Annotated in this window: 62 protein-coding genes and 1 pseudogene (1 of these 63 running past the window's edge); 46 read left to right on the top strand and 17 right to left on the bottom strand. The window is 44.9% G+C overall.

Features of this window, described 5'->3' with window-relative positions:
* The 4 genes from nosR to ACX5J7_RS09380 form a co-directional block, all read right to left on the bottom strand.
* Positions 1-1,064, bottom strand: the 5' portion of a protein-coding gene (gene nosR, locus ACX5J7_RS09395; protein WP_020744410.1) for a response regulator c-di-GMP phosphodiesterase, NosR family. Its footprint begins 241 nt before the window's first position; only the first 1,064 of its 1,305 coding nucleotides appear in the window; the start codon lies at positions 1,062-1,064; the stop codon falls past the left edge of the window.
* A 73-nt stretch (positions 1,065-1,137) separates the two neighbouring features.
* Positions 1,138-2,811, bottom strand: coding sequence for a HAMP domain-containing sensor histidine kinase (locus ACX5J7_RS09390; RefSeq protein WP_498706950.1), 1,674 nt, complete (start codon positions 2,809-2,811; stop codon positions 1,138-1,140).
* Positions 2,812-2,822: 11 nt separating this feature from the next.
* Positions 2,823-3,647 carry a phosphate/phosphite/phosphonate ABC transporter substrate-binding protein gene (locus tag ACX5J7_RS09385; RefSeq protein ID WP_498706948.1) on the bottom strand — a complete coding sequence of 275 codons (825 nt, stop codon included), beginning with the start codon at positions 3,645-3,647 and terminating at the stop codon, positions 2,823-2,825.
* 21 nt (positions 3,648-3,668) lie between these two features.
* Complete coding sequence (locus ACX5J7_RS09380) at positions 3,669-4,229, bottom strand: response regulator (protein ID WP_498706946.1); 561 nt, start codon at positions 4,227-4,229, stop codon at positions 3,669-3,671.
* Positions 4,230-4,532: 303 nt separating this feature from the next.
* On the opposite strand from ACX5J7_RS09380, the gene prlC reads away from it, so the two are divergent.
* From prlC to ACX5J7_RS09340, 8 genes are all read left to right on the top strand, one after another.
* The gene (prlC, locus tag ACX5J7_RS09375; RefSeq protein ID WP_020744409.1) at positions 4,533-6,569 is read left to right on the top strand and encodes an oligopeptidase A; all 2,037 of its coding nucleotides are present in this window, start codon (positions 4,533-4,535) and stop codon (positions 6,567-6,569) included.
* A 6-nt stretch (positions 6,570-6,575) separates the two neighbouring features.
* Positions 6,576-7,277 carry a DNA-3-methyladenine glycosylase I gene (locus tag ACX5J7_RS09370; RefSeq protein WP_348681066.1) on the top strand — a complete coding sequence of 234 codons (702 nt, stop codon included), beginning with the start codon at positions 6,576-6,578 and terminating at the stop codon, positions 7,275-7,277.
* 114 nt (positions 7,278-7,391) lie between these two features.
* A complete protein-coding gene (gene ubiE, locus ACX5J7_RS09365; RefSeq protein ID WP_012519902.1) occupies positions 7,392-8,177 on the top strand; it encodes a bifunctional demethylmenaquinone methyltransferase/2-methoxy-6-polyprenyl-1,4-benzoquinol methylase UbiE in 786 nt (261 codons plus the stop codon).
* Positions 8,177-8,812 carry a ubiquinone biosynthesis accessory factor UbiJ gene (locus tag ACX5J7_RS09360; RefSeq protein WP_498706942.1) on the top strand — a complete coding sequence of 212 codons (636 nt, stop codon included), beginning with the start codon at positions 8,177-8,179 and terminating at the stop codon, positions 8,810-8,812. Before ubiE ends, ACX5J7_RS09360 begins: the two co-directional genes overlap by 1 nt.
* Positions 8,813-8,835: 23 nt before the next feature.
* Positions 8,836-10,464: a ubiquinone biosynthesis regulatory protein kinase UbiB gene (gene ubiB / locus ACX5J7_RS09355; protein WP_498706940.1), complete on the top strand. Its 1,629-nt coding sequence runs from the start codon at positions 8,836-8,838 to the stop codon at positions 10,462-10,464.
* Between the two features lie 294 nt (positions 10,465-10,758).
* Positions 10,759-10,968, top strand: a complete 210-nt coding sequence (gene cspE, locus ACX5J7_RS09350) for a transcription antiterminator/RNA stability regulator CspE (protein WP_012519905.1) — start codon at positions 10,759-10,761, stop codon at positions 10,966-10,968.
* Positions 10,969-11,231: 263 nt separating this feature from the next.
* Positions 11,232-11,876 carry a hypothetical protein gene (locus ACX5J7_RS09345; RefSeq protein ID WP_024017087.1) on the top strand — a complete coding sequence of 215 codons (645 nt, stop codon included), beginning with the start codon at positions 11,232-11,234 and terminating at the stop codon, positions 11,874-11,876.
* Positions 11,877-11,993: 117 nt separating this feature from the next.
* Positions 11,994-12,476 carry an Lrp/AsnC family transcriptional regulator gene (locus ACX5J7_RS09340; RefSeq protein ID WP_012519907.1) on the top strand — a complete coding sequence of 161 codons (483 nt, stop codon included), beginning with the start codon at positions 11,994-11,996 and terminating at the stop codon, positions 12,474-12,476.
* Between the two features lie 58 nt (positions 12,477-12,534).
* Here ACX5J7_RS09340 and ACX5J7_RS09335 read toward each other — a convergent pair whose 3' ends face one another.
* The 4 genes from ACX5J7_RS09335 to ACX5J7_RS09320 form a co-directional block, all read right to left on the bottom strand.
* Positions 12,535-12,699: a hypothetical protein gene (locus tag ACX5J7_RS09335; RefSeq protein ID WP_012519908.1), complete on the bottom strand. Its 165-nt coding sequence runs from the start codon at positions 12,697-12,699 to the stop codon at positions 12,535-12,537.
* A 422-nt stretch (positions 12,700-13,121) separates the two neighbouring features.
* Entirely contained in the window at positions 13,122-14,129 is a 1,008-nt protein-coding gene (locus ACX5J7_RS09330) for a cytochrome d ubiquinol oxidase subunit II (protein WP_024017086.1), read from the bottom strand.
* A gap of 11 nt (positions 14,130-14,140) precedes the next feature.
* A complete protein-coding gene (locus ACX5J7_RS09325) occupies positions 14,141-15,514 on the bottom strand; it encodes a cytochrome ubiquinol oxidase subunit I (protein ID WP_012519910.1) in 1,374 nt (457 codons plus the stop codon).
* Between the two features lie 11 nt (positions 15,515-15,525).
* The gene (locus ACX5J7_RS09320) at positions 15,526-16,083 is read right to left on the bottom strand and encodes a GbsR/MarR family transcriptional regulator (protein ID WP_012519911.1); all 558 of its coding nucleotides are present in this window, start codon (positions 16,081-16,083) and stop codon (positions 15,526-15,528) included.
* A gap of 226 nt (positions 16,084-16,309) precedes the next feature.
* Here ACX5J7_RS09320 and ACX5J7_RS09315 point away from each other — a divergent pair, with 226 nt between their 5' ends.
* The gene (locus ACX5J7_RS09315; RefSeq protein ID WP_024017085.1) at positions 16,310-19,036 is read left to right on the top strand and encodes an ATP-binding protein; all 2,727 of its coding nucleotides are present in this window, start codon (positions 16,310-16,312) and stop codon (positions 19,034-19,036) included.
* A gap of 24 nt (positions 19,037-19,060) precedes the next feature.
* Here ACX5J7_RS09315 and ACX5J7_RS09310 read toward each other — a convergent pair whose 3' ends face one another.
* Positions 19,061-20,086, bottom strand: a complete 1,026-nt coding sequence (locus ACX5J7_RS09310; protein WP_015068252.1) for a substrate-binding periplasmic protein — start codon at positions 20,084-20,086, stop codon at positions 19,061-19,063.
* A 159-nt stretch (positions 20,087-20,245) separates the two neighbouring features.
* Complete coding sequence (locus ACX5J7_RS09305; protein WP_015068251.1) at positions 20,246-21,652, bottom strand: M28 family metallopeptidase; 1,407 nt, start codon at positions 21,650-21,652, stop codon at positions 20,246-20,248.
* Between the two features lie 182 nt (positions 21,653-21,834).
* Between ACX5J7_RS09305 and ACX5J7_RS09300 the strand changes: the two genes are divergently transcribed.
* Both ACX5J7_RS09300 and ACX5J7_RS09295 read left to right on the top strand, forming a co-directional pair.
* Positions 21,835-22,056, top strand: coding sequence for an AbrB/MazE/SpoVT family DNA-binding domain-containing protein (locus tag ACX5J7_RS09300; protein ID WP_015068250.1), 222 nt, complete (start codon positions 21,835-21,837; stop codon positions 22,054-22,056).
* Positions 22,053-22,493: a type II toxin-antitoxin system VapC family toxin gene (locus ACX5J7_RS09295; protein ID WP_015068249.1), complete on the top strand. Its 441-nt coding sequence runs from the start codon at positions 22,053-22,055 to the stop codon at positions 22,491-22,493. Before ACX5J7_RS09300 ends, ACX5J7_RS09295 begins: the two co-directional genes overlap by 4 nt.
* Before the next feature lie 62 nt (positions 22,494-22,555).
* On the opposite strand, the gene fre is transcribed toward ACX5J7_RS09295, so the two are convergent.
* Positions 22,556-23,251, bottom strand: a complete 696-nt coding sequence (gene fre, locus ACX5J7_RS09290) for an NAD(P)H-flavin reductase (RefSeq protein ID WP_015068248.1) — start codon at positions 23,249-23,251, stop codon at positions 22,556-22,558.
* A gap of 99 nt (positions 23,252-23,350) precedes the next feature.
* Positions 23,351-24,817 carry a 4-hydroxy-3-polyprenylbenzoate decarboxylase gene (gene ubiD / locus ACX5J7_RS09285; protein WP_012519918.1) on the bottom strand — a complete coding sequence of 489 codons (1,467 nt, stop codon included), beginning with the start codon at positions 24,815-24,817 and terminating at the stop codon, positions 23,351-23,353.
* Between the two features lie 190 nt (positions 24,818-25,007).
* Here ubiD and ACX5J7_RS09280 point away from each other — a divergent pair, with 190 nt between their 5' ends.
* The gene (locus ACX5J7_RS09280; RefSeq protein ID WP_012519919.1) at positions 25,008-25,259 is read left to right on the top strand and encodes a TIGR02647 family protein; all 252 of its coding nucleotides are present in this window, start codon (positions 25,008-25,010) and stop codon (positions 25,257-25,259) included.
* Between the two features lie 176 nt (positions 25,260-25,435).
* A complete protein-coding gene (locus tag ACX5J7_RS09275) occupies positions 25,436-26,080 on the top strand; it encodes a tetratricopeptide repeat protein (protein ID WP_015068246.1) in 645 nt (214 codons plus the stop codon).
* 113 nt (positions 26,081-26,193) lie between these two features.
* Here ACX5J7_RS09275 and ACX5J7_RS09270 read toward each other — a convergent pair whose 3' ends face one another.
* Together ACX5J7_RS09270 and ACX5J7_RS09265 are read right to left on the bottom strand one after the other, a co-directional pair.
* Positions 26,194-26,763, bottom strand: coding sequence for a cytochrome b/b6 domain-containing protein (locus ACX5J7_RS09270; RefSeq protein ID WP_020744403.1), 570 nt, complete (start codon positions 26,761-26,763; stop codon positions 26,194-26,196).
* Between the two features lie 98 nt (positions 26,764-26,861).
* A complete protein-coding gene (locus ACX5J7_RS09265) occupies positions 26,862-27,143 on the bottom strand; it encodes a PepSY domain-containing protein (RefSeq protein WP_012519922.1) in 282 nt (93 codons plus the stop codon).
* Between the two features lie 361 nt (positions 27,144-27,504).
* Between ACX5J7_RS09265 and ACX5J7_RS09260 the strand changes: the two genes are divergently transcribed.
* From ACX5J7_RS09260 to ACX5J7_RS09250, 3 genes are all read left to right on the top strand, one after another.
* Positions 27,505-29,868 (top strand): TonB-dependent receptor, encoded by a 2,364-nt coding sequence (locus ACX5J7_RS09260; protein WP_024017084.1) that lies wholly within the window; start codon positions 27,505-27,507, stop codon positions 29,866-29,868.
* Between the two features lie 232 nt (positions 29,869-30,100).
* A complete protein-coding gene (locus ACX5J7_RS09255; RefSeq protein WP_012519924.1) occupies positions 30,101-30,349 on the top strand; it encodes a CopG family ribbon-helix-helix protein in 249 nt (82 codons plus the stop codon).
* Positions 30,330-30,626: a type II toxin-antitoxin system RelE/ParE family toxin gene (locus tag ACX5J7_RS09250; protein WP_012519925.1), complete on the top strand. Its 297-nt coding sequence runs from the start codon at positions 30,330-30,332 to the stop codon at positions 30,624-30,626. Before ACX5J7_RS09255 ends, ACX5J7_RS09250 begins: the two co-directional genes overlap by 20 nt.
* 125 nt (positions 30,627-30,751) lie before the next feature.
* Here ACX5J7_RS09250 and ACX5J7_RS09245 read toward each other — a convergent pair whose 3' ends face one another.
* A complete protein-coding gene (locus tag ACX5J7_RS09245; protein ID WP_024017083.1) occupies positions 30,752-32,446 on the bottom strand; it encodes an alkaline phosphatase D family protein in 1,695 nt (564 codons plus the stop codon).
* 237 nt (positions 32,447-32,683) lie between these two features.
* Here ACX5J7_RS09245 and ACX5J7_RS09240 point away from each other — a divergent pair, with 237 nt between their 5' ends.
* From ACX5J7_RS09240 to rlmB, 4 genes and pseudogenes are all read left to right on the top strand, one after another.
* The gene (locus ACX5J7_RS09240; RefSeq protein WP_012519927.1) at positions 32,684-32,971 is read left to right on the top strand and encodes a hypothetical protein; all 288 of its coding nucleotides are present in this window, start codon (positions 32,684-32,686) and stop codon (positions 32,969-32,971) included.
* On the top strand, positions 32,968-33,327 hold the full coding sequence (locus ACX5J7_RS09235) for a HigA family addiction module antitoxin (RefSeq protein WP_015068244.1): 360 nt from the start codon (positions 32,968-32,970) through the stop codon (positions 33,325-33,327). The genes ACX5J7_RS09240 and ACX5J7_RS09235 overlap by 4 nt, the downstream gene beginning before the upstream one ends.
* Positions 33,328-33,767: 440 nt before the next feature.
* Complete coding sequence (rnr, locus tag ACX5J7_RS09230) at positions 33,768-36,185, top strand: ribonuclease R (RefSeq protein ID WP_024017082.1); 2,418 nt, start codon at positions 33,768-33,770, stop codon at positions 36,183-36,185.
* Positions 36,186-36,927: pseudogene (rlmB, locus tag ACX5J7_RS09225) on the top strand (23S rRNA (guanosine(2251)-2'-O)-methyltransferase RlmB).
* Between the two features lie 222 nt (positions 36,928-37,149).
* Here rlmB and ACX5J7_RS09220 read toward each other — a convergent pair.
* Complete coding sequence (locus ACX5J7_RS09220; protein WP_020746691.1) at positions 37,150-37,590, bottom strand: hypothetical protein; 441 nt, start codon at positions 37,588-37,590, stop codon at positions 37,150-37,152.
* Positions 37,591-38,597: 1,007 nt separating this feature from the next.
* Here ACX5J7_RS09220 and ACX5J7_RS09215 point away from each other — a divergent pair.
* From ACX5J7_RS09215 to ACX5J7_RS09100, 24 genes are all read left to right on the top strand, one after another.
* Complete coding sequence (locus ACX5J7_RS09215) at positions 38,598-40,265, top strand: S8 family serine peptidase (protein ID WP_024017080.1); 1,668 nt, start codon at positions 38,598-38,600, stop codon at positions 40,263-40,265.
* Between the two features lie 279 nt (positions 40,266-40,544).
* A complete protein-coding gene (locus ACX5J7_RS09210; protein WP_024017079.1) occupies positions 40,545-41,939 on the top strand; it encodes a DUF4397 domain-containing protein in 1,395 nt (464 codons plus the stop codon).
* A gap of 131 nt (positions 41,940-42,070) precedes the next feature.
* Complete coding sequence (locus ACX5J7_RS09205) at positions 42,071-42,532, top strand: GAF domain-containing protein (protein WP_498706930.1); 462 nt, start codon at positions 42,071-42,073, stop codon at positions 42,530-42,532.
* The gene (locus ACX5J7_RS09200; RefSeq protein WP_498706928.1) at positions 42,495-44,180 is read left to right on the top strand and encodes an ATP-binding protein; all 1,686 of its coding nucleotides are present in this window, start codon (positions 42,495-42,497) and stop codon (positions 44,178-44,180) included. The genes ACX5J7_RS09205 and ACX5J7_RS09200 overlap by 38 nt, the downstream gene beginning before the upstream one ends.
* Positions 44,181-44,499: 319 nt before the next feature.
* Positions 44,500-44,706 (top strand): hypothetical protein, encoded by a 207-nt coding sequence (locus ACX5J7_RS09195; protein WP_012517740.1) that lies wholly within the window; start codon positions 44,500-44,502, stop codon positions 44,704-44,706.
* 519 nt (positions 44,707-45,225) lie between these two features.
* The gene (rplN, locus tag ACX5J7_RS09190) at positions 45,226-45,594 is read left to right on the top strand and encodes a 50S ribosomal protein L14 (RefSeq protein WP_012519228.1); all 369 of its coding nucleotides are present in this window, start codon (positions 45,226-45,228) and stop codon (positions 45,592-45,594) included.
* Between the two features lie 12 nt (positions 45,595-45,606).
* Complete coding sequence (rplX, locus tag ACX5J7_RS09185) at positions 45,607-45,921, top strand: 50S ribosomal protein L24 (RefSeq protein WP_012519227.1); 315 nt, start codon at positions 45,607-45,609, stop codon at positions 45,919-45,921.
* A 17-nt stretch (positions 45,922-45,938) separates the two neighbouring features.
* Positions 45,939-46,478 carry a 50S ribosomal protein L5 gene (rplE, locus tag ACX5J7_RS09180; protein ID WP_012519226.1) on the top strand — a complete coding sequence of 180 codons (540 nt, stop codon included), beginning with the start codon at positions 45,939-45,941 and terminating at the stop codon, positions 46,476-46,478.
* A 12-nt stretch (positions 46,479-46,490) separates the two neighbouring features.
* A complete protein-coding gene (gene rpsN, locus ACX5J7_RS09175; protein WP_012519225.1) occupies positions 46,491-46,796 on the top strand; it encodes a 30S ribosomal protein S14 in 306 nt (101 codons plus the stop codon).
* Between the two features lie 13 nt (positions 46,797-46,809).
* Entirely contained in the window at positions 46,810-47,202 is a 393-nt protein-coding gene (gene rpsH, locus ACX5J7_RS09170) for a 30S ribosomal protein S8 (protein ID WP_012519224.1), read from the top strand.
* A 13-nt stretch (positions 47,203-47,215) separates the two neighbouring features.
* On the top strand, positions 47,216-47,749 hold the full coding sequence (rplF, locus tag ACX5J7_RS09165; RefSeq protein WP_012519223.1) for a 50S ribosomal protein L6: 534 nt from the start codon (positions 47,216-47,218) through the stop codon (positions 47,747-47,749).
* Positions 47,750-47,761: 12 nt separating this feature from the next.
* Positions 47,762-48,115, top strand: coding sequence for a 50S ribosomal protein L18 (rplR, locus tag ACX5J7_RS09160; protein ID WP_014950908.1), 354 nt, complete (start codon positions 47,762-47,764; stop codon positions 48,113-48,115).
* Between the two features lie 9 nt (positions 48,116-48,124).
* Positions 48,125-48,625 (top strand): 30S ribosomal protein S5, encoded by a 501-nt coding sequence (gene rpsE, locus ACX5J7_RS09155; RefSeq protein WP_012519221.1) that lies wholly within the window; start codon positions 48,125-48,127, stop codon positions 48,623-48,625.
* Positions 48,626-48,631: 6 nt separating this feature from the next.
* Positions 48,632-48,811, top strand: a complete 180-nt coding sequence (gene rpmD, locus ACX5J7_RS09150) for a 50S ribosomal protein L30 (RefSeq protein WP_012519220.1) — start codon at positions 48,632-48,634, stop codon at positions 48,809-48,811.
* 3 nt (positions 48,812-48,814) lie between these two features.
* Positions 48,815-49,249 carry a 50S ribosomal protein L15 gene (gene rplO / locus ACX5J7_RS09145; RefSeq protein ID WP_012519219.1) on the top strand — a complete coding sequence of 145 codons (435 nt, stop codon included), beginning with the start codon at positions 48,815-48,817 and terminating at the stop codon, positions 49,247-49,249.
* 5 nt (positions 49,250-49,254) lie between these two features.
* On the top strand, positions 49,255-50,574 hold the full coding sequence (gene secY / locus ACX5J7_RS09140; RefSeq protein WP_014977524.1) for a preprotein translocase subunit SecY: 1,320 nt from the start codon (positions 49,255-49,257) through the stop codon (positions 50,572-50,574).
* Between the two features lie 38 nt (positions 50,575-50,612).
* Entirely contained in the window at positions 50,613-50,729 is a 117-nt protein-coding gene (rpmJ, locus tag ACX5J7_RS09135) for a 50S ribosomal protein L36 (protein WP_012519217.1), read from the top strand.
* A gap of 175 nt (positions 50,730-50,904) precedes the next feature.
* Positions 50,905-51,261, top strand: coding sequence for a 30S ribosomal protein S13 (rpsM, locus tag ACX5J7_RS09130; RefSeq protein WP_012519216.1), 357 nt, complete (start codon positions 50,905-50,907; stop codon positions 51,259-51,261).
* A 14-nt stretch (positions 51,262-51,275) separates the two neighbouring features.
* A complete protein-coding gene (gene rpsK, locus ACX5J7_RS09125) occupies positions 51,276-51,668 on the top strand; it encodes a 30S ribosomal protein S11 (RefSeq protein WP_012519215.1) in 393 nt (130 codons plus the stop codon).
* Between the two features lie 24 nt (positions 51,669-51,692).
* Positions 51,693-52,313, top strand: coding sequence for a 30S ribosomal protein S4 (gene rpsD, locus ACX5J7_RS09120; protein WP_012519214.1), 621 nt, complete (start codon positions 51,693-51,695; stop codon positions 52,311-52,313).
* A 19-nt stretch (positions 52,314-52,332) separates the two neighbouring features.
* Positions 52,333-53,322 (top strand): DNA-directed RNA polymerase subunit alpha, encoded by a 990-nt coding sequence (locus tag ACX5J7_RS09115; RefSeq protein WP_039217818.1) that lies wholly within the window; start codon positions 52,333-52,335, stop codon positions 53,320-53,322.
* Between the two features lie 41 nt (positions 53,323-53,363).
* Positions 53,364-53,765 carry a 50S ribosomal protein L17 gene (rplQ, locus tag ACX5J7_RS09110; RefSeq protein WP_012519212.1) on the top strand — a complete coding sequence of 134 codons (402 nt, stop codon included), beginning with the start codon at positions 53,364-53,366 and terminating at the stop codon, positions 53,763-53,765.
* Positions 53,766-53,938: 173 nt separating this feature from the next.
* Positions 53,939-54,181 carry a type II toxin-antitoxin system Phd/YefM family antitoxin gene (locus ACX5J7_RS09105; RefSeq protein WP_014980433.1) on the top strand — a complete coding sequence of 81 codons (243 nt, stop codon included), beginning with the start codon at positions 53,939-53,941 and terminating at the stop codon, positions 54,179-54,181.
* Complete coding sequence (locus tag ACX5J7_RS09100; protein ID WP_014980432.1) at positions 54,178-54,441, top strand: Txe/YoeB family addiction module toxin; 264 nt, start codon at positions 54,178-54,180, stop codon at positions 54,439-54,441. Before ACX5J7_RS09105 ends, ACX5J7_RS09100 begins: the two co-directional genes overlap by 4 nt.
* Positions 54,442-54,571: 130 nt before the next feature.
* Here ACX5J7_RS09100 and ACX5J7_RS09095 read toward each other — a convergent pair whose 3' ends face one another.
* The gene (locus ACX5J7_RS09095; RefSeq protein ID WP_269745892.1) at positions 54,572-54,703 is read right to left on the bottom strand and encodes a hypothetical protein; all 132 of its coding nucleotides are present in this window, start codon (positions 54,701-54,703) and stop codon (positions 54,572-54,574) included.
* Positions 54,704-54,733: 30 nt separating this feature from the next.
* Between ACX5J7_RS09095 and ACX5J7_RS09090 the strand changes: the two genes are divergently transcribed.
* Both ACX5J7_RS09090 and ACX5J7_RS09085 read left to right on the top strand, forming a co-directional pair.
* A complete protein-coding gene (locus tag ACX5J7_RS09090; RefSeq protein ID WP_498706917.1) occupies positions 54,734-55,903 on the top strand; it encodes a flagellin N-terminal helical domain-containing protein in 1,170 nt (389 codons plus the stop codon).
* The gene (locus tag ACX5J7_RS09085; protein WP_498706915.1) at positions 55,869-56,084 is read left to right on the top strand and encodes a flagellin; all 216 of its coding nucleotides are present in this window, start codon (positions 55,869-55,871) and stop codon (positions 56,082-56,084) included. Before ACX5J7_RS09090 ends, ACX5J7_RS09085 begins: the two co-directional genes overlap by 35 nt.
* Positions 56,085-56,086: the final 2 nt, after the last annotated feature.

Here is a 56,086-nt window from a genome sequence, read left to right as displayed (position 1 = left end):
AGAAGAAGATCTAGGAATTCACCGTCGTAGCGGGTATTTCTGTGCTTTTTCATTTCAAGTTTAGCGTCACGCGGGCTCATTTCGATACCACTCATACGCCCAGTAACTAAGCGCCAATAGTCACGTGCTATGGCTAAAATACGCGCCCCTGCTGGAATTTCTTTAGCTACTTTGTTGTAAAGCCCTGAGCCATTATAGTGTTCGAACTGAAACTCAATAATGTCTGAAACCTGATGAAGTTCATGGGCTGGAGCCAGTATTAAAGCGGCTTGTTTTGTTTGCGATAAATAATTTTGTTGCTGTTGGTATTTCAGCTTTGAAAAGGGCGCCTTGAAATCTTCAGTTTCTAACCCTAAAAGCCCAAGCTCGCATATTAACCCTGCATAGCGGACATGCTTTATCTCATCTTTTTCTAAGCGTGCAATACGCGCAAGTTTTGAAGCCAGTTCACTTACTTCAATGGCAAACTTGCCGTCAATGTTGGGGTTAATGCTTATCACATTAAACAGCACTTGCTCCATCGCTATATTGTGCTTTTCAATTTTATTGAGTGCTGCTTTTATTTGCCGAGTACGTTTTTGTACCACTTGCTCTAACGAGGTATTGACGTCTCTTAGTTTTCTATTTTGTAGTCGCGTAAGCTTCTGCAGGCGCAAGTTTTCGGTCTTAAGCTTAACTCGCTCTAACCCCTCTTCAACAACCGAAATTAACTCTTGGTTGTCCCAGGGCTTTTGCAAATAACGATGTATTTTTCCTTGATTTACGGCTTTTATGGTTGACTCAATATCTGCGTAACCGGTAAGCACTACCCTAAAGGTTTCTGGATAGTTGATGGCGACTTGCTCTAACAGCTCCGCACCAGACATTTGTGGCATTTTCATGTCTGAAATAACCACGTGAACCTCGTTCGCACTCATAAGCTCAAGAGCTTTTGCGCCACTATCTGCAAGAAGCAGAGTAATATCCATAGTGAAGAGCGCGCGCTTAATTGCACGAAGAATGTTAGGTTCGTCGTCGACAAAAAGCACCGTATAGGTTGTGGCTGATTCTTTAGGCTCTGTCATAAATCATTATCCTTATAGGCGACGCAATAACTATTACATGCAATGGCGCTTGTTAACACTATTTGCTTTCTCATTATTCACTCTCTTTTTCCATGAGGGGAACTGACGGAGCAGGCTCAACAGGGAGTGCAAGGGTGAACGTGCTACCTTCGCCTTCTACACTGCTTGCTGACAATGTGCCACCGTGCTCTTGAGCAATGCCAAATGAAATGGAAAGACCTAGCCCCGTGCCTTGGCCTTCGGGCTTGGTTGTAAAAAACGGGTTGAAGAGCTTATCTAAATGGCTAGGGGGAATGCCGCACCCTGAGTCTTCAACACGCAGTTCAACAAAGCCGTTTAACGTACAGGTAGTAATTATCACTTTACCATTTTTGCCAGTGGCTTCAATTGCTTGTCCAGCATTAATCAGCAGGTTGGTAACAACTTGAGACACCTTGCCAACGTTCATGGGAATATCTGGTACTCTGCCCAAGTGGGTTTCTACAGTACAAATATATTTCAGCTGATTGTTAACCATAGCCAGCGTAGTACGTACGCAGTCATTAATGTTGTGCTGTTGCATATGATCGCTATCAACCCGTGAGAAAATCTTAAGACCTTTTACTATCTCAGCCACTCGATGTAGCCCCTCACGGGAGTCGGTTAATAACTCTGCAATATCTTCGTTAATAAAAGCCATGTCTTGATTGTCAAGCATGCTTTTTAGTTCAGTAAGTGCTTTAAGTCGCGCTTGTTCATTTTCAGCCGCTAATACCACGTTTATTTGAGAAAATACCATTTGATACGTGGCAACATACTCGCTTAATGTAGAAATATTGCTACTAACAAACCCAACTGGGTTATTAATTTCATGAGCTACCCCGGCAGCTAGCTGACCGACCGATGCCATTTTCTCCGCTTGAAGTAATTGAACCTGTGTTTCTTTAAGGTCTTTGTTGGCTTCTTCTAGCTGAAAATTCTTTTGGTGCAGTAGGGCGGTTCTGTCCTGCACTTTTTCTTCAAGCAGGGTGTTGAGTTCCTTCAGTTCATCCTGTGCACGCTGCCTTTGCTCATGCTCTTCTTTTAAACGCTCTACTAATTGGTTGAAGGCTTCAGCCAATTCGCTTAATTCGTCATTACCGCGAACAGGAACAAAGACTTCCCTGTAGTCATTGTCTTTTACTGCATCGCCAAGATGCTTCGCACCCTGATGTAACTGGCGAAGTTGTGACATCAGGTATGAACCCAAGATATACGAGCACAAGCCAACGAGGATAAACTCCATTAGAGCTAGCGTAAGCGTCCAATTTTTAACACGAGATACAGATTCGGTAACGGAGGCGATGTTCAAGCCAATTTCTACATAGCCGTAAAGGGAATTATTTACCATGATGGGCGCGCGCGTATCATAGATGCCATCATCTGCTTCTGACACCGAATCGTCCGCAACGAAAGGGCGATTTAGCGCTTGTTGATTCCCCTTGCCAACAAACACGTTACCTAGCTTGTCTTTAACTTTTACGTAAGAAATATTGGGGTTGTTTAATATTTCGGATACATCAGCATCAAGGGAAGCAAGGTCGTAACTTAGAAAGGCGTTTTTCGTTGTAGAAACAAATAAAGCGACGCTGGTATCGGCAGACTTTTGCACATTATTGTCAACCAGATCGTTTAACAGTTGAAATACCGTAATGATCAGTACCAATAGCAGCAGGGCTGCAATCGATGCAACGCCGGTAATTGTTTTAAATCGTAGCGACAGCCTCATAATTCAATAACTCACAAGTGTGGTCTAGAGAGCGACGCAATACCTAACGCGCGTACGTCGTCCCAATCACTGTCGTTGGAAGCTATAAAACCACTTAACCCGATACGTTTTAGAACTGACGATTTGCTGGTGTCGTTGGATAACGCCATTAACCCATTAAGAATAGCCTGTCTGTCACCTTGCGCCATGTTTGGGCTTGTTGTGATGGGATGAGGCGTATAACCTTGGCTCTTCCATAGCACCCGTAGGTCGCTTCGCACTTCCCCTTGCGTTGCATTAAGCGTGCGCAAAATACCACCGCCGGCTTTAAAGAACTTGCGCTGAACGGCTAGGTAAACTGAATCGTGAGAGTTCACATAGCGTGGAATGAATGCGATGTTATTTTTGCGAAGATAGGTACTAGTAATAATAGTAGCCGCAAACGCCGCGGGTGCAGGAAACGCTATCTCAGTACCGGATAATTCACTTAAAGATTGTATGGGGCTGTCTTTTTCTACCACGATGAGCCCTTGAATTTTTTTGTTTCGTTGATGAGCAAGCGCACGGTAGCCCGCCGTTTCGTTAAAAACAACGAAGTGATAAGGGTTCATGTAAGCGATATCGTATGCTCCTTTGGCCAGATTGGCTTCAAAGGTAGGAATGTCTTTAGCAGTCTTAAACTCTATACTAAGACCGGTATACGTACTGAGATAATCTATTAACGGCTGCCAATTTTCAGCCATCTTCTTTGCTGACTGTTGGGGGACTACACCGAATGTTAGAGGCTTGGCATTTACTGAAAAAGTACTAAAAACAAAACATAGCGTTATGACAATGCGGTGTATTGAACTGCCCATATAACCTCCTTTGTTGTTACACTACCAAGACATAAACTGTTCTAGTGTTGATGTTAGGTCGTGATTTGAGAAAGGCTTTTGAAGAGTGGCATCTGCGCCTATCTCTAGTGCGCGCTCAAGGCTAATATCATCTAAAGCAGAGATAACGACTATCTTTAAATCTTTGTACTTGCTTTGGTCCCGCGTAAACTCGATAACGCTGTAACCATCCATTCCCGGCATACTTAAATCTAAGGTCATAACCTTGGGTTCGTACTGACTAAGCATTATTCCCGCTTGGAAGCCGCCTGTAGCAATGTAGGAGTCGAAGCCTGCGCGCCGGGCAACCCGCTGAATCGACTTGGCAACAGGCATTTCGTCATCGACGATAAGAATAGACGGTGACGCAACGCCTCTTAACGCATCTGGAATTGGCATGTCATGGCGCTCAAGAAACACAACAAAGTCTTCAACCAGCACTCTATTGTTACCACGGCCGGGAAGTTTAAAACCCTTAAGCTTGCCGCTTTCAATCCATCGAATGACGGTGCGTAGATTGACGTCGCAGTATGAGGCTATCTCGCCTGAGGTTAACGTTTTCATGGCTTTGCCTTGTTGAAATAATAAACGGAATTATAGTCTGCATATAAGGAGGAGACAAAGTAGACAAAAGGATGAAATGTGACATTTGTGACAGCTTTGGTTTTCGCAAACGCGACATATAAAAGCATTTCGTTATAACGAGCGTTACCTCTATGCCCTCAACAGGGGCAACGCGATGTCCTGATCCTAACCGTAAGACTAGAAGTAGTATCAAGATAGGTCAACAGCAGGCTAAACAATAGCTTGCTTTTAATCAGTGAAGCCCCATCATTATTCTATCAATGTGTTAAGAGTGAAAAAATTATGACAACCCCTGCAATTGAAAAGGTAGATGGACTACCTATTTTTTCCGCGATTGAACCAGACACTATTAAGCCTGCTGTAGAAAAAGCCATTGCAGCATGTAAGAGTGAAATCGAGGAAGTGGTGGCTTCAAAAGATTATTCTTACAAGAACTTGGTGCTTCGCCTTGAAGAAGTCGATGACCGTTTAAGCAAAATGTTTTCGCCGTTATCTCACATGAATAGTGTGGTAAGCAGCGATGAGCTGCGCGATGCGCACGATGCCTGCCTACCGCTTTTATCAGAGTACGGAACGTGGGTAGGGCAGCATGAAGGTTTGTATAATGCTTATGCTGAGCTTAAGGCATCTGACGAATTTGAATCCCTAAGCGAAGAGCAGCAAAAAGTCATAGAAAACGCTGTGCGTGATTTCACCCTTTCTGGCGTAGCATTACCCGTAGAACAGAAGAAACGCTTTGCGGAAATCCAAGCTAAGCTAAGCGAGCTGTCATCGACGTTTTCTAATAACGTGATGGACGCGACTATGGGCTGGACAAAACATGTGACCGACGAAGCTGAACTAGCCGGCATGCCAGAGTCTGCCCTAGAGGCTGCGGCTCAAGCTGCTCATCAAAAAGATCTTCAGGGTTGGCTATTTACCCTTGATATCCCCTCTTACTTGCCCGTTATGCTGTATGCTGACAACCGCGAACTGCGCGAAGAAATGTACCGCGCTTATTCAACTAAAGCCTCGGAACAAGGCCCAAATGCAGGTAAGTGGGATAACACAGATATCATCAAAGAAACCCTAACGCTGCGTACCGAACTGGCTGAGTTACTGGGTTTCTCTAGCTACGCAGAGCGTTCGCTGGCTACCAAAATGGCAGACTCGACAGATCAAGTTATTGGCTTTTTGCGCGATTTGGCCGCCAAGTCTAAACCACAAGCGGAGCGCGAGCTTGAAGAAGTGAAAGCCTATGCAAGAGACAAGCATGGCGTAACGGAGCTTGCGGCATGGGATTTACCCTATTACAGCGAAAAGCTTAAGCAGGAAAAGTACACCATCTCTGATGAAATGCTACGCCCGTATTTCCCAGAAGACAAAGTGCTGTCGGGCTTATTTGAGGTTGTTCATCGTCTGTATGGTTTAAAAATTATCGAACAGCCTGGCATAGATACTTGGCATAAAGACGTGCGCTATTTCACCATTACCGATGATGCAGATGCTCTACGCGGTAGCTTCTATTTAGATCTTTATGCCCGTGCGAAAAAACGCGGCGGCGCGTGGATGGACGAATGCCGCGTGCGTCGTGAAACAATGAATGGTGAATTACAATTACCGGTAGCGTACCTAACCTGTAACTTCAATGCGCCGGTAGGCGACAAGCCTGCTTTATTTACCCACGATGAAGTGGTTACCTTATTCCATGAATTTGGCCATGGTATTCACCACATGCTCACCAAAATGCGCGTTGCCGGCGTATCGGGTATAAACGGTGTACCTTGGGATGCCGTAGAGCTGCCTAGCCAGTTTTTGGAAAACTGGTGCTGGGAAGAAGACGCGCTTAACTTTATTTCAGGTCACTATGAAACAGGAGAGCCATTACCTGCCGACTTATTAGATCGTATGCTCGCAGCCAGAGATTATCAATCGGCTATGCAAATGGTACGTCAGCTTGAATTCAGTCTTTTCGATTTTCTATTGCATAGCGAAAAAGGCGGCGACGTTGATGTACAGGGTACGCTAGATAAAGTGCGTGAAGAAGTCGCTGTGGTTATTCCACCATCGTTCAACCGTTTTCAAAATGGCTTTGGTCATATTTTTGCCGGTGGTTACGCTGCGGGGTATTACAGCTATAAGTGGGCAGAAGTACTTTCTGCCGATGCGTATAGCAAGTTCGAGGAAGACGGTATCTTCAATCGAGATACCGGCAAAGCCTTTCTGGAAAACATTTTGGAAATGGGCGGTAGCAAACCACCCATGGATTTATTTGTGGCCTTTAGAGGGCGCGAGCCTAAGGTAGATGCGCTGTTGCGTCATAGTGGTATTAAGGGCTAAGTAGCTATGGCAGGTTCTAAGGCAGAGTCTTTTCAATCTATTTACCGCCGTGCATGTGAGCGCAAAGGCGGAGAAAGGGCGCTTGAAGCTATGCTTCAAGCGCCGCTTTCAAAAGCTGAAGTTGAAGCTATACCCGACGACCGTTTCCTGGCCGCCATGACCAAGCAAGTCTTCAAGTCGGGCTTTGTGTGGCGGGTAATCGAGCAAAAATGGCCAGACTTTGAAACCGTATTTTTCGGCTTTAATACCGACAAAGTACTGTTAATGCCCGATGAAATGCTAGAGCAAAAAGCATTAGATAAGCGCATTGTGCGCAACTACAAGAAAGTCATGACGGTGCGCGACAACGCCATGATGATAAAAGATGTGACTATGGAGCACGGTAGCTTCGGTAAGTTTGTTGCAAGTTTTGGCAAAGAAAACATAACCGAGCTTTGGGCGTTTATGAAAAAGCGCGGCGCCCGCTTAGGCGGAAATACGGGCCCTTACATGTTACGTGCATTGGGAATAGATACCTTTTTATTCTCTCGCGATGTTGAAGATTATTTGCGCAAACACGATATTGTTGACGGCGGCCTAACGTCTAAAAAGTCGTTAACTGCCGCTAATGCCGCGTTTGCGCAGTGGTATAAAGAAAGTGGGCGTTCGCTTCAAGAAATAAGTGCTATTGTGGCCTTTAGCTGGGGCACGAATAACAGGCCTGCTTAGAGGCTCAACGCAAAGCTCTATGCCTAACGCACAAGTGGGGCATAAAGCTTTTGCTTGGCTACACATTCCTATACACTTCAGCATTAAGAAAAATATTCAAATTACAGGACTGTCATGAGCGACAATCAGACTCCAGCTACGCAAGTAGACACTGCGACCGAGCAAACGACACACTTTGGTTTTAAACAGGTAGATAAGGGACAGAAAGCGTCTTTGGTCGCCAACGTTTTCGACTCTGTTGCAGCGAAGTACGACGTCATGAACGACCTTATGTCTATGGGAGTGCATCGCTTGTGGAAACGCTTCACAATTGATTGCAGTGGTGTACGAGCAGGCAATAAAGTATTGGATATTGCCGGTGGAACAGGCGACCTTACGGCTAAATTTTCTCGCCTTGTGGGCCCAACCGGTCGGGTTACGCTTGCTGACATAAACCTTTCTATGCTTAAAGTAGGGCGCGATAAACTTCGCGACCGCGGCTTGGTAAGCAACATCGATTATGTGCAAGCTGACGCTGAAGCCTTGCCGTTTCCAGACAACCATTTCGACGTAGTGACCATGGCATTTGGTCTTCGCAACGTTACAGAAAAGCAAAATGCGCTTAATTCTATTTATCGCGTGTTAAAGCCGGGTGGAAGGCTACTCGTTCTCGAATTTTCAAAGCCTACTACCGAGCAGCTTAGCAAGCTTTACGATATGTATTCGTTTCACATTTTACCTAAAATGGGGCAGCTAGTGGCGAACGATGCAGAAAGCTACCAATATCTTGCGGAAAGTATTCGCATGCATCCAGATCAAGAAACCCTAAAAGGCATGTTTGAACAAGCCGGTTTTGAACAGTGCGATTATCAGAACCTAACCGGGGGAATCGTAGCGCTGCACAGAGGATATAAGTTTTAATGCCTACCTCTGCGCTTGTTGCCGCGACTGCTGAATCGATAATCAATAAGCTGTTGTCGTTAGATGAGACTAGCCAGAAAAGGCTAAAGTCGCTCAGCGGGGCCAGATTGTCTGCGTTCATTTCGCCGCTCCCCTATGGCATAACATTGTCATTTTCAGAGCGTGTCGATGTGTTAACCGAGCAAGGCTCGTTCGACGATGCCGTTGCCGCCCTTGGCCCTAAAGATTGCTGCATTAAAACATCGCTACAAATCTTGCCCGAGCTTAAAGAAACCAGTCAGTTAACCCGCCTCATACAGCAAAAAGCCCTATTTTTAGAGGGCGAGCTTAATGTAGCCCAGCAGGTTAGTGCACTGTTTCAGCAGCTTGATATAGATGTTGAAGAACTACTGGCGCAAAAAACCAATGATGTGGTTGCGCATCAAACGGTGAAAACGGCCAAAGCCGTGCACGAAAAAGCGCTATCGGCACTGTCTTCAGTAGCAAGTGTATTGGGCAATGCTGTAGTAGAAGAAAAACAGCTAGCGGCCCACAAGCTGGCCGTTATGCATTTTAGCGATGAAGTTAATGCACTGCGTGATAGGACCGAAAGCGCAGACGCCCGATTACGTCGACTCGAAGAAAAGTTAAAGTAAGATTAAAAGAAACAGGCTCATAGATGCGTATTGTTAGGTTATACCGAATTAACAAGGTATTGTTGGAACACGGCTTAGACGATTTAATTCCAGCAAAGTGGTTACCCTGGTACGCACGTGCTATGCGTCATTCCATTTTCTGGGTAAGAAACAAACACAAAGGCAAATCAGCAGGGGAGCGTATCACCCTTGCGCTACAAAATCTTGGCCCCGTCTTTATCAAATTTGGTCAAATGCTTTCTACTCGTCGCGACCTTTTGCCTCCCGCCATCGCTAACGAGCTTGCCCGATTACAAGACAAAGTACCGCCATTCTCATCAGATGCTGCCCAAGACATTATTAGGCAGGCGTTAGGCCTCAAAGATTTAAATGAATTATTCAGCGAGTTTGAAACATCTCCGCTCGCGTCTGCTTCTATTGCACAAGTGCATGCGGCAAAGCTTATGCACAACAATGAAGACGTTGTTGTAAAGGTGCTGCGACCTGATATCCGCGACACCATTGTGGCCGATATGGAGTTACTTTTTAGCTTGGCTAATGTGCTGCAACGATGGCTGCCTGACGGGAAGCGCCTTCGCCCTGTTGAGGTGGTAGTGGAGTACCGTAAAACCATAGTGGATGAATTAGATCTTCTTCGAGAGTCAGCCAACGGTATTCAACTAGGACGCAATTTTGAAGGCTCTGACGCACTATATGTACCTAAGATATACAGCGACTACTGTAGAAGTAACGTATTGGTCATGGAGCGCATATACGGCCTGCCCATTTCAAATATCGATGCACTACTTACCCAGAATACCAACATGAAAAAGCTGGCGGAACGCGGAGTAGAAGTGTTTTTTACGCAAGTTTTCCGCGACAGTTTTTTCCACGCCGATATGCACCCAGGCAACATTTTTGTGTCAACCGAGCACCCTGAAAACCCCAAGTATATTGCTATCGACTTTGGTATTGTGGGCACCCTTAATCGCGAAGACAAACGCTACTTGGCAGAAAACTTTATTGCGTTTTTCAATCGCGATTATCGCAAAGTGGCGCAACTTCACGCCGATTCGGGGTGGGTACCTCAAGATACCAACATTGATGAATTTGAAATGGCCATACGCACGGTGTGTGAGCCAATTTTCCAAAAGCCACTTGCCGAAATTTCTTTTGGTAACGTGCTAATGCAGCTTTTTAATACCGCGCGTCGTTTCAACATGGTGGTTCAGCCACAGCTAGTGCTGCTGCAGAAAACGCTACTGTATATCGAAGGATTGGGCAGGCAGCTTTACCCTCAGCTAGATTTGTGGAAAACCGCAAAGCCGTTTCTAGAAAACTGGATGAAAGAGCAAATAGGCTTTACTGCCATGATGGGCAAGGTAAAAGACAACCTGCCGTTTTGGTCGGAAAAACTGCCTGAAATGCCAGACCTGCTTTATGACAGTTTACAGCAGATGAAACGGCTGCCATTACAGCAGCAAAGGGCACATTTAGCACTCCTTCAAGAGCAAAAGAAAACAACTCAGACCACTCACCTTAGTGTGGTGGGCGCGACCTTTGTTCTAATATCAGCAGTATTGCCACTTTACGACTTATCGTGGTATTTCCCTGCAATAAGTGGCGTTGTTGGCGCTGTTTGTTGGTACTTGGCTTGGCGAAAAGGGCTCTAATTTTTGTTACGCTGCGGTGAAATATTTATGAAATCCGCAGTTTAGTGATTAATTTGTGTATTAATTATCCCGAAGAGTGTTATAGTGCTATTGGCTCTTAGCCAAAGTCTTTAGATAGACGCGATTTTGTATTATTTGCTATATGTAAAACCACTCGAGTTACCCGGTAATTTGTTGTAAGTTGTTTGTCCATTCGTAAGTAAGACCCAATACTCCGCCCATTTGAAGACTCTAAAGAAACTAAGTTACACGCGCTTATGCGCAATTTAATACGATATTTGAGGTCTATACGACATGTCTAAAGTTACAGGCACAGTTAAGTGGTTCAACGCTGATAAAGGTTACGGTTTTCTAACACAAGATAATGGCGGCAAGGACGTATTCGTTCATTTCCGTGCGATTATCTCTGACGGTTACAAAACGCTTCCAGAAGGTCAGCGAGTAGAATTTGAAGTTGAAGAAGGTCAAAAAGGTCTTCAAGCTGCTAACGTGCAAGCTATCTAAGAATTCAAAAACGGCGGTCATTTGACCGCCGTTTTTCTTTCTATTCCTATTCAAAGGGCTTATTGCTCATCACGAGTATAAAAGCTCGGGTTTGTTGCGGTTTAAATTCTTTCTCGCAAACTACGCCCTGAACACCTTTCTCAATGACACTTCATCTACCGCGTTTATACCCTTCGGGTTACAAGTGTTGCGCGATGATAGTCTTTAATGCTTTACTCACCGTACCAATTATCTTCTTTACAGATATTTTAAGGGAGTATGTCATGCGCATTATATCTGGCTTTCTTTTTTCATTACTTAGCGCGCCTTTGTTACTCACCCCACAGTTTGCCAACGCAGAACCGGTCGCAGAGCAACAGGCAGAGAAAAATGTTTTAGCCATTGTGCTTAAAACCCGTGTAACACGTGCGGATGTGATGCCTAGCGAAAAAGAGCGTAAAGAAATAAAAGCGCAGGCCAAAGAAAGTTACGGTGAAATGCTCAACTACCTTATTCGCGTAAATGCGTCTAATAGAATTTATGAATTGGTTTTAAATGATTATGCTGCGCAAAAAGGCATCACGTTAAACCAAGCGCTTGTCAGCAAGTTTACAGAAAAGTTTGGCGATCAATTCTCCGGTGAAGGCGCGTCTAAATCCATAGAAGAAGTAGCGGCGAAACAAGTTATGCAGTACCAAGTAGAAAAAGCTATGTTCAAGGAATTCGGCGGGCGCGTTATCTTTCGACAATCTAACCCTCAAATGCCTATTGATGCCTATAAGGCGTTGCTAAGTGGCTATCGCGAAAGCGGTCAACTACAGATAGTAGATAAAGATCTTGAAGACGCGTTTTGGAGCGTGTTTACGCCGCCGTTTCAATACGAGATTGCGCCGGAAAATATAGACTTTAGTCAGCCGTGGTGGATTTAAGATAGGGGGTATAGAAAGCCGCTAGCAAGCCTTTAGAAAGGCCCGGCATATCAAAGAATGGGTAAGCTCTACGCCAACGTACGCCCAATAATATTTGTATGAGAACAATACATCACCATGCGCAATGATAAACAAAACGGAATAGATGCTACGGACAAGGCAATTTTAGGGTTGCTGCAACACAATGGCGACATGCCCGTTGCAGAGATTGCCGAACAAGTGGGTTTAACCGTAACGCCATGCTGGCGCCGCATTCAAAAGCTTGAAGAAAAGGGGATTATTTCTAAGCGAGTAGCCCTATTGCAGGCCAGGCAGCTAGGCCTAACGATGACCGTGTTTGTACAAGTAAAAGCCGGGCGGCACGATGGAAAATGGCTAGCGTCTTTTGCTAAACACGCGGCTTCTTTTGATGAGGTGGTAGAGTGCTACCGTATGTCGGGGGAATACGATTACTTGCTGAAAGTCTTGGTAACCGACATGGACTGCTTCGACCACTTCTACAAACGCCTTGTGAACGGCCTTGAGTTTTCAGACGTCACCTCTAGCTTCGCTATGGAGCAAATCAAATATACTACATCGGTGCCGCTCAACCACCTTTAGCTATAGGAACATGAGAAACCATAAAAAATGGGGCCGGTTTTACGGGCCCCATATAAATTTAATGATTTTGGTCTTCAACGTGCTGTTCGGCGAATATCTTGGATTTCTTTTTGATTTTACATCCTAAGATACGCTGCGCATTTTTGCGGCCGATATAATGAGCTACCGGATAGGGGTGCGCGCGCTTGAAGAACCGTGAGATTGAATGGAATACGTTTTCCATAATGTTGGCTCCTTCTATTAAAAAATTCCCCAAATAAAATATAGTAATATTACAGTTTGATGTCAACAAAATATTAGCAGCTTTTCAGCACTAAGTTTTGTTTACCACCTAAGTGTAGACTTAATTAGATCTAACACTATTAGTTATTGGTATACTTTATCTCGGTGAAAGGATCATTTTTAAAACGTTAGGCAAGGGGTGCATTTTTGGAAACGCACCACAGCGAATGAACACTGCCAACTAAGGGTTTTAAGCAAATATAAGATCGCTATCACACATATTTAGTATAGCGTTGAAGAGAAAGTGAACACCACTGACTCTTAGTGATGTTCACTATTGCTAGAACTGATTGAAGATCGCGAACTGCAGCAATCTTCCTAACGCCGTTTGATCATTGCGTTCTTCAGGCAATCAACCTGCGCTTAATAATACGATAGTTTTTCAGACTTACCTGAAAAGATCTTATAAACCATCGCGGTATAGGCAAGAATGATCGGCACGACAATGACTACACCTACTAGTAGAAACCTCAGAGAGTTAGCATCGCTTAATGCCTCTGAAACCGTCATTTGCCCAGGAATAATGAATGGATAGTAACTTATTGCAAAGGCGCTAAAGCACAATAAAAACACAAGCAACGCTATAAAGAAGGGTAGCCACTCGCCCTTACCATCAGCATCTGGTAACTTTTTCAATAACACACCGCATAGTGCTAATAAAGCAAAGCTAGCCAAAGGAATAGCGAATAACACATATCCCCATGGCGCAGATAGCCATAGCGCCCTAACATCATCATGCAGCGTAAGATTAGCAATACTTACTGCAATAATGCCAACGGCGAGAACGCCTAATCCTCTGCGTGCCCAGTAGTATGCTTTTTGCTGAAGTTCACCTTCGGTTTTTAAAATTAACCAGCAAGACCCGATAAAAGCGTAAGCCGCGGTTACACCAAAAGCGGCTAAAAGTGCAAAGCCTTGCGCCCATATATCAGTGCGAAGCCCGGTCACGTAAATACCCAGCATATAACCTTGAGCAAGAGTGGTTAGTAACGAACCGTATTTGAACACCAAGTCCCATTTACGTTTTTTAACCTGCACCACTTTTGCTCGAAAGTCGAACGCAACCCCGCGCAGTATTAAGCCTAGCAGCATAAATGTGGCCGGTAGGTACAAGGTTTGTAGAAACTCGCTATGTGCTTCAGGAAAGGCAATTAAGAGCAATCCAATAGCGAGCACCAACCATGTTTCATTCGCATCCCAATAGGGCCCAATAGACGCTATCATATCATCGCGAAACGCCTCGGTACGAGGCGGGATTAATACGCCCACGCCCAAATCATAGCCGTCCAAAATGGCATACAGCATTACCGATAGCCCAAGAAGACCCACGTAAATATTACCAAGCATTTCAGCTGATACATTCTCAAACATAATGGCTCTCCCTAAACCGTACTAGGATCGGGTTCGCTGGGCTGCATTTTTGCTTTAGCCACTTCCCGTTCCTCAGTAGTAATTTCTTCAATTTCTACGGCTCTTCTACACATCAGCATTAAGGTTCCCATGTATGCTATTAGCAAGACCGTATAAATAACCAAGTACAGCGTAAACGATAGGGCAATATTACCAGGCGGTAGCTGGGTTACCGCATCAGCGGTTTTCAATACGCCGCTGACTAAGTAAGGTTGCCTTCCAATCTCGGTCACGTACCAACCGGCAAGGGTCGCTATCCAACCGCTAAACGCCATGCCCGCAAACGTGCGCTTAAGCCACAGAGGAAACGCTTTATTGCGCATAAGATAAAGACTACCCAGCCACGAGACAGCAAGCATCAACATGCCCATGCCCACCATGACTCTAAAACCAAAAAATACAGGGGCAACTGGCGGATGCTCTCCCTCGAACTCATTAAGCCCTTTAATCTCGCCTTTAAGCTCGTGAGTAAGAATCAAACTTGCGCCATAAGGAATGGGAATTTCAAAATGGTTCTCTTTGCTTTCCTCATCGGGTATGGCGAAAAGTAGCAAGGGGGCACCTTCAGTGGTTTCCCAAAGCCCTTCCATTGCCGCTACTTTTTGCGGTTGATGTTCAAGGGTATTTAAACCGTGCATGTCGCCTGCAAATATTTGTAGCGGAATTAACACTGCTGCTGTGTAAGTTGCTGTCTTAAGCGCAAGTTTAGGGGCTAATTTGTCGTCACCTTTTAACATGCGATAAGCAGACAAGCCGGCAATTAAAAAACTAGCGGTTAGGCCCGATGCCAACATCATGTGTACAAAGCGGTAGGGGAAAGAGGGGTTGAAGATAATTTCTTTCCAGTTTGTGGCATACACAACGCCATCAACTACCTCGAAGCCTTGTGGAGTTTGCATCCAGCTATTTAGTGCTAATATCCAAAACGCTGAAGTTGTGGTGCCAAGCGCTACGATAAGAGTAGATGCAGTATGCAGCCAATTAGGCACCCGGCGTATGCCAAATAGCATAATGCCAAGAAAAGTAGCTTCTAAGAAAAAGGCGGTAAGTACCTCGTAGCCTAACAGGGGGCCTGCCACATTGCCGACTTTTTCCATAAAGCCTGGCCAGTTAGTACCAAACTGAAATGACATGGTAACGCCGCTTACTACGCCTAAGGCGAAGCTTAGCGCAAAAACACGTACCCAAAAACGATACATACGCATCCATACAGGATGACCTGAAATGTTAGAGCGCAGTTTGAAGTAAAATAAAAACCATCCCATTGCCATAGTGATGGTTGGAAATAAAATATGGAAACTAATATTTAACGCAAATTGTAAACGAGACAGCAAGAATGCATCCACAGAGAGCCCCCTTAGTTAACGCTGTTTTTTCCCGGAAGTAGCTTGTCCTTAAGCTCAAGCATACGGCCTACGCCAGAACCTAGCTTCATCAGCGTGTTAAGCTTTTCTGGTCCAAGATTTTGAAGCTCTTCGGACCATGCCGTAATTGATTCGAGTAAATCGTGAATTTCGTTCAGTTTATGTTGAGCGTTTGCTTCTTTTTCATTGGCAGGTGCATCGAGTAACAAATCCCGAAGTAAGCTCATGGTTGGATCTATCTCTCGCTTCCTGCGCTCTTCAAATACCCGGTTAGCCAATGTCCAGATATCACCTGCAGGCACAAAAAATTCTTTCCTTTCGCCTGGAACATGGTGCTGCTTAACCAAACGCCACGACTGAAGCTCTTTTAAGCCCATACTTGTATTGCCTCTGGAGATATTCAGCGCGTCAGCAATCTCCTGTGCTGAAATTGGCTCTTCATTAAGAACAATAAGAGCAAGTATTTGCCCCACCGTTCTATTAAAACCCCAGCGACTTCCCATTTCGCCAAAGTGCATAACAGCAGAAGTAATTAAAGGCGTCATCTTCATTTTTATATTCCAGAAGTTTCAGAATTTACTGAAAGTTTATTGCGCCAGATCAAAAAATACAAGTTTTATTTGGCTCTGTTAGCTTTTTTTAATTCACAGATTAGTGTTTCTTAATTAGGCGAGTTTCTTCGATATTGAATGATTTTTTCTTGGTAAGTTGTTATCGTGACAACGTTCAACACTCCAACCATGAAAGCACGCTTTCTTTATTTCTCGGCGTAAGGTAATGCATCAAAATCACATTTCTCAGTCTTCACTTCAAAACTGCGAAGACGAAGCTATTCATCTTATCGAAAGCGTTCAAAGTTTCGGTTACGTAATCGCGATAAATCCCGATACCAAAAAAGTACAAGTATTCAGTGAGAACATAAAAGATTTATTCAAAGTAGAGATTGTTGCAGGTGAAACGCTTGTTACCGAACTCATCGATATTCCGTCTCCAGATGCGCCTACTTTTCAGACCATATATGAAACGGTTAAAGGGGGAAACGTTCGCCATGCATATCAGTGGAAGTTTTCTAAGAACGCCCTATGGCTTGATGACTGGGAAAAAGAAGGCAGCGGCGTAGCCTTCGATTCTAACGGGCTATTAGTGATAGAGCTAGAGCCAACACCACAGCTAAGTTATGAGGCCGCGCAGCAGTGGGTGCCGATGGATGTTGACATTCGCGCGCTACTACCTAACGTCGACGATAAAGAGTCGATTGGCGATGTTGCAGATGCAATAGCGAAGGTATTTAAACAGTATATCGGCTTCGACTCGGTGATGGTTTATCAATTTGATGATGCATATTGCGGGGAGGTCATAGGTGAAGCCTGTGAGTCAATTTCTCGTTCATTTAAGGGGTTAAAGTTTCCTGCCTCTGACATTCCTAAACAAGCGCGCGAACTCTATCTGAAAAACCGGGTGCGATGTGTATTTGATGTCGAGGAGCAGCCTACACCATTGCAACCCTCAATACTCGAAGCCGAGCGCCCGCCATTAGATTTGTCTATGTCCATGGTGAGGTCTGTCTCTCCTGTTCATATCGAATACTTAAAAAATATGGGCATACGCTCTTCATTTTCTGTGTCGTTAGTATTTGAGGGTAAACTATGGGGCTTGCTAGCATGTCACAACAGTGAGCCTAAGTACATCGATCAAAAGAAACGCTTAGTGTGTGAGTCCCTTGGACACCTTTATGCTTGGCAAATGCACACCAAAGCACTTCACACTAGAAAAGAGCAGTTCCAGATGCGCCAGCGAAAGCTGAACAATATCGTGCATCAACTTACATCTTACTCTAATCCGCTTGAGGCTATTTCTCAAAAAGAAACCGCTTTACTCGACGTGGCTGATGCCTGTGGTATGGCGGTTATTACGCCAACGGGTAATTACTATGTGGGTAAAACCCCGTCAGAGAAAACCCTTACGCAGCTACTCAATAAATACTCAATTATCGACTCTGAGCAGTCGTTAGCAGTAAATCGTTTAGCCAATGAAGTGTCGGATGGTTGTGCTTTAAATGGTATACGGGGTATGTATATCTCCTGCGTGTCGGCTAAGCTTGGGTACTTCACAGTGTGGTTCCGTGAACCGCGCGATAAAACAATTCGTTGGGCCGGTAAAGAAGCGGCGAAAAAAGACGTTGGAAAGTCGCTTACACCACGCAACTCTTTTGACATGTATTTGCAGAGTGTGGCTGATGAGTCAGTCGAATGGAGCGAAGATGACAAGCTAATTATAGAAGGGTTTGATCATCTATTTATTCCTTATGCGCTAAGCTTGAAAGCGTCATTGGACAAACAGATAAGTAAGCTAGAAGAGCTAGATAAAGCCAAAGATCAGTTTCTGGCGAGTATATCTCACGAGCTGCGCTCCCCGCTTAATTCTATTGTAGGTTGGACAGACTTAGCGCTAATGGATGTATCAAACGTCGATAGAATGACTGATGCATTAGGGGTGATTAAGCGTGCTGCTTCTACACAAGCTGCGCTTATCAATGACATTCTCGACTTATCACGCATTATTTCAGGCACGATGAAACTGAGCACCCATTCTTTGAATATCGCTTCTTCTATCTCAGAGGTTGCGAAATCGTTTGAAGCGGGGTTTGCCAGTAAGAATATTCAGCTATCTATTAGCTGTGAAGATGAGCATACTCAGATTTTAGGCGACAACTTACGTATTAAGCAGGTTATTAACAACCTATTGAGCAACGCGCTTAAATTTACTTCCAAAGGCGGTACGGTACACGTACGTGGTAGGAGGGAGCATTCCAATTATACTTTGCGTGTAAAAGATAATGGGAAAGGAATGACTCAGGAGCAGGTAGCCCATGTTTTTGAGCGCTTTTACCAAGGCAAAGACTCGCATAACAAGCACGGCTTGGGGCTAGGTTTATCAATTGTCAAAAGCTTGGTGGAGATGCACGGCGGCGAAATTCAAGTCCACAGTGATGGACCCAATACAGGCACCAGTTTCAACATTACGCTACCTATCGCTCCGTTAAGCTTGCACGATGATATCGTTGAAACCAAAAATACTGAAATTAGCGATTTGACTGAGTCACTGCGTTTAAATGGCCTTCGAATTTTGGTTGCCGAAGACGAACAGGACGCGCGCGACTTCATAAAACTATTTTTAGAATCTAATGGCGCTCGAGTAAACGTGGTGAAAAACGGGCTGCTGGCGTGGAAAGAGCTGAACGACATACCTGAAGCCTTCGACTTATTGCTTTCTGATATCGGTATGCCTGAATTGGACGGCTTGGGGTTGGTATTGAAAATGCGCGCTAGCCAAAATCCTGAAATTGCCAAGCTAAATGCTGTAGCGCTAACCGCCTATGCATATACATCAGACAGAGTTAAAGCGCTCAAAGCAGGCTTTAGCAACTATGTTTCTAAGCCAGTGGACGGGGAAGAGCTACTGACTATTTTAGAAATGTATATGCCCGAAACTTCCAATTTGTGACAAAGAAACATTCGCGAACAACCACTACCAGCGTTGCAATAACCGCTGGTAGGTGGTTTTGTCTAACTGCGACTCTTGCTTAACTGGGCTTTTCTGTATGTTAAGTGCAGCCTTAGCTTCATCAAATGAGTCAAAAACTTCACCATCAATGTAGAACACGCTGTCATCTGACGTAGGTTTACCGTCTAACGAATAGGCGGTGCTTAGTAAATCTGATGCCGTAGTAATACTACTGTGACCAATAAAGTCGGCCGCGCCGTCATTGTTTACGTCTTTTGTTAACCACGCGATGGCAAGAGGCTTGTTAAACTTACCGCTATCTTGCATTGCTAAAACGGTTTCATTAAATTGCTTCATCAAACGTTCTGCGTTTGCCACGTTTTTATTTATTGCTAACTGAAAGCCCGTTTTAGCTAAAGGCTTGGCCGAGTAATGTAAGGTTTCCTCGTTATCGTTTGCTAGTAAAATATTAAGCTCACGGGCAAGTAACTGCGTTGTAATAAGAAACGGTGCCCGGTCGTCCGCTAGTTGGCGGAAGGCGTCGAAGGTACTGGGGTTACGCGACCACTTTATGTTTTTAAGTAACCTAAATGAAGGCGTATTAGCAAAGCGATTTTCAATAGCTACCCGGTTATCTTTCAAGTGGGGGAATAACCTGACTTCTTCAACGTCGGGGCTCTTGCTGACAGCGTACAGGTAAATAGGCAGATAAATGTCAGAAAGTACCAAGTGGCTGGTGGTTTCCCCTAAATCTACAAAAGCGAATTCACCATCGACTTTGCCGGTAAGTACCGAACTGCCTAAAAATGCGCTGCGCATAACCCGTAGTTCAACATCAAGGTTAGCCTTTTGAAATATCGCTGCTAAGAGTGCATTAATTCTGGCGGGCTCTCCATCATCGCTGATATAGGTTTCAAAAGATGACGCGGCGAGCGTAAGGGGTGCTGCGTGAAGTGTAAAGGTGTGAGAAAAATAAAGCGCACAGCTAAGCCCTAGTGTACCTAAGGTTCGAGTAAAACGAGTAAACGGGAACGCGCTGAATTTACCCAAAAAAATCTCCCTACTGCCATTATGCATTTACTACACTGTAATGCAGTTAAGCACTTTATTCCAATAAAGAGATAAAGCTTTAAATTAACAAAACTTAAGCAGCATCAATATTTTGCATATTGAAGTGCTTAAGTTTCAGAACCCGAGCGTTAAGTGTGTTTATTCACCAAAACTTCCGGCTGGGCCCGGATACACTACCACGCTTTCAACGCCATCTTTGTTGACGCTGGCAACACCAAAGAAGTAGTTGTCTATAACAACGTTCTCAAGCGTCGCTTCTGTTACGTTGCCCACGTATTTGCTGTATTCCCAATTTGGTGCATCAGTATGACGCCAGTATATTTTATACCCTTTTAACTGCGGGTTTTGTTCGGTATCTAACGCATCCCATTTAAGGGTAGTAGAAGGCTGCACAGCGCCAGCAATTTCCACATTAGCGGGTGGGTTTGGAGCCCATGCCATGGCCGCAAGCGATACCGCATTAAGTCCTGTGAGTTTGGCTGCATAATCGAAGTTTACGCCGTCAAGGGTGTCGCCGTAGGCTATACCGTCTTCTACGCGCAGGTCCTGATGCTGACGGGTATAGTTTTCGTTGGTTTCCATAATACGAATACCCGGATAACCCAAATCGTTAAACGGGCGATGGTGGCCGCCACGACCAAATCGGTCTAAGCGATAAATCACCATGGTATCTAAGTTCTCAATATACTTATCGGCAATTTTATCAATGTAGCGGGCAAGGTTACGGCTAGGCGAGTCAACTTCGCCGCCCGTGAAGCGACGCATGCGCGCTTCTTTTTCTGTTTCAGTTACGCGAGTACCTTCAGCAAAAATACGGGCAGTGGTGTTGTTAATAACACCGTTAACGCCTTCGATATTGCCAATCATGTCGTTATTTAGCACGGCTTTAATTCGCCAGCCGTCTTCTTTGGCTTGCTTCGCCATAATGCGCCCGCCAAATAAACCTTGTTCTTCACCGGCTAGCGCGGCATAAACAATGCTGCCGTTAAACTTGTGTTTCGATAAAACGCGCGCGGCTTCAAGAGTACCCGCAACACCAGAAGCGTTGTCATTTGCACCCGGTGAATCAGACGTGAAATCCATTACATCAGACACCCGCGAGTCGATATCGCCAGACATGATTACATAGCGATCTGGATCGGTCGTACCGCGCTGAATAGCGATGACGCTTACCACTTCAACAGGGTCGGGAATACGCTTTTCACCGCTGATTACCTCTGACTGATAATACACCTCTAAACACCCCCCGCACGCGGCGGAAATTTTATCAAATTCAGACTTTATCCAACGCCGTGCCGCGCCTATGCCGCGGGTATCCGACTCGGTTTCAGAAAGGGTGTGACGAGTGCCAAAGTTGACCAGCGTAGTAATGTCTTTTTCGATGTTTTCGGCAGAAACGTTTTTGGCTATATCGTAAAGTGCTTGCTGCTGTTCGGTTTGGGCGTGAACTGTGAAAGAAACAGCGCTACTTAACAATACGGTAGATGCCAGAAGACTTGTGGCTTTAGTTCTTAGTCTAGACTGTGGGGATAGGTTTTTTATCATTATTCTCTCCAGCGTTTATCTTTTCACCATAACCAATACGCGACAAAGCTACAATTGGAGTAAACGACGTAAACCAACCAACTATCGCAAGCTCTAAAATTATACATTCTTTACTTTTTGGTAAAAAGTAAAGAATGGTGTATGCTTAGCAAACAGTGAATAGACATCGAGGCTGGAGAGCTATGGCTAAAGTAAGCATGAAGAGGCAAATAACCCTGCCGGCAGAACTATGCAGCATTGCTAACATTAATGCGGGCGACGATGTTGAGAGTTTTGTTGATAGACAAGGCGTTATTTCAATCGTTAAGAAACAAGCTGGAGCGGCAAGAGGGCTTTTGAAAAACATAACTGTGAATAGGAGTTATAGTGACCAAGCATCTCTTCAGAGCGCAATTGAAAAATGATAGCGATAGACACAAATGTCTTGCTGCGTTACTTGCTACAAGATGACGAGAAGCAAGCTATACAAGCAAGCCAATTAATTTTGGGCTCTGAAAAAGTCTTGATTACAGATGTAGTACTAATTGAAACCGTATGGACCTTAAAAGGAAGGCGTTATAACCTTAATAAAGATAAAGTTATACAGGTTATCCATGCGTTATTTGCTGAGCCAAATCTTGTGTTTGAGGACAGTCAGGCAGTGTGGGCTGCATTAAAAGACTTTACTAATGCGAAACCGATCAAGGCGGGTGGGAAAACGAAACAAGCAGACTTCCCTGATGCGCTTGTTATCAATAAAGCAAAGCGTCACGCGCAGCGAAATAAGCTCAACCTTACTAGTGTATTTACCTTTGACAAAGCGGCTCAGGAAATTGAAGGAATGATTGAACCTCATTGCTGATAATAAAACGCCACCGACATTTCGATGGCGCTAGGTATTAACAAGCCCCGCCTATAATTGGCTTATATAAACGCAAACGCGTCGCCAAACAAGTTCTCTATTTTCAAGCCGCGCTGAGTAAAGTCATCGCGCACGACCTTCGCCATTTCAAAACGACCGGCAACGTAAACCTGAATATTGGCAAAGTCAGCGTGGTCAGCCATCACCGCGTGATGCACCCAACCGGTTCTGCCTTTCCATTCGTCGCAGGCAAACTCAACAACTGGCACAAACGTGAAGTGCTCGTTAGCATCAGCTAGTGCAGTTAGCTTATCGGCTAAATACAAGTCCGATGCGTGCTTTCCACCCCAATAAAGGGTAACTGGCGTTTTGTCGTCGTTATTAAGGTGCTCTTGCAGAATCGAGTAGGTATACGAGAAACCCGTACCGCCAGCAATAAGCACCATAGGCAGGCCGTTGCTTTGCAAAAAGGCATTGCCATTACCAACATTTACCGTGATTTCACCATCAGCGCGCATACGCTCTAGCACTTCGCCTGCATAGCTATTACCTGGCTCTGCGCCAATATGTAATTCAATGCGGCCATTATCAAACGCGGCATTGGCAATAGAAAATGGACGCATATCTTTTTCGCCCATTACGACCATAGCGTACTGACCCGCTTTAAACTCAACAGGACTCTCTGGCGTTAATTCAACTTTTTGTACCACTTCGGTTAAAGGCGTGATGCTTGCAACCTTACACTTAATTTCTGACATGTATTCTCTTCTAACCTTCTTGCTTAGCGTGTCGCCTTTACACGCGCTTTAAGAAAAGCGCATGTTTTAATACAAAATAAATAGCGTTTAAAATAGTCGCTACATAATACCAAGACTGTCCCAAATATCATCAACGCGTTTTTTAACGCCTTCGTCCATTACAATAGGCACACCCCATTCGCGGTCGGTCTCGCCCGGCATCTTATTGGTAGCGTCCATCCCCATTTTAGAGCCTAGCCCTGAAACGGGTGAGGCAAAGTCCAAATAATCGATAGGTGTATTTTCTATCATTACCGTATCGCGGGCGGGGTCCATGCGGGTAGTAATTGCCCAAATAACGTCGTTCCAGTCGCGCGCATTAACGTCGTCATCGCACACTATCACAAATTTGGTGTACATGAACTGACGCAAGAACGACCATACCCCCATCATCACCCGTTTCGCATGACCAGGATACTGTTTCTTCATGGTTACTACCGCCATGCGATAGGAACAGCCTTCAGGTGGTAAGTAGAAATCCACTATCTCAGGAAATTGCTTTTGCAAAATAGGCACAAACACTTCGTTTAGCGCCACCCCTAAAATAGCCGGCTCGTCTGGCGGACGACCGGTATAAGTTGAATGATAAATAGGGTCTTTACGGTGAGTAATATGGGTAACGGTAAACACAGGGAAGTCGTCGACTTCATTGTAATACCCAGTGTGATCGCCGTAAGGGCCTTCCGGTGCGGTTTCATCTTGCGCGATATAACCTTCAAGCACAATCTCTGCGCTGGCAGGTACCTGCAAATCGTTACTGATAGACTTAACCACTTCGGTTTTATCACCGCGAAGTAAGCCTGCAAAAGCATATTCTGAAAGCGTATCCGGTACAGGAGTAACCGCACCTAAAATGGTGGCTGGATCTGCACCGAGCGCCACAGACACAGGGTAGGGTTCGCCCGGGTGGGTTTGACACCACTCGCGAAAATCAAGGGCGCCGCCGCGGTGTGATAGCCAGCGCATAATAAGTTTGTTTTTGCCAATCACCTGCTGACGGTAAATACCCAAATTCTGGCGTTTTTTGTGCGGGCCTTTCGTAACGCTTAACCCCCAGGTTACCAAAGGCGCGGCATCACCGGGCCAGCAGCGCTGCACAGGAATTTTTGACAAATCTACATCGTCACCGGTAAGCACCACTTCCTGACACGGCGCTTTTTTTAGCACTTTAGCAGGCATATTCAGTACCTGCTTAAATACCGGCAGCTTTTCCCAGAGATCTTTAAGCCCTTTCGGCGGCTCAGGCTCTTTTAAGTAAGCCAGTAGCTTGCCAACTTCACGAAGGGCTTCTACCGATTCTTGCCCCATACCCATGGCGACACGCTCAGGCGTACCAAACAAGTTTGCCAGTACAGGCATATCGTGGTTTTTAGGGTTTTCAAACAACAGCGCAGGGCCACCAGCACGCAGCGTACGGTCGGCAATTTCCGTCATTTCAAGGTCGGTATCAATGGGCTGGCTAATGCGTACCAATTCACCTTTAGCTTCGAGCTGGCGAATAAAGTCGCGTAAATCTTTGTACTTCATCTGTTTGGCGTATCCACACACTTTATTTATGGCAAGAATATACTATTTAGCGTGAAAGTCCGATCAGTAAGCGACACGAATACAAGATTATACGTTTTACAGACAAATTAATCTTTACAGAGGTGCTATTTAGGTGTGAGATAGCAAAGTGTTATAAAAATTAACAAACCCTTTCGCCTAAGGTGGTTACATGAGTTCATTCGATCAGGACATGCTAGACGAGCTAAATTTGTTATTGAAGTTTCCTACAGACAGTTTACTTCAGGGCCTAAAGATTCATCACGATGCTAGCCAAAGCATGGTAAACGCCGCGTCTCGACTTTATGCCAAGGGGCTTATAACTCAGCCCGATGGCGGCTATCTCACCGACTTGGGTATCGATCTTGCCGATCACGCTCGTCATATCCAATCGGCATTGTGCCCCAGGAAAAGTAGTCATTAATTAACACGTAACCTGCTGTTATATGGATATATAGGCGCCACGGAAAGTGCAGGGGTAAAAAACGTTGTAGCTGATAGCGCACAATTTTCGTAAAGAAAGGCATGTCTTAGTTAAGATAATCTATACTAAGCCGATAAGTTAACTAAGACAGTGCAATCAATATTTACTCCTTAGCTATGAAACGTATTCTATCTACCGCTTTATTTATCTGTGTTTCGGTAACGGGGTTCTCTGCTCACGCTCTTGAGGGGGAAACCGTAGAAGAGCTGCGTGCAGTTCAGCTATACAGCCAAGACGCGTTAATTGACATGATTAACGCTAATACGCATCTAGACAAGGTGGTGGCTGACAGGTGCCAGCTAGTACAAGATATTGAAGCGCGAGCAGACGTACTTAAAATTCCGGCGTACCAATTTTTATGGGGCGACATGTTGGCTTGGGGTGTGTGTGTTGATGCGGCGCCGTCGCGAGGCATTGGTTATATGGAAGATGCTGCGAACCAAGGTTTGCCCGCCGCCCTTGAACAACTGGGGCGTTATTACGCAAAAGGCACGTTGGTACAACAAGATAAGTCTCGCGCCGTGGTGTATTTACGCGAAGCCGCTGCACTTAAAAACCTAAAAGCGCAAATTCGATTGGTTGAGTTGTTTTTAGAAGGTTACGGTAGCCCCTACGATTATGAAGATGCGTATCACTGGCTTTATAACTCGGTCACAAACGATAAAAAACAGCATCAACAAATTTCATCTTATCTAGCGCGTTTAGAAAAGCTAATGCACCCGAAGGCGGTGCGTCAAGCTAAGCGCCCAATGGATAGTTAGAGCTGTCACGCACCGTCCACTTGTTGTTATTGAGCCTAAAAGGTTATGCATAGCTATTGTGAACCCACGGAAAATACTGAGCAAAAACGTTCCGCAGGGTGAAGGGGTAGACACTATCGTTTTCGCCACCCGGTAAGCATAGGGCGAATAAGCTGAACATTCCCTAAGTACTGTACTAAAAACACTGCCGCAATATGCACTAAAACGCAGGCGTAAAGCACATCGGCCATAATGCTGTGTATCCATTCCAACGTGCTGTTGCCAAACATGGCGTCTATCTCTTCCATCATAAAGCCGGTAATGCCTAAACCTAAGAATAGAGTGAATACGGCAAATATCATTAGCCAACCGAAAGGGTTATGACCGTGCCTGGTGGGGATTTTCTTTTGCTGTAAATGGTGAAAGTGCTCGATAAAAGCCTTTTTACTCAAAGATACGCTGGCAAAACTAGCGTAAGGGATTTCTCCACTCTTATTCTGCGCCTTTTGTTGTTGAAGCGTGCCCCAAGCAAGTCGTAGTAGAATAAACGACACCCCAGCGTACCCTGCTATTTCATGATAAAGCCGGCCCGGCTCTACAATAAAGTAGTTGGTAATAAAAGCAGCAACAATACCCCAGTGACAAACGCGCACAACCCAATCCCAAACATAAATATCTGAAGGCGTGTCTTTTGTTGTATTCATAATATGGCTTACTCTGTTTAAAACAAAAAACGCTGCAGTATCCCTGCAGCGTTTTTATCAAGCATTAAAGCAAACGATGTGTTTGTCGTTTACTAAACTTAGTGTTTTTCTTCTTTAACAATGCTGCCATCAACTGGGTTGAAGTAAATTTCTACTTTGTTTTCTTCTTTATCAAAACCATAGATTTCGTAGCAGTTGCCGTCTGTTACTTTAAACTCGTTAATTTTGTAGCCTTGCGCTAGCAGTTGCGCCTGAAACGCATCTTGATTTTGCCATTCAGCTTCAGGTGCAGTAGTACATTGCGTAGTGCCGTGCTCTGCACTACAAGCACTTAATAGGGTCGCAGCGCCAATAGCTGTAGCCATCATTAATTTTTTCATTGCAGTCTCCATTTCGCTTTTAGTTAAAAGTTATTTCTGTCCTACGTGGAATGAGTGTACTTAGTTTGCTCTTTGATTCAAAGGGGCGTTTTTTGTGATAACTTTCGTTGAGCATTAATTCCACAAAATTTATATAACCCGTTACTGCGTAACAACTGAATTTTGGTATAGAGCGAGGCAAGAAGTCGCTGTCACAAAATTGCCTCCAACTTGTCATGTATGGTTCATCGAACCGTCTCAAAAGCGCTCTACATTCTTTGGCTTTGATATATCTAAACAATAAGCAATGTCGCCAATCTGTCGGTGAAATGCTTATAAAAATACATAAAGCACCCAATAAGCACACGAAAGGAATGATTTGATGCGCCCTCTGTACCCACTATCTGTTTACCCACGCACTTTGCTAGCGACAACCATTGCTTTAGCACTATCGAGCGCGGCAATGGCACAAGAAGTCGCCCCCGATACAGCAAACGAGAATGACTACATAGAAGAAATTACCGTTACCGCGCAAATGCGTGAGCAGTCTGTTATGGATGTTCCAGTAACTATGGATGTCATTGGGAGCGAGTTCTTAGAGCGCACCAATATCATGGAACTTGATGAGCTTTCTCGTATATTGCCAAACGTTCAAATTCAGGAGCAAGCGGTAAGCTTACCGTCGTTCAACATTCGCGGTGTAACCGACGATGTGTCATCGGTATCGGCGACGCCTCGCATCTCGGTATATCAAGATGGCTTTGATATCAGCAAGAAAACCGTAGCCAGTGTCGCGCTTTACGATATTGCTCGCGTTGAAGTGTTAAAAGGCCCTCAGCCGACGCTTTTCGGTGTGGCGGCAGCAAACGGTGCGGTAAGCATTCACTCTAACCTTCCGACCTTTGAACAGGAAGGCAAAGTGCAGGTTGGCTATAACTCAGAGCAGGGCCAAGAACTTGAGTTTATGTATAACCAGCCTATTAACGACAACCACAGTTTTCGTATAGCTGGGCTTTATCGCGAAATGGACGGCATTGTAGAAAACAATGCCTGTAGCGCTGATTCTTACTATGGTAATGCAAACATGTATAACCATTTAGGTGAAGAGGTACCGTGCAATAGTGAAGACCTTCAAGGTGTATCGGTGCAAGCACTTCGCGCAACCTGGCTTGCAAGCTATGATAAGTTAGAAATCATTGCGCGTGCAGCAATGGAGTACAACGACCAGCCGGGTATTGCGTTCAAATCAGGCTCTATTGCGCCTAACGGCGGAGACACCAGCCCATTTACCGCAGCAGAGTTTAGTTTAGGTGGTGAGCTTGGCATTGAACGAACGCTTCAAGCTTATGACTTAACCGTAAACTACGATTTCAACCAAATGCTCAGTCTGCATGCCGATGCCTACTATAAAGATGTAGAGGTAAGCGAGGGATTTGACGCCGACGGTTCTGCTTTGCGTATTCAAGATGCCTATTTCGATAACGACGCTACGCTTCAAGGCGCATCAATGCGTTTGGTGTATGACTCGGGTGATAAATTGGCTGCATTCGTTGGTGCGTCCATCACCCAAGACGATTCGATTTTACCGTACTATGTGATGGTAGACCCATTTATACGCGGCACCTTCGATGCAGTGAAAGCACAGCTTGAGGCCAACTCCAACATTCCGCTGAACCAAAACATTGCAACCAATGCATCATTAGAAGAAATAGAAGCGCTGCGTGCTATGTTGGTATCACAGCTATTTAATGCCGACGGTTCACCTATTTCAAACCCTGCGTTACCGCCTATTTTCATACAAGGGCCGTTCATATTTGAAGCTGAGCTAGACATTGCCTCTTATGTTGCCGAAGTATCTTACTTTGTTACCGACGATATTAATGTAACTGCTGGCGTTCGTTACATTGATGAAACCCGCTATACGCGCAATACCTTTACTACGGCAGACGGTGCATTTACGTTCGATGCAGAGCGCGATTTTGACGATACCCTGCCGCGCTTTGCCGTAAGCTATGATGTTAATAACAACTGGAACGTATACGCGAACTACGCCAAGGGCCGCCGTTCACCAGTGGTTGATGCTAATGCGGGTGGCGTTAATGTTACTAAACCTGAAATAGTAGACAGCTACGATTTGGGTGTGAAGTATCAAAGCGCCAACTTCCTGTTCTCGGGCGCTATTTTTACTTATGAGTACAGCGATTATCAGCAAAGCTTTACCGATGCAGAAACCTTGCAGTCGATTACTGTAACGGTAGGCGACTCGACCATGTCGGGTATTGAAGGCATGGCGACCTATAACTACAGCAAAACGCTGACGCTAACAGCAAGCCTTGGTTTCCTTGATGCTGAATTTGCAGACAATACTGCTGATGGATCTGAGTTCCAATACGGTGGCAATAAGTTCCGCTTAGCGCCAGAAGTTAGCGGCGCGATAAACATCAACAAAGTATTCAACATGAATAACTTCGACATTGATGTTAACTGGCTTACCAGTTTCCAGTCTGAAGTGTTCTTTGAAAGCAGCAATTACCCAGGCCTTTCCCAAGATACCTATTCGTTAACCGATGTATCGGTGAAGCTGCTTCAAGACAACAGCAAGTTTGCCTATGAGTTTTACGTGAACAACCTGTTTGATAAAGAATTCTTGATTGATGCTGGTAATACGGGCGGTGGCTTGGGGATTCCGACCTTTGTTCGCGGGATGCCACGCATCGCCGGTGTGCGTGTTTATTACGCGTTCTAGAAGTAAAGAATAAGAGATTACCTATTCCCGTCAACATGCCCTTACTTTGATGGGAATAGGACGTAATTCAAAATATATGGGTTACAAGAAGGAGTATCAGAGACTCTGTTTTTAGTTGGTGCGATTTAACTATAATGTCTTTCACTCTGTCTTTGTTGATGAAAAGCGAAAGAAGACATTTAATGCTAGTGCAGTTACAATAAAGATTCTTTAAGAACCTCGGAGAATCTGCATGCCTTTAAAAGCTACCTCAGTGAGATTAGATGATGAAACACTTGCACGTGTAGGCGAAATGGCTAAGGCGATGGATAGACCTAGGGCGTGGCTGATGGCCGAAGCCATCAAGCAGTTTGTTGCTCGCGAAGAGTGGTTTATCCAAGAGGTGGAAAAAGGAGTGAAAGCCGCTGATGAGGGACGTTTGACCGACCATACTGATGTCAAAGCTAAGTGGGAGGCTAAGCGTGCAGCTCAAATGGACTGATCTTGCAGGTACCGATTTAGAGAAAATTGAAGCTCATATTGCTCAAGAAAATAGCCCCTCTGTAGCTATTGACGTTGTCATGAATATTATTGATAGTTCGCACCTAGTCTTATCGGAACATCCTAGAGCGGGCCGTCATGGCCGATTGAAGAATACGCGTGAACTTGTGATTAATGGCCTGCCGTTTATCGTTATATATCGAGAAAACATCATTACAAATTGCATCGAAATACTACGTGTTCTTCATGATGCTCAGCAATGGCCCTGCGCAGATTAAAAACACACTATTTGTGGAAAGCACTAAGCTTATTGTGCGAGGTGTAAAACAGCGTTTATAGCTTCTTCTTGTATAAATAACGTGTATAGGCTCAAGCCTATACACGCTTATAAAATTGTAGAAAGCTATGCCTTAATCTCAAAGCTATGCGTGTTAACCACCTTTCCAGCCTTGGTCAAAATTGCATCCACATAGTGCCAGGTCGCTTTAGCTTCATCCTCGCTAACGGTCAATGTCATAAAGCCGCGCTGGTGAAGATTACAATACTGTAAATCATCAATAAGAAGGGGAAGGTCATCAGCAAGTGTTTCTGCCATTTCATCATCCATACTTAAATAATGTTCCATGCCGGGTGACGTCACCCCAGGGGTGGCAAGTTCAACACCCACTTCCGTTCCGTCTTTAAGGGTTAGTTTGTTGTGCCAAGCATTATGAGTATCGCCTGCAAGGGCAATAACTGGCTTGCCGATGGATTTTAGCTGCATGAGAACCTGTTCACGTTCAACAGGGTAGCCATCCCATGCGTCTAAGTTGTAGGGCATTACCGTATTGATAAGCGCAAGCTCTTGCTCACTTAGCGTATTGCCTTGCATTTGTTTGCGCTTAATATTAGCCAGCTTGTGTACGTGTGCAGGAATATCTTTACGTTCAACGCCGTTAAAAATAGACACAGGGAATAGCATGCGGCCAATTAATAGCTGTTGCCCCAGCACTTGCCATTTAGCCTGGCTTTGCTTCATAGAGGTATGTAGCCAATTGCGCTGGGTTTCACCTAAAAGACCGCGATTAGGATTACTGATATCTTTCATAAAGCCTGCTTGGTCAAAAGCTTTAGTTTCAGCGTCGCGATAGTTGGCGTATTCAAGCTGCTTATCCCGGGCTAAAACGCGGGTATCAAGCATGTATAAATCAAGCAGGTTGCCAAAGGTAAACTGACGGTAGATTTCTAAACGCTCAGTGCCAAATGGCGGGCGAATAGGCAGCCACTCATAATAGGCTTGCACTGCCGCAGCGCGACGTTCATAAAAATCGCCTTCATCCGCTTGGTGATTTTCAGCACCGTCTTTATAGGTGTCGTTAGTAATTTCATGGTCATCCCACACAACGATAAACGGCTTATTTTGATGTAAAGCCAGCAAGCCTTCGTCGGTGCGATACAACGCGTAGCGGTTTCGGTAGTCGGTTAGCGTATATAGCTCGGTATCGTTATCTGGCGCATAGGTTCGGCCAATCTCTTTGGCATGTTCGGTGGCGTAACCCTTTCCATCGTACTCATATATGTAGTCGCCTAAATGCAGCACATAATCCATGTTGTCATCTTTGGCGGCTTCCATATAAGGCGTGAAAAAGCCGGCAGGGTAGTTCGAGCAAGAAAATATGCCGAATGTGATCTTAGATACGTCTGCTTCCGGCAATGTACGAGTTTCGCCAACAGGGCTCACATTATTCGCACTTTTGAAGCGATAAAAGTATTTGCTTGCAGGCTGAAGACCTGACACATCTACTTTTACGGTAAAGTCATGTGTCGCTTTAGCCTCAACGACTCCGCTACTTACCACGTCGGTAAATGCTGCATCGCTTGCCATTTCCCACAAAATATCGGCTTTAACTAAAGCCGAGCTTGATGTAGGAACCGCGCGAGTCCAAATGATCACTGCATCTTTTAACGGGTCGCCACTGGCCACGCCATGGGTAAATTCCGATTTAGTTTGAGGCTGACTGTTTGCTGACGTGCTAACTGTACACCCCGCTAGCCCAGTAGATACTGCCACGCTCGCACCCGCGAATGACGACAGCCTAATAAACGTTCTTCTATCCATATGCCTGCTCTTTATAAAGTTGGTAGGGTAAATAGTGTATTAATTGTTTTGTTGAACGCTCATACAACAAAAATGAAAACCCATTTTTATACTGATTGTTTGTGACATCGAGATGTCAGGCTGAACTGAATCGATAACTGGACGTTAGATCGAAGTTTACACAACCCTGTTCGATTAAAATATAAACATATTTTTGAGGTGAGATTACCTCTGTGGTAATCTTCTATGGGTGGTTAGATGGCAATTGTAAGCTTCCTACATCAAAAGCTACTTTTAATGTGGCTATCTGATTACGATGAATGGCTTGTGTTAGCATATCGTCATGAAGTCTGGAATGCGTTGTTTGATTTAGACGCTGCATCACAAATATCTGATTTGCTAGATATCGGTGCAGTACGATCCGAAGAAAGCGAACTTTGGTACGTGACTATTACAGTTAATAGCGTAGAGCCTTGTGGAGCGGTAACTTGCTATTTCAACGATGGTGACTGTTTCAGTCTGGATTATAGAGAGTACAACCCATGAGACAAAGTATGCACATAGGCATTGAATCTAAAGGTGATAGGGGCTGCGCATTAATTGAAGCAGGAGAGCGAGCATCACGGCCCGAGCATCTTAAGAGGCCCCATCCGGGCGAAGTATTTAAACGCAGATGCATGGCAAAGTCACCCTTGAAGCAATCAGAGGTTGCGCAATGCTTAGAAGTCTCGACTAAACATTTATCGCGATTTGTTAACGGGCATTCTAATTTAACTGTCGAGTTCGCGCGCAAGCTTGAAGCGGTAAGCGGTATAAGTGCCAAGGCTTGGATGCATTATCAGGTTGCCTACGACTTGTATCGAACCGCAAAAAGTAAACCCAGCTTAAAACCAATATACTAGCGGGTGTTTCAACTTTTATACTGTGTATGTATAACTTACGTGAGCTTGCGCCCTTTAACCTTATTAGCTTATAGACATTGAAGAAAAGATATTGCCTAGCACGGTAATAACTTCGCTTGCATTACAATAAACCGCAAAATTCAGCACGCCTTAATTACTCCCAATGTTTTACCGTAAATACTGTTATACTGTGCAGCAAATAACCACATGAACCAAATTTGGTAAGTGTGTCTAACAATCTATGAATCAAAATTTCTTGTACGTATTTTTTAAGGCGTACCACAATAAAAAAAGTCTTGAACAAATAAAGTAAGCTTTAGGAGCACGTTAGTTGAGATGTCAGACGACGAGTTGTTTGAATATTAACTAGCAGAGCAACGCCCGTCAGCGGCAGGTTAAGGCTTACTGAGTAAACAAAATAAAAGGTAATTTATAAATACATGAGTGACGATCCGCATTATCAGCGCGAGAAAGAGAAGTACGACAACCCGGTAGCAAGCCGCGAATATTTAATGAGTTTACTAAAAGAACACGACAAGCCTTTGTCGTTTCTTGATATTTGTAACTTGGTGAACGCGTTCGACGAAGAAGCCCGAATAGGTATACAGCGCCGCTTACGCGCCATGGAGCGCGAAGGGCAAGTACAGTTCACCAAACAGAAAAAATACATACTTCAAAACCGTGATGAAATCATAAAAGGCCGCATTATTGGCCACCGAGATGGTTACGGCTTTCTGCGTCCTGAAGATAAAAGTGGTGACTTATTCATAAGTGCCGGGCAAATGAATTTGTTTTTACACGATGACGTGGTTGAAGCGCGCATTAGCGGCACCGACCGTCGCGGTAGAAAAGAAGCCTTTATTACCCAAGTTATTGAGCCAAGAAGCGAGCCAATAGTCGGGCGCTATTTCGTAGAGCAAGGTTTTGGCATGGTTGTGCCAGACGATAGCCGCCTTCAGCATGAAATTGTCATTCCGCCCGAAAGTACCAACGGTGCGCGCATGGGGCAGGTGGTGGTGGTAGAACTTACCCAACGCCCCCGCCGTAAAATGAACCCCGTGGGAAAAATTGTTGAAGTACTCGGTGAGCATATGGCGCCAGGTATGGAAATAGAAATGGCCCTTCGCACTTTTGATATTCCGCATCAGTGGCCAAACGGCGTAACCAAGCAGGTGGAAAAACTCACCGATCAGGTGCCAGATGAAGCCAAAGAAGGGCGTATCGATTTACGCCAGCTTCCTCTTGTTACCATTGATGGTGAAGACGCCCGTGATTTTGACGATGCGGTTTATTGCGAACCACTCGATGACGGCGGCTGGCAGCTCTGGGTAGCCATTGCGGATGTAAGCCATTACGTAAGAACGGGCTCTGCCCTTGATGATGAAGCGCAGCAGCGCGGAAACTCAGTGTATTTCCCCGACCAAGTTATCCCTATGTTACCTGAGGTGTTGTCGAACGGACTGTGTTCACTGAACCCTGAAGTCGACCGGCTTTGTATGGTGTGTGAAATGACGATCAGCGCCCAAGGGAAGCTAGAAGAGTTTCAGTTCTATGAAGCAGTGATGAACTCTCATGCCCGTCTTACCTACAACAAGGTGTGGGGCATATTACAAGGCGACAAAGAGCTGCATCAGCGTTATGAACCTCATGTGCCCCATCTTCGCAATCTACACGATTTATACCGAGCACTTAAAAAAGCCCGTGCTAAACGTGGTGCCATTGAGTTTGAAACCCAAGAAGTCAAATTCGTGTTCAATGCACAGCGCAAAATAGAAAACATTGTGCCCTTGGTGCGTAACGACGCACACAAGCTGATTGAAGAATGCATGATCATGGCGAACGTAAGTGCGGCTTTAACGCTAGAAAAGCACGAAGCGCCAGCGCTTTATCGTGTTCACGATAAGCCAGACGCTGACAGGCTTACCGCCTTCACTAGCTATTTGAGTGAAATTGGTATTCCACACCGCATAGTTGAAGATGCAGAGCCTGCCGCATTTACCGATGTAGTACTAAAAACACGCGGGCGGGTAGACGAAGAGCTTATACAAACCATGCTGCTTCGCTCTATGAAGCAAGCGGTGTACGACGGTGAAAACGTAGGGCACTTTGGTTTGGCCCTCGAAGCTTATGCTCACTTTACCTCGCCTATTCGTCGCTACCCTGATTTAGTGGTGCATCGCGCGTTAAAAGGCATCATTGCTAAGCAGAAAGGTAAAAAAGCGGTAAGCGGCGCTAAAAACTACACGGTAGAAGAAATTGAACAACTCGGCGAGCAGTGCTCTATGACCGAGCGCCGCGCCGACGATGCGACTCGCGATGTGGCCGACTGGCTCAAGTGTGAGTTTATGCTCGATCACGTAGGCGACACCTTTGAAGGGGTAGTCAGCTCGGTCACTAATTTCGGACTATTCATTCGCTTAACGGAATACCATATCGACGGGTTAGTTCATATTACGTCACTCGATGACGACTACTATCATTACGACGAAGTAAAACAAGCCTTAGTAGGCGAGTCGGGCCATCGTCAGTTCAGACTGGGCGACACAGTCGAGGTAACCGTTGCGGCAGTAAACCTTGATGAAAGAAAGATTGATTTATTACTCGATAAGTCTATGCTGCGCAGCACTAAAGGTAAGAAGGTAAAAGTGAAGACAGCTAAAAAGTCTTCAGACAAACCTACTCGCTTTGATAATAAACCCCGCTCTGGTAAAGACTCCCGTTCTGATAAGAAGGGGAGCAAAGGTAAAGGCGGCTCAAGCTCGTCTAGTCGAAGCGGTGGAAAATCGTCGAGTCGCGGCAGCGCAAAAGGCGGTAGCAGCGGCAAAACACTGTCATTGAATAAAAGAGGTAAGCGTTAAATGGCGCAGCAAGAATGGTTATACGGTTTACATGCCATGCAGTCGGTACTTGAAAAAGAGCCCGAGCGTGTAATGGAAGTGTGGGTTTTAAAAGGTCGGAACGATGACCGCTTGACCAACATTGTTAACCAAGCCCGCCGTTTTGGTATCTCTGTTCAGTTTAGCCAGCGCAAAGCGCTAGATGATAAAGTAAGCGGTGAGCAACACCAAGGCGTGGTAGCAAGAGCGAAACCAGCCCGCGTGCTAGATGAAGCTGACTTAGACAAAATTTTAGAAAGCGAAGCGCAGCCTTTAATCTTGGTACTAGACGGTGTTACCGACCCGCATAATCTAGGTGCGTGCCTGCGTACTGCAGATGGAGCAGGGGTGCACGCGGTAGTAGTACCGAAAGATAAATCAGCAAGCCTAAACGGCACAGTAAGAAAAGTGGCCCTGTGGTGCAGCTGAAGTGGTTCCACTTATTCAAATCACGAACCTGGCCAGAACCTTGAAGCACCTTCAAGATAAAGGCCTTTGGATTGTTGGCACAGCCGGTGAAACCGATAAGACCCTTTATGATGTAGACCTGAAAGGCCCAACTGCATTAGTAATGGGGGCTGAAGGTAAGGGTATGCGTAGGCTTACCAAAGAAACATGCGATGAGTTGGTGAAGCTCCCTATGGCTGGTAGCGTGACAAGTTTAAACGTGTCGGTAGCTACAGGTGTATGCCTGTACGAAATAGTGAGACAGCGTGGTTTGTAATGCTCCCTAAGCGTTTGAACGCGACGCGAGAGCTTCCAAAATAAGAAATGTTAAAGGCACGCAGAAAGATTGTTGCGCGCCTTTTTTCTTTTTAGAATATTTACTTAATCTATGCAAACTGTGCTTGGTTGTCTGAAATAGCACTTTTGGTTGCGTCAACCGTTGCATATGGTTGCCAAGCAATAAGTTAGTAGCAATCCGTTGCTATCACGAGTATTTATATTAAAAAATAGGGTTGTTTAGTAGTTCTGTCGCTTTTTCTTGAGCTCTAAGCCAAGCGACGGTTTTCTTGCATCGCCATGACACGGCTTCTTCAATTAACGGCAGTAGCTGGGTTAATGTAGGCTGATTAAAAATAGGCTCATGGTGAGCAATTCTATTGCGTTGCTTCCTGATTATGTCGCAACCGTTTTTCAGTGTGTTTCGAATGGTAGATACTGTATTTTCCGTTGAGTTGGGAAAGACTTGTTTGATAAAAGGCTTCCAAATACGCCCCTCATGTCTTTTTGCCAGCATGTTTTCATACCAACTCAGCTTCAGCTCTGGCAAAAGTTTACCTACACCTTGATAATCTTGAGTTAGTCGTACTAAGTCTTGCTTGTCTTTGTAGGGCAATGAATTTTGGAATACGACGTTTGTTGGCCAGTCATCGCCGTAGCGCATTGATATAGCCTCAGAAACCGCATTCCTTAAAACGACTTCATATATGTGAAGCGGGAAGAACATCACGGAAGAAAGCTGTGCGTTCCATTCGTAGAGCTTAAGAGTTGTAGCAGTGCAGTCATTTCCTATTTTTTTACTACCGCATTTCTAAACGTTGTTAATCGGCTCAGAGACAACGTATTTTCTATAGACTGGTACGGCACAAATCATTCCCTTTAATTAACCATTTGACAATTGGTGTTCGATTACTTACGATCTCAAACGAGAGCTTTGGATATCCCTGCTTAAGCAGCCCACCAAAGACATAAGACTCGAACGAGCCTACGCTTATAGCGTGGGCTTTTTCATTTATAAATTAGCATATTATCTTTTAAGTAGTGATCTTTTTTACACCGCCATTGCATTGCCGCTGGGTGATAAGTATCTAAACCTCATGCCCGAGCGCACAGCAACTTCCTCTCGTCAACGCCAAACTAAATAAAATATCTACTAACCAGTCTTGAAATATTGCATTGCTTAATGGCTCAGCCAATTAAATAAAACCAGACCAAGAAATCTACAAATCACTGCTGAATTCGTTTAATAAAAAAGCTAAACAGGTGATTAATATTTTGTTACATCTCAAATTGTAATTTAAATGTTAATTATAAAATTTTATTCCTACCATGAATCTGCTCGTAATACACATTTGGCGCGCTCTTCATAAGTTGTGTTGTTTTTTTTGTGCATTTTTAAAGGTATTAAAAATGCTCACCAGGGTTAAGGCAACATACTCAACAGCCTGATTCGCCGCCTAATATGAGCTCTGTAAATAATTGGTAATACCGTTTATTTGCATACCTGACAAACGGGTAGGTCGTTGCAACGCAGTTGCGTCGGTTGTCATGGATGAGCTTTTCGTATGAGGTAATGGTTATACCTGTATGTCATTTAATAACAAATAGCTTCCAAAGCACGGAATAAAACAGTGTTGAAGTTAATAAGACAGATAAAACAGGAAATAAATTTTGAACTCAAAATTAAATAAGAAACACACATGTCTAACAGCAGCTGCTCTAGCTGTATCACTTGGCTTAATGGGTAATTCTGCAATGGCAGCAGGCGAAGGTCTGGTAAAAGTTAAAGAAAAGCCTCAAACCCTAAAACAAGCACTAGGTAAGCGATTGACTGTCGATCGTCTTGTCACCACTGACCAAGAGCGTTACATCATCAAGTTCAAAGATGAGATGACCAGTGAAACGGTTGAAGTGAGTGCATTAAAAGGTAAAGGTCAAATCTCAAGTGCCAAAGTAAAAGGTAAAAAGCCTTTTGATATCGCGTCTGCTAAATCAGAAGTAAGAAAAGCAGGTGGTGCAATTAAGAAAGAGCTAAAAAAGCACAAAATGGTAGCGGCGACCATGAGTAAGTCGGCGCTTAACAAACTTCGCAACAATCCTAACGTAGAAAGTATTGAGGTTGACGTACGTCGTAAGCCTATGGCGCAAACTACGCCTTACGGCTACACCATGGTACAGGCAAACCAGTTCGGCCAGTCAGATACCACGGCACGCAAAGTATGTATTATCGATACTGGCTATAATTTAGGTCACCCAGACCTTCCGGGCACAAACGACGGGGTTACCGGTCAAGCCAATAATAGTGCCGTAGGCAACTGGTACAACGATGGTAATGGTCACGGCACACACGTAGCGGGCACCATTGCAGCATACGATAATAACGAAGGTGTAGTTGGTGTGTATCCTGGCGTGGATATGCATATCGTTAAAATCTTTAACGACAATGGCCAATGGACTTACGCATCTGACCTTATCGATGCTATCACCCAATGTCAGGATGCCGGCTCGAACGTTGTTAACATGAGCTTAGGTGGCGGCAGTTCGTCAACTACCGAGCGAAATGCAATGCAGAGCTTCACAGATGCAGGCATGTTGCTAGTGGCTGCGGCGGGTAACGACGGCAATAGCGCAAAATCATACCCTGCTTCATATGATGCAGTAATGTCAGTTGCGGCAGTAGACTTAAACGAAAATCGTGCAAGCTACAGCCAATATAACGATCAGGTGGAAATTGCGGCACCGGGCAGTGCGGTCCAGTCGACTTACCCTACTAACACCTATGCATCTTTAAGCGGTACATCAATGGCAACGCCTCACGTAGCAGGTGGTGCAGCGTTAGTATGGAGCTACTTCCCTCAGTGTTCTAACAACCAGATTCGTAGCGCACTAAACGCAACGGCTGAAGATAAGGGCAGTGCAGGCCGCGATAATTTTTATGGTTATGGCTTAATGCAGCTAGCCGATGCGTATAACTATCTAAATACCAACGGTTGTTCGGGTGGCGGTACTGGCGGTGGCGGTTCTGAGCCTGGCGTAGAACCAGTATCAGGTCAGCTAACCGGCCTTTCAGGTACGCGCAGAAACTGGGACCGCTACACTTGGACGATTCCTGAAGGTGTAACGCAGATGACTATTCGTACCTCTGGTGGTTCAGGCGATGCCGATCTATACGTGAAGTTTGGCTCACAGCCAGAAACGAATAGCTATGATTGTCGTCCTTATCAAAATGGCAACAGCGAAGTATGTACATTCGACGCGCCAGCGTCAGGCACATGGCACATTGGTATTCGCGCTTATTCGTCATACAGCGGTGTGACACTATCATACTCATATGAGTAAGTAATCCCGTCTCCCTAAGACACAGTTAAAGCCTGCTTATGCAGGCGTTTTTTTCGCCCCGTCTAAATTACGAATACAACCTTTTTATGCATCAAATTGTAAAGCTTTGATAAAGATGGTCAGCTTTGCAAAGATAGTGTAAAGCCCCGAACTAACCCCTTCTAACTTAGCCATATCATTGTATTGTGCGTGCCCTGTAAAGCACTCCCAACGTGTGCCTATTTGCTTAAACGCAGGCGTTTATCCAACAAAAGAACAATTTCTAAGGACATTCAATTTATGCAATTGACCTCTCAATCTTTGCTTAGTGGGACTGGGTTCCGCGCAGTAGCAATAGGACTTGTAGCACTGCTTGGGCTCACCGCATGTGGTGGCTCTGACAGCAGCAGTTCAGATTACTCCTACGCTTACATTCAGTTTTACAATGCCTCGCCAAATGGTGCTAACGTAGAAATGCGTGAAGTTGATGGCGATAGCTTCGGCTCGGCCCAGTTTGGTGATACAACGTCTATGTTTTCAATGGATGATGGTGAGTTAGAACTAGAATTCATACGCACCGACTCTGATGATCAAGAAGTGTATATTGATGAGATTACCGTAGACCTCGAAGTAGGCCACAAAACCATTGTGGTGATGAGCGGTGACTTTAATGCACCTACGTTCAACGTTTACTCGTATGAGCGCGAAACAATGGAAGATCACTTCCGACTATTTGCGCTTTCAGTTGCGGTGGATGACTCATCTTATGATTTTTATATGAGTGAGTCGGGCGACCCTTTTGAAGCAGCCAACTTCTTAGGCACAGTAACAACAGGCGATATGGCCGAGTTAAACTACTGGGATGCAGACGATGACAGCGACTATTTCGATGAAGGCGAGTACACCATTTATCTTACAGAGCCAGGTAGCGACGAGGTTGTCTTTGAATCGCAAACCCTAGACTTTGTATACGAAACCGAATACGTAATGAGCCTTCGCGATGTAAGTGGTGCAATTCAAGAAGGGTTAGTGGTAGACACTATTCTTAACTCTTCTACCGTTACTGCACTTACAGATGTTGAGGCCGATTCGCAGTATCGTATTTATAACTCAACCAACCTAGATGCCGAGCTTAGCGTTACCTTTGGCGGTAATACCGATGAAGAAGACGTAAGCTTTACCCTTGCCGCAGGCGAGTTATCGGAGTTCAGCGCTATTCGCTATGGTGACTACCGCGTAACGGTTACTGACCCGTCAGGCACAGTAAGTGCGCTAAGCAATAAACTTATCACCCTTAATCAAGGCGAAAGTAAAGCGGTGCTAATTTACAATACTAACAATGTATTAGGGGCGGCAACCTTCGTGGAAAGTGGCTTACCTCAGGCGTACGATAAAACCGTAAACTTTATCAACCTTGTGAGCGATTTTGATGACGTCGATTTTTATTTAGTGAGAAACGACGAAACCATAGATACGGCTGAATACGATGTGCAAAACCTCGAGTTCGCCGAGAGCACAAGTGAAGTGCTTCCCTCTGACTATTATGAAGTGATTGCGGTTTACGAAGACGATAATGAAGAGCAAGTGTTACTTGATAGAACAGCACTGTTCGGTTTTACCGAAGAAGAGAACTACATCGTAACCGTAGAGCCAGCAGATACGCCTACGGGATATGAAATTAACGTGCTTTATTAATAGTTTAGTTTATTTATTATACTAATTGATAAGGGCGAAAACTTTCATCTATAGAAATCTTTCGTAAATTTAAAAGGTCAGTGTTAATGCACTGGCCTTTTTTATTGCAGTCCGGGAGGGCTTGATTCCTCATGAGTATCATAAAAGAACTACAAACTATATCTAATGACCACTCATTGTCGTTAGATAAAAAACTCGAGAGCTTGTTGCGCATAGGCACAAATATTCTCGGGTTAGGAACAGGGATTGTAAGTAATATACGCGGCGAACAATACAGCGTGCTTAGCGTGGTAACACCAGAAAACGACATTCAGCTAGATTCCCTTTTCAGCTTAACTGAAACCTACTGTGCTGATGTTGTAAAATCGAATTCATTCATTGCTTATCATAATATTGATGTCTCGCCGGGTGCTTCCCACCCTTGTTTCGAAAAATACACGCTTAAAAGTTATTTGGCGTCGCCTATTTATGTTTCTGGTGCGTTTTTCGGCACGGTTAACTTCTCTTCGCTTGACCCAAGGGAAGAACCTTTTTTCCAATTTAGAGCTAGACTATTTGCTGTTGCTTGCATCATGGGTTGGAAACGAACTTGAAAGGCAGCAGGCTCTCAATAATCTTAATGCACAAAAAGCGGTGCTGACAGAGCGAAACTCATTACTCAATCAAGTAGCGAACCTAGCGGGCGTTGGCACGTGGGAACTTAATGTAGAAACACGGGCGATAACCTGGTCTGGCGCGCTAAGACGTATGCTGCACGTTCATGGTGATAAAATTCTGAAGCCCGAAGATATCACCAAATTCATTGTAGACGATACACAGCGCAAGACTTACTTAGAGCAATTCACAGAAATGATGAAGTCTGGCGAAGACTTTGCGTACGAATTAGAGGTGCGCACAGACACTGGCGAAACCCGCTGGTTAGAGAGTCGAGCTCATCCGGTATTTGAAGGGGGGCGCTGCGTTAAAGTAATAGGTGCCACCCTTGATGTCACGCAAATGCATCTAGATAAAGCAGAGTTGCAGCACAAAACCAATATGGCGGAAAGCGCCTTAAAGGCTCGTAGTGAATTTTTAGCTAATATGAGCCATGAAATAAGAACGCCCATTCACGGTGTGCAGGGGATGCTGGAAGCCTTGTTGGGCTCATCGTTGAACTCTAAGCAACACGAGCTTGCGTCTATTGCCATGCAAAGCGCTGATGCGCTTCTAGGTATTGTTAACGACATATTGGACTTCTCTAAAATAGATTCAGGAAATATTTCATTTGAAGAAGCACCTACTAATTTAGCGGAGGTGATTGAAGAGCAGGTTCCTATGTTTTCGCGATTGGCGAAAGAAAAAGGCCTTGAACTCATTATCAGTACTACTGCGCTCAATAATAAAACCTTTATTGCAGACAAACTGCGTATAGGTCAGATTCTAATCAACTTGCTCAATAATGCGATAAAGTTTACCAAGGAAGGCAAAATTACCGTCGATACCAAATGCACCCGTTATGGAAAAGGTCGATACCGAGTTAAGTTAATTGTGACAGATTCAGGCATTGGCATTAGCGAGCAGCAACAAAAAATTATCTTTTCCCCCTTTATGCAAGCTGAAAGCTCTATGCAAAGACGCTACGGCGGTACAGGCTTAGGGCTCACTATCGTTAAGCAAATTGTTGAGCATTACGGCGGAAAAATAGAGGTGTCGAGTAATATTGGCATTGGTGCGCGGTTTACAGTGACATTAACGCTTGATGACGCGAATGCAGGTGCTATTGCTGAAAAAGCATGTGGGCATGATTACTCGTATACGCCTACACGACAAGAATTAAGCACGTTAAAAGCCCTAGTTGTGGAAGATAACGAAATCAATCAGCTGGTTATTAAAGAACAGCTTAGGGAAGTGGGGCTGCCCAGTGAGATCGCAGTTAATGGTGTAGAGGCAGTGGATAAAGTAAAACGTTCACTGGCCGAGAAAACGCCCTACGCAGTGATTTTTATGGACTGCCATATGCCGGTGATGGGCGGGCTAGAAGCGACACAAAAAATTCGTGCTTTGGGTGAACAAACTAAAGACGTGCCGATAATTGCTTTAACCGCAAATGTATTAACCGGCGATAAAGAAAAATGCTTGAAAAGTGGTATGAATGACTTCATATCTAAGCCTGTTGGTGTAAGTCGGTTGAAAGAGTGCGTTTTCAGGCATTTGAGTAAGCAATTACAAGGCCGTACAACCGTATTAAAAGATCCTGCTTGATAACCTATGACGTGGTTATCAGCCCCGGCTTTTAGTCGGGGCTTTTTTGTTTGCCCAGCGAAGCTGGCAAACCCGTCAGGTTGAAAGAAACCTGAATCACCCTGACTGAGGGGAAGATAATCCGAATGGCAAGGGCGCTGTTGGCCAACGATAGGGTCTGAAGGAAGCCATAGGAAGTTAGAGGTACACAACGAAAGTGAACCTGATTCGGCAAGGCAGGTGGGTAAGCGTGCAAAATAGCGCGAAGCCCGATACTCAGTCAGACCTGTTTTGTGTTTGAGGGTGGAATTTCTAACAGGGAGGCATTGGATCCAATCAAATGGTTGGACGTATCGTTCAAGGAGTGATCCAAGAATGTTGCGAGTGTGAGGTGGCAGATGAACCCGTAGTAGTGAGTAAGGCTAGGCCGATGAAAGCCAGTAATGGTGTGGAGGGTAAAACCAAGCCGACTATCAGCATTGTGTTTGATAGGATCCATTTTAGCCAAAAGCTTAAATGGATTGCGAAGGGGGGAAGCAGACTTTAAGACTCTGATGAGTTGTGAGTTTTTTTATCATTGATACACAAGCCGCCTGATCAGCGGGACAAGTCGAATCGGTGCGCTAGGAATAGTGATGTCTGGTGAGACAGGCCGTATATGGGAAGTAATTGTAGTCAAATTTGGTAGATTGCCTCAGTGCTAGAACGCCAAACCCTGCAATGAAAGTTACCACAATGTTAGAAAATGAACGATGTCCATAGGGCGCACGATACTAGATTGCAAATTAGCATTGTGTCACTTAGCAAGTGATATGAAGTATGCAGGAGCCGTATACGAGGCCCGTACGTACGGTTCTGTGAGAGGGATGAGGCGCAAGCCTCACCCTACTCGATATTGCTCACATAGTTTAAAAATAATTCAATTTACCGCTATCACTTCCCAAAGTTTTCTGTTATTATTTCGCGCCCTTTTTATGGGGGTATGTACATAAAAGCAACGATATCCAGTTGTTTTTAGCAGCACTAACGACTCGGGAGAGTCTTAATTTAAGAGCGGAGCACTAACATGATCCAAATGCAAACTAACCTGGACGTTGCAGACAACAGCGGCGCTCGCAGGGTTCAGTGTATTAAGGTTCTTGGTGGCTCGCATCGCCGTTATGCAGGTATCGGTGACATCATCAAAGTTACTGTTAAGGAAGCAATTCCTCGCGGTAAAGTTAAAAAAGGTGACGTACTGAACGCAGTGGTGGTGCGTACTAGAAAAGGCGTTCGTCGTGCAGATGGTTCTACCATCCGTTTTGACGGTAACGCGGCTGTTATGCTTAATGCTAACAAGCAACCAATTGGTACGCGTATCTTTGGCCCGGTTACCCGTGAGTTGAGAAGTGAAAACTTCATGAAAATCATCTCATTGGCCCCAGAGGTACTATAAGGAGTCACGATAATGGCTAATAAAATTCGTCGTGATGATGAAGTAGTCGTATTAGCGGGTAAAGACAAAGGCAAGCAAGGCAAAGTTCTTCGCGTGCTTATTGCTGATAACCGTGTAATTGTAGAAGGCGTTAATCTCGTCAAGAAGCACACTAAGCCAAACCCACAACTGGGCGTAGCTGGTGGCATTGTTGAGAAAGAAGCTTCTATTCACGTTTCTAATGTTGCGATTGTTAACCCGGCAACGGGCAAAGCAGATCGCGTTGGTTTCCGTTTCGAAGATGAGAAGAAAGTACGTTTCTTCAAGTCTAACGGCGAACTTGTTTAATTATATTGGAGAGTACGATGGCGAAACTGCATGATTTCTATAAAGAAACAGTAGTAGCTGAACTTGCTAAGCAGTTCGGATACAAAAGCGTCATGCAAGTCCCTCGGATTGAAAAAATCACTCTAAACATGGGTTTAGGTGAAGCAGTTGCTGACAAAAAGGTACTTGAGAATGCTCAAGCTGACATGACGGCTATCGCCGGTCAGAAGCCTGTAGTCACAGTTGCAAGAAAATCAGTAGCGGGTTTTAAAATCCGTGAAGGTTATCCGATTGGCTGTAAAGTAACCCTACGCGGCGAGCGTATGTGGGAATTCCTTGAGCGTTTGATTTCAATCGCTATTCCACGTGTTCGCGATTTCCGTGGTTTGAATCCTAAATCATTCGACGGACGTGGTAACTACAGCATGGGCGTGCGTGAGCAAATCATTTTCCCTGAAATCGATTTCGATAAAGTGGATAAGGTTCGCGGTATGGATATTACTATCACTACCAGTGCGAATACTAATGACGAAGCACGTGCTCTGCTGGACGCGTTTAACTTCCCATTCAAAAAGTAGGGGTGTAGGGTTATGGCAAAAGAATCAATGAAGGCACGCGAAGCTAAGCGTACTAAGCTAGTAGCTAAGTACGCTGAGAAGCGCGCCGCACTTAAAGCGATTATCAGCGATGTTAACGTTTCTGAAGAAGAGCGTTGGGACGCTGTTCTGAAGCTACAACAACTGCCACGTGACTCTAGTTCTTCACGTCAACGTAACCGTTGCCGTGTAACTGGTCGTCCACATGGTTACCTACGCAAATTCGGTCTTAGCCGTATTAAGCTTCGCGAAGCAGCGATGCGCGGTGAAGTCCCTGGCCTTAAGAAAGCCAGCTGGTAAGGAGTAGCTGATAATGAGCATGCAAGATCCTATCGCGGATATGTTTACCCGCATCCGTAACGGCCAGATGGCACAGAAAGTTTCTGTGACTATGCCTTCTTCAAAACTTCGCGTTGCAATTTGTGAAGTATTGAAAGCAGAAGGTTATATCACTGACTTCGCTGCTTCTGGTGACGTTAAGCCTGTTTTAGAAGTTACGCTTAAGTACTTCGAAGGCAAGCAAGTAATTGACACTATCGAACGTGTAAGCCGTCCTGGTCTGCGCATCTATAAGAAAAAAGATGAGCTTCCAAAGGTTATGGGTGGTTTAGGCGTAGCTATCGTGTCGACTTCTAAAGGTGTGATGACTGACCGTGCAGCGCGTAACGCTGGCATGGGCGGTGAGATCATCGGTTATGTAGCATAACGGAGGAGTTGAAATGTCACGTATAGCAAAAGCCCCAGTAGACGTTGTATCAGGTGTAGAAGTTTCTATCTCTGGTCAAGAAGTTACTGTAAAAGGTAGTAAAGGCACTTTGACCCGCGTATTTAACGACGCTGTAGAAGTTGCACAGGAAGAGAACCAACTTAAAGCACTTCCACGTGAAGGTTTTGCTGATAGCTGGGCACAGGCTGGTACTGTTCGCTCTATCCTAAATGCAATGGTTCAAGGTGTTTCACAAGGTTTCGAGAAAAAACTTACGCTTCTAGGTGTTGGTTACCGTGCACAAGCACAAGGTAGCAAACTTAACCTTACGCTAGGTTTCTCTCATCCTGTAGTATACGAAATGCCTGAAGGCATTACGGTTGAAACTCCTAGCCAAACTGAAATCGTCGTGAAAGGCGCCGATAAGCAGGTGGTTGGTCAGGTTGCGGCGAACATTCGCGGTTACCGTCCACCAGAGCCTTACAAAGGCAAAGGTGTACGTTATGCTGACGAAAACGTACGTCGTAAAGAAGCTAAGAAAAAGTAGGTGGGTGATACGATGGATAAGAAAACAGCTCGCATTCGTCGCGCAACTCGCGCACGAGCAAAAATTCGTGAACTGGCCGCGCATCGCTTGGTAGTAAACCGTACACCTCGCCACATCTACGCTCAGCTAATCGCACCATGCGGTTCTGAAGTGTTGGCAGCGGCTTCAACTGTTGAGAAAGATCTTGCAAAAGATCTTAAGTCTACAGGTAACGCTGAAGCAGCGACGGTAGTCGGTAAAGCAATCGCAGAGCGCGCGCTTGAGAAAGGCATTAAAACAGTGGCTTTCGATCGCAGTGGTTTCCAATACCACGGTCGCGTTAAAGCATTAGCTGATGCAGCTCGCGAAGCTGGTCTTCAGTTCTAGGAGTTTATAATGGCTAAACAAGACGTTCAAAATGGTGAATTTCTAGAGAAATTGATCGCTGTAAACCGCGTTTCTAAAGTGGTTAAAGGTGGTCGAATCTTTAGTTTCACTGCATTGACAGTAGTGGGTGACGGTAACGGTCGCGTTGGTTTTGGTTACGGTAAGGCACGTGAAGTACCTGCTGCAATCCAAAAAGCAATGGAAAAGGCACGTCGCAACATGGTTGACGTAGACCTTAACGGTCACACGTTACAGCACCCGATTAAAGGTCGTCACTCTGGCTCTAAAGTTTACATGCAGCCAGCATCTGAAGGTACCGGTATTATTGCCGGTGGTGCGATGCGTGCAGTACTTGAAGTAGCTGGTGTACAAAACGTACTTTCAAAATGTTACGGCTCTACAAACCCAATCAACGTTGTACGTGCAACAATCAACGCGCTGACAGAAATGAACAGCCCGGCGAAAGTTGCTGCGAAGCGTGGATTGTCTGTAGAAGAAATTTTGGGGTAATCAGACATGGCAACGATTAAAGTAAAGCAAACTAAAAGTGCGATTGGCCGCTTGCCAAAGCACAAAGCTACGCTTAAAGGTTTAGGCCTTCGTAAAATCAACCATGTTCGTGAACTGGAAGATACCCCAGCCGTTCGTGGCATGATCAACCGTGTACATTACATGGTTGAGATAGTGGAGGAGTAAGACATGCGTTTAAATACAATTTCTCCAGCCGAAGGTTCAAAGCCTACTGGTAAGCGTTCTGGTCGTGGTATCGGCTCAGGTCTTGGTAAAACAGGTGGCGTAGGTCACAAAGGTCAAAAAAGCCGTTCAGGTGGCCGTGTTAAGCCAGGATTCGAAGGTGGTCAGATGCCTATCCAGCGTCGTCTTCCTAAGTTCGGTTTCACTTCACGCAAGAGCTTTGTTACTGATCAAGTAACACTTGCGGAAATCGCGAAGGTTGATGGTGACACTGCGTCTCTTGAGACTTTAAAAGCAGCTGGACTTGTTAAGAAAGAAATCCAGTTCGTTAAAGTTGTTAAGAGCGGTGAAGTATCACGCGCTGTTACAGTAAGCGGGTTGAAGGTTACTAAAGGCGCTAAAGAAGCGATTGAAGCTGCTGGCGGTAAAGTAGAGGAATAAGCTAGATGGCTAAACCAGGATTGGATTCAGGCGCTAAAAGCGGCTTGAGTGAGCTTAAGGCAAGATTGTTGTTCGTACTTGGTGCGATTGTTGTATTCAGACTAGGTTCTTATGTTCCTATCCCTGGCATCGATCCAGCGGTACTTGCTGACTTGTTCGAGCAACAAAAAGGCACCATTGTAGAAATGTTTAACATGTTCTCTGGTGGTGCGCTTGAGCGTGCATCCGTTCTGGCTTTGGGCATTATGCCATACATTACTGCATCCATTATCATGCAGTTGCTCTCGGTGGTTCACCCACCGATGGTGGAGCTTAAAAAAGAAGGCGAAGCAGGCCGTCGTAAAATTAGTCAGTACACGCGTTATCTAACGCTTGTGTTGGCTATCTTCCAATCAATTGGAATTTCGACTGGTTTGCCTAACCTGATTAATGGATTGGTGATAAACCCTGGCTTCGGATTCTACTTTACGGCAGTAGTGAGCCTAGTCACAGGAACTATGTTCCTTATGTGGTTGGGTGAGCAAATTACCGAACGAGGTATTGGTAACGGTATCTCTATATTGATTTTTGCTGGTATTGTTGCCGGTCTGCCAACAGCGATAGGTCAGACTGCGGAACAAGCAAGGCAGGGCGACATTAACTTGTTGTTCCTACTGTTGATTGGCGTGATTGTTATCGCTCTTACATACCTAGTTGTATTTGTAGAGCGCGGACAGCGCAGAATTGTGGTAAACTACGCAAAACGTCAGCAAGGCCGTCAGGTTTTTGCTGCGCAAAGCACCCATTTACCGCTAAAAGTCAACATTGCTGGTGTAATTCCACCAATCTTTGCTTCTAGCATTATTCTGTTCCCGGGTACCATCGCAGGATGGTTTGGACAGAATGAATCAACAGCGTGGTTGCAAGATGTAGCGCTTATGCTATCTCCTGGTCAACCGCTGTACGTGATGTTATACGCAGCTGCGATTATCTTCTTCTGCTTCTTCTACACGGCGTTGGTTTTCAACCCGCGTGATACAGCAGATAACTTGAAGAAGTCTGGCGCGTTCATCCCAGGCATCCGCCCGGGTGAGCAAACGTCACGATACATTGACAAGGTAATGACTCGCCTTACACTGGCTGGCGCACTGTACATAACCTTTATTTGTTTAGTGCCTGAATTCATGCTAATTGCTTGGAATGTGCCGTTCTACTTCGGTGGTACGTCGCTTCTCATTATCGTAGTAGTTATCATGGACTTTATGGCACAAGTACAGACACATTTGATGTCTAGTCAATATGAGTCTGTGCTGAAGAAAGCTAACCTTAAAGGCTACGGCCGATAAGTTAGCCCCTTAATATTGATAGAAAGGGGAAAGATGTAATGAAAGTTCGTGCATCAGTAAAAAAGATTTGCCGTAACTGTAAAGTTATCAAGCGCAACGGTGTTGTGCGTGTAATTTGCAGTTCTGACCCAAAGCATAAGCAGCGTCAGGGCTAATCTAAGCGGAACAAGATATTCGCAAAGCTAAGTAAGCAGAACCTAGATAGTACTTGTCTGGTTCTGCTAGTTTTGTTTTAAAGTATTTTGAACCTTAATTTGCAATTTAGTCGACGGGTAAGTATCCTATCGGGCTTTTTAGGTCGTCGACAAATAAACAAGAGGAGTGCTGTTAATGGCCCGTATCGCTGGCATTAACATTCCTGAGCACAAGCATGCTGTAATCGCTATCCAAGCGATCTATGGCGTTGGTCCCACACGTGCGAAAAGCATTTGTGCGGGTGCTGGTGTTGCAGAAAATACAAAAATCAAAGAGCTAGACGAAGCTACTATTGATAAGCTTCGTGACGAAGTGGCTAAATTCACCGTTGAAGGTGACCTACGCCGTGAAGTCTCTATGAGCATCAAACGTTTGATGGACCTGGGTTGCTTCCGTGGTATTCGCCACCGTCGTAGCTTGCCTCTACGTGGTCAGCGCACTAAAACTAATGCGCGTACCCGTAAAGGTCCTCGTAAGCCAATTAAGAAGTAAACGGGGAGTAAGTTATGGCTAAAGCACCAGCTCGTAGCACGCGTAAGCGCGCTAAACGTCAGGTTGCAGACGGTATGGCTCATATCCATGCGTCTTTCAACAACACAATTGTGACTATTACAGACCGTTCAGGCAATGCACTAGCATGGGCGACATCTGGTGGTTCAGGTTTCCGTGGTTCACGTAAATCTACCCCATTTGCTGCACAGGTAGCTGCTGAGCGTGCAGGTGTTGCTGCACAAGAATACGGTCTTAAGAACCTTGAAGTATTCGTTAAAGGTCCAGGTCCAGGCCGTGAGTCTGCGATCCGTGCTCTTAACGCTACAGGTTATAAGATCACAAACATTACCGATGTGACCCCTATTCCTCACAACGGTTGTCGTCCACCGAAAAAACGTCGCGTTTAATCGACGGACAGTTGGAGAAAGATCATGGCAAGATATTTGGGTCCAAAACTCAAACTTAGCCGTCGCGAAGGAACAGACCTGTTCCTAAAAAGCGGCGTTCGCGCAATCGATTCTAAATGTAAAATCGATACAGCGCCTGGTCAGCACGGTGCCCGTCGTGGCCGTCTGTCTGACTACGGTGTTCAGCTGCGTGAAAAACAAAAAGTTCGTCGTATGTACGGCGTTCTGGAAAAGCAATTCCGCAACTACTATAAAGAAGCTGCACGTCTAAAAGGTAACACAGGTGAAAACTTGCTACAGCTTTTAGAACAGCGTCTTGATAACGTAGTTTACCGTATGGGTTTCGCTAGCACGCGTGCTGAAGCACGTCAGCTAGTTAGCCACAAGGCGATCATGGTAAATGGTCAAGTTGTGAACATCCCATCGTTTAACGTTTCTGCCGAAGACGTGGTTTCTGTTCGTGAAAAAGCTAAGAAGCAAGCGCGTATCGTGGCTGCTTTGGAACTGGCTGACCAACGTGAGAAGCCAACCTGGATTGAAGTAGACAGCAGCAAAATGGAAGGCACTTTCAAGCGCGTTCCTGAAAGAACTGACCTGTCTGCGGAAATTAACGAACAGTTGATCGTCGAACTTTACTCTAAGTAAAGCTAACTAAAGAGGAAGCATTGTGGGTTCTGTGACTGAATTCCTAAAACCGAGATTAGTTGAGATCGAAAACGTTTCTCCTACTCGTGCCAAAGTAACTTTGGAACCACTAGAGCGCGGCTTTGGCCACACTCTAGGTAACGCCCTACGTCGTATTTTACTGTCATCTATGCCAGGATGTGCAGTTACCGAGGTAGAAATTGATGGCGTTCTTCACGAGTACAGCACCAAAGAAGGTGTACAAGAAGACGTTATCGAAATCTTGCTAAATCTTAAAGGTTTAGCGGTTCGCCTTGAAGGTAAAACTGAGGCAACCCTAACTCTAGTGAAATCTGGCGCTGGCCCTGTTGTTGCTGGTGATATTCAGCATGATGGCGACGTAGAAATTGCAAACCCTGAGCATGTTATTTGTACTTTGACTGGTGAAGCTGAAATCAGCATGCGCATCAAAGTAGAAATGGGCCGTGGTTATGTACCAGCTTCTACCCGTCGCTCCTCTGAAGAAGATGATCGTCCAATTGGTCGTTTGTTAGTAGACGCTTCATACAGCCCAGTTGAACGTATTGCTTACAGTGTAGAGTCTGCACGTGTTGAACAACGCACAGACCTAGACAAACTAATCATCGACATGGAGACGAACGGTACTTTGGATCCTGAAGAAGCGATCCGCCGTTCTGCTACTATCCTAGCTGAACAGCTAGATGCATTCGTAGACCTACGTGATGTATCTGAGCCAGAAGCGAAAGAAGAGAAGCCAGAATTCGATCCGATTCTGCTTCGCCCAGTAGATGACCTAGAGCTAACAGTACGTTCTGCAAACTGTTTGAAAGCAGAAGCTATCCAGTACATTGGTGACCTGGTACAGCGCACTGAGGTTGAGCTACTTAAAACGCCAAACCTTGGTAAGAAATCGCTAACTGAAATCAAAGATGTTCTAGCATCTCGTGGTCTTTCTCTAGGTATGCGCCTAGAAAACTGGCCGCCAGAGAGCATCGCTGAAAAAGATTAATCAGGTTTTTATCAAACTGATTTGTAGAGAAGGATAAAACTATGCGCCATCGTAAGAGTGGTCGTCAGTTGAATCGCAACAGCAGCCATCGTCAAGCTATGTTCAAAAACATGGCCGGTTCTTTGGTCAAGCACGAAGTGATCAAAACTACGTTACCAAAAGCGAAAGAATTACGTCGCGTAATCGAGCCTCTAATCACTATGGCTAAAGAAGACAGCGTTGCAAACCGCCGTCTAGCTTTTGCCCGCACTGGTGACAAAGAGGTTGTAGGTAAACTATTCAACGAGCTTGGTCCTCGTTACGAAGCTCGCCCAGGCGGTTACACTCGCATTCTTAAATGCGGTTTCCGTGCTGGCGACAATGCCCCAATGGCATATGTTGAGCTAGTTGACCGTCCAGTTGTAGAAGCTGAAGAAGAAGCAGTAGAAGCAACTGAAGAGTAAATTAATACTCGATTAGAAAAAGGGGCCTGAGTGAAAACTCAGGCCCCTTTTTTTTGTGCTCAAAGAATAATGGGGTCAGAGTCGCAACTCTGATTCCATTAATACTCACTAGTAAAAAACTTGACTTACCTGTACGCTTTGACGTACGTTAAAGGTTCTTTGGAGGAAATGTTATGAGTACATTATCAGCAACCGAGGCAAGGGCTAACTTGTATCGAGTAATAGATGAAACGGCTGAATCTCACGAACCCGTTTTAATTACTAGTAAGCGAAATAACGCAGTACTACTTTCTGAAAGTGACTGGAATGCAATTCAAGAAACCTTGTACTTATTATCAGTGCCAGGAATGCGCGAGTCTATTAAAGCAGGAATGGAAGAAGAAATAGGCGATTGTGCAGAGGAGTTAGATTGGTGACATGGAAAGTCGTTTATGCGAAACAAGCACAGAAAGACGCACAAAAACTAGCAAGTAGTGATTTAAAAAGAAAAGCAAAAACACTTCTAAAGATAATAGCAACTAACCCTTACCCAATACCTCCCCCCTATGAAAAGCTCGTTGGCGACTTAGAAGGTGCGTACTCGAGACGAATTAACATCCAACATAGATTAGTTTATCAAGTCCTTGAAAATATCCAGACGATAAAAGTTTTACGCATGTGGACACATTACGAGTAGTCGTCCCATGTCTTTACTGCTATACAGCGCGTTGGTTTAGTGACATGCCCGAAGTATTCTCATTCAGACACGCGGACTTATGTTTCTGATTGAGAATAACAGTACTATGAAATCTTAAAAATTATTGAAATTAACTCCTTTCCATTACTAATGATAACCTTGGCATGTTGTTTGCTAAGTCTTGTTTGCTGTCTGGTGTTTGCTGAGAATAAGCAAATTGGGCATCTAGAACGTCATCTGCAATAACGTTTTCGCAATTCATGTCTCTCAGTTTTTCATAGCAAGGAAGTTTATGTTAACCGTTTCATCATTTACACAGTCGCTATCTTCAAATCCTGTGTTTAGTAAAACGCTCTCTACCGCGTATGAAAGGCTAAGTTCAGGGCTTAGAATAAATAGTGCTGCAGATGACAGTGCAGGTTTACAGATATCAAATAGATTAACGTCGGAGTCACTGGCGAAAGATCAGCTTCGCCGTAACTTAAATGACGGTATTAGTTATGCGCAAATAGCGGAAGGCGGACTGCAAGAATCTGCCGATATATTGCAGCGTATGCGGCAATTAGCTATGCAGTCTCAAAACGGCATCAACACAGATGCAGATAGACGCGCACTAGATAAAGAATTTCAACAATTGAAAAATGCCCTTAATGGCATTGCCTACAACACAGAAGCGTTTAATCGATTACCACTGCTAGGCGATAACGACTTATTGTCTGATAACGTATCATCAATAGGCGATACCTTTGTAAAGGGCACGCCAACACGTCTAAATAGCGGTCTACGCTCTGTGGCTTATATCCCTGCAGGATCAACTAACATTTCTATTAATATTGACAGCTTTTCTTTAGACGATGACCTTCAGGTATTTACCACTAGCGGTAAACATTTAGTGGGTACACCGCTATCAGACGATGTATGGGATACTAACAGTGTTAATTCGCCTAGCGATATTAAAAGCTTGTTGTTCTTAACCCAAGAAGGGTATACACCAACGGCAAGCTACGACGGTAGCTCGTTAATTACGAATGGCACAGGCACAATTAACGGAACAACATTCACGTTTTCGGGCGATCAGCACCCAGGCGTAACAACCGAAACCTTAACCATCGATAATACAAACGAACCGCTCATTATTTCAGTAGTGGGGAAGGGCGTATTTGATGCAACGGTAGATTGGGATACGTTAGGCGCACCCGGAAGCGGTGGAAACAGCTTTGAAGCCGGCCCAGTCGACATTACCGCCACGAACGCGCTAAGCGAAGGTACGGACTATATTAACCTTGCAAAAACGCCAGCCGGTCTTTCAGATTTAGACATGGTAGAAAGCGATGTGCTTACCTTTGAGAATGCAGAGGCGGCATTACAGCAAATTGACGACGCACTAGCGTATGTAAGCGAGAGCCGCGCTTTCTATGGCGCAAAAAATGAATCAGATGGAGTCGGCGCTAAAACTCAATGACCGTATGCACGAAGGTTTAATCGCAGCCCGTTCTCAAATCCTTGATACGGACTTTGCAGAAGAAACTGCTAAATCGACACAGGCGCAAATTGTGGAACAAGCGAGTATATCAGTTAGGGCACAGGCTAAATCTAGTGATGAGCAGGTTTTGGGTTTGTTGGGGTCTATTGGTGAAAGTTAGAA

Source organism: Alteromonas infernus, from assembly GCF_902705815.1.
Note: the sequence above shows the minus strand (reverse complement) of the source record. Positions and strands in the feature narration are given on the sequence as shown.

Excerpts from the sequence above, each read along its gene's own strand:
- ACX5J7_RS09390 (WP_498706950.1), bottom strand. The coding sequence starts at position 2,811 with ATGAGGCTGTCGCTACGATTTAAAACAATTACCGGCGTTGCATCGATT.
- ACX5J7_RS09385 (WP_498706948.1), bottom strand. The coding sequence starts at position 3,647 with ATGGGCAGTTCAATACACCGCATTGTCATAACGCTATGTTTTGTTTTT.
- ACX5J7_RS09380 (WP_498706946.1), bottom strand. The coding sequence starts at position 4,229 with ATGAAAACGTTAACCTCAGGCGAGATAGCCTCATACTGCGACGTCAAT.
- prlC (WP_020744409.1), top strand. The coding sequence starts at position 4,533 with ATGACAACCCCTGCAATTGAAAAGGTAGATGGACTACCTATTTTTTCC.
- ACX5J7_RS09370 (WP_348681066.1), top strand. The coding sequence starts at position 6,576 with ATGGCAGGTTCTAAGGCAGAGTCTTTTCAATCTATTTACCGCCGTGCA.
- ubiE (WP_012519902.1), top strand. The coding sequence starts at position 7,392 with ATGAGCGACAATCAGACTCCAGCTACGCAAGTAGACACTGCGACCGAG.
- ACX5J7_RS09360 (WP_498706942.1), top strand. The coding sequence starts at position 8,177 with ATGCCTACCTCTGCGCTTGTTGCCGCGACTGCTGAATCGATAATCAAT.
- ubiB (WP_498706940.1), top strand. The coding sequence starts at position 8,836 with ATGCGTATTGTTAGGTTATACCGAATTAACAAGGTATTGTTGGAACAC.
- cspE (WP_012519905.1), top strand. The coding sequence starts at position 10,759 with ATGTCTAAAGTTACAGGCACAGTTAAGTGGTTCAACGCTGATAAAGGT.
- ACX5J7_RS09345 (WP_024017087.1), top strand. The coding sequence starts at position 11,232 with ATGCGCATTATATCTGGCTTTCTTTTTTCATTACTTAGCGCGCCTTTG.
- ACX5J7_RS09340 (WP_012519907.1), top strand. The coding sequence starts at position 11,994 with ATGCGCAATGATAAACAAAACGGAATAGATGCTACGGACAAGGCAATT.
- ACX5J7_RS09335 (WP_012519908.1), bottom strand. The coding sequence starts at position 12,699 with ATGGAAAACGTATTCCATTCAATCTCACGGTTCTTCAAGCGCGCGCAC.
- ACX5J7_RS09330 (WP_024017086.1), bottom strand. The coding sequence starts at position 14,129 with ATGTTTGAGAATGTATCAGCTGAAATGCTTGGTAATATTTACGTGGGT.
- ACX5J7_RS09320 (WP_012519911.1), bottom strand. The coding sequence starts at position 16,083 with ATGAAGATGACGCCTTTAATTACTTCTGCTGTTATGCACTTTGGCGAA.
- ACX5J7_RS09315 (WP_024017085.1), top strand. The coding sequence starts at position 16,310 with ATGCATCAAAATCACATTTCTCAGTCTTCACTTCAAAACTGCGAAGAC.
- ACX5J7_RS09305 (WP_015068251.1), bottom strand. The coding sequence starts at position 21,652 with ATGATAAAAAACCTATCCCCACAGTCTAGACTAAGAACTAAAGCCACA.
- ACX5J7_RS09300 (WP_015068250.1), top strand. The coding sequence starts at position 21,835 with ATGGCTAAAGTAAGCATGAAGAGGCAAATAACCCTGCCGGCAGAACTA.
- ACX5J7_RS09295 (WP_015068249.1), top strand. The coding sequence starts at position 22,053 with ATGATAGCGATAGACACAAATGTCTTGCTGCGTTACTTGCTACAAGAT.
- fre (WP_015068248.1), bottom strand. The coding sequence starts at position 23,251 with ATGTCAGAAATTAAGTGTAAGGTTGCAAGCATCACGCCTTTAACCGAA.
- ubiD (WP_012519918.1), bottom strand. The coding sequence starts at position 24,817 with ATGAAGTACAAAGATTTACGCGACTTTATTCGCCAGCTCGAAGCTAAA.
- ACX5J7_RS09280 (WP_012519919.1), top strand. The coding sequence starts at position 25,008 with ATGAGTTCATTCGATCAGGACATGCTAGACGAGCTAAATTTGTTATTG.
- ACX5J7_RS09275 (WP_015068246.1), top strand. The coding sequence starts at position 25,436 with ATGAAACGTATTCTATCTACCGCTTTATTTATCTGTGTTTCGGTAACG.
- ACX5J7_RS09270 (WP_020744403.1), bottom strand. The coding sequence starts at position 26,763 with ATGAATACAACAAAAGACACGCCTTCAGATATTTATGTTTGGGATTGG.
- ACX5J7_RS09265 (WP_012519922.1), bottom strand. The coding sequence starts at position 27,143 with ATGAAAAAATTAATGATGGCTACAGCTATTGGCGCTGCGACCCTATTA.
- ACX5J7_RS09260 (WP_024017084.1), top strand. The coding sequence starts at position 27,505 with ATGCGCCCTCTGTACCCACTATCTGTTTACCCACGCACTTTGCTAGCG.
- ACX5J7_RS09255 (WP_012519924.1), top strand. The coding sequence starts at position 30,101 with ATGCCTTTAAAAGCTACCTCAGTGAGATTAGATGATGAAACACTTGCA.
- ACX5J7_RS09245 (WP_024017083.1), bottom strand. The coding sequence starts at position 32,446 with ATGGATAGAAGAACGTTTATTAGGCTGTCGTCATTCGCGGGTGCGAGC.
- ACX5J7_RS09240 (WP_012519927.1), top strand. The coding sequence starts at position 32,684 with ATGGCAATTGTAAGCTTCCTACATCAAAAGCTACTTTTAATGTGGCTA.
- ACX5J7_RS09235 (WP_015068244.1), top strand. The coding sequence starts at position 32,968 with ATGAGACAAAGTATGCACATAGGCATTGAATCTAAAGGTGATAGGGGC.
- rnr (WP_024017082.1), top strand. The coding sequence starts at position 33,768 with ATGAGTGACGATCCGCATTATCAGCGCGAGAAAGAGAAGTACGACAAC.
- ACX5J7_RS09220 (WP_020746691.1), bottom strand. The coding sequence starts at position 37,590 with ATGCGCTACGGCGATGACTGGCCAACAAACGTCGTATTCCAAAATTCA.
- ACX5J7_RS09210 (WP_024017079.1), top strand. The coding sequence starts at position 40,545 with ATGCAATTGACCTCTCAATCTTTGCTTAGTGGGACTGGGTTCCGCGCA.
- ACX5J7_RS09205 (WP_498706930.1), top strand. The coding sequence starts at position 42,071 with ATGAGTATCATAAAAGAACTACAAACTATATCTAATGACCACTCATTG.
- ACX5J7_RS09195 (WP_012517740.1), top strand. The coding sequence starts at position 44,500 with ATGGTTGGACGTATCGTTCAAGGAGTGATCCAAGAATGTTGCGAGTGT.
- rplN (WP_012519228.1), top strand. The coding sequence starts at position 45,226 with ATGATCCAAATGCAAACTAACCTGGACGTTGCAGACAACAGCGGCGCT.
- rplX (WP_012519227.1), top strand. The coding sequence starts at position 45,607 with ATGGCTAATAAAATTCGTCGTGATGATGAAGTAGTCGTATTAGCGGGT.
- rplE (WP_012519226.1), top strand. The coding sequence starts at position 45,939 with ATGGCGAAACTGCATGATTTCTATAAAGAAACAGTAGTAGCTGAACTT.
- rpsN (WP_012519225.1), top strand. The coding sequence starts at position 46,491 with ATGGCAAAAGAATCAATGAAGGCACGCGAAGCTAAGCGTACTAAGCTA.
- rpsH (WP_012519224.1), top strand. The coding sequence starts at position 46,810 with ATGAGCATGCAAGATCCTATCGCGGATATGTTTACCCGCATCCGTAAC.
- rplF (WP_012519223.1), top strand. The coding sequence starts at position 47,216 with ATGTCACGTATAGCAAAAGCCCCAGTAGACGTTGTATCAGGTGTAGAA.
- rplR (WP_014950908.1), top strand. The coding sequence starts at position 47,762 with ATGGATAAGAAAACAGCTCGCATTCGTCGCGCAACTCGCGCACGAGCA.
- rpsE (WP_012519221.1), top strand. The coding sequence starts at position 48,125 with ATGGCTAAACAAGACGTTCAAAATGGTGAATTTCTAGAGAAATTGATC.
- rpmD (WP_012519220.1), top strand. The coding sequence starts at position 48,632 with ATGGCAACGATTAAAGTAAAGCAAACTAAAAGTGCGATTGGCCGCTTG.
- rplO (WP_012519219.1), top strand. The coding sequence starts at position 48,815 with ATGCGTTTAAATACAATTTCTCCAGCCGAAGGTTCAAAGCCTACTGGT.
- secY (WP_014977524.1), top strand. The coding sequence starts at position 49,255 with ATGGCTAAACCAGGATTGGATTCAGGCGCTAAAAGCGGCTTGAGTGAG.
- rpmJ (WP_012519217.1), top strand. The coding sequence starts at position 50,613 with ATGAAAGTTCGTGCATCAGTAAAAAAGATTTGCCGTAACTGTAAAGTT.
- rpsM (WP_012519216.1), top strand. The coding sequence starts at position 50,905 with ATGGCCCGTATCGCTGGCATTAACATTCCTGAGCACAAGCATGCTGTA.
- rpsK (WP_012519215.1), top strand. The coding sequence starts at position 51,276 with ATGGCTAAAGCACCAGCTCGTAGCACGCGTAAGCGCGCTAAACGTCAG.
- rpsD (WP_012519214.1), top strand. The coding sequence starts at position 51,693 with ATGGCAAGATATTTGGGTCCAAAACTCAAACTTAGCCGTCGCGAAGGA.
- rplQ (WP_012519212.1), top strand. The coding sequence starts at position 53,364 with ATGCGCCATCGTAAGAGTGGTCGTCAGTTGAATCGCAACAGCAGCCAT.
- ACX5J7_RS09105 (WP_014980433.1), top strand. The coding sequence starts at position 53,939 with ATGAGTACATTATCAGCAACCGAGGCAAGGGCTAACTTGTATCGAGTA.
- ACX5J7_RS09095 (WP_269745892.1), bottom strand. The coding sequence starts at position 54,703 with ATGAATTGCGAAAACGTTATTGCAGATGACGTTCTAGATGCCCAATTT.
- ACX5J7_RS09090 (WP_498706917.1), top strand. The coding sequence starts at position 54,734 with ATGTTAACCGTTTCATCATTTACACAGTCGCTATCTTCAAATCCTGTG.
- ACX5J7_RS09085 (WP_498706915.1), top strand. The coding sequence starts at position 55,869 with ATGAATCAGATGGAGTCGGCGCTAAAACTCAATGACCGTATGCACGAA.